The sequence below is a fragment of the Sphingomonas sandaracina genome (assembly GCF_036663695.1).
In the GTDB taxonomy this organism is placed as follows: Bacteria; Pseudomonadota; Alphaproteobacteria; order Sphingomonadales; family Sphingomonadaceae; genus Sphingomonas.
Genome location: NZ_JAXOJK010000006.1, coordinates 171,340 through 229,010, shown reverse-complemented (window position 1 = coordinate 229,010; position 57,671 = coordinate 171,340). Strand labels below are relative to the sequence as shown.

Here is a 57,671-nt window from a genome sequence, read left to right as displayed (position 1 = left end):
TATGCCGAGCTGGATCCCCGCCAGCACCGCGCGCTCATAGTCGAGGCCCGACATCAGCACGCCGACGCCGCCATTCTCGGGACCCATCACGTTCTCGGCTGGGACCACGCAATCGGTGAACACGAGTTCGGCGGTCGGCGAGCCGCGCATGCCCATCTTGTCGATCTTCTGCCCGATCGCAAAGCCGGGCATGTCCTTCTCGATCAGGAACGCGGTGATTCCGCGCGAGCCTTCGCCGGTCTTCGCATAGACTACGAGCGTATCGGCGTAAGTCGCGTTGGTGATCCAGAATTTCGTCCCGTTGAGGACATAGCCGCGGTCGGTCTTCACCGCCTTCAGCTTCATCGAGACGACGTCGGAGCCGGCGCCGGCTTCGGACATCGCCAGGCTGCCGATATGCTCGCCCGACACGAGCTTCGGCAGATATTTCGCCTTCTGCTCGGGATTGCCCCAGCGGCGGATCTGGTTGACGCACAGGTTCGAATGCGCGCCGTAGCTGAGCCCGATCGAGGCCGAGGCCCGCGACACTTCCTCGACCGCGACGACATGCTCGAGATAGCCGAGACCAAGGCCGCCATATTCCTCCTCGACCGTGATGCCGTGCAGCCCGAGTTCGCCCATCGCCGGCCACAGCTCGCGCGGGAACCAGTCGTCGGCGTCGATCCTGGCGGCCAGTGGCGCGATCTTGTCGGCAGCGAAACGCTGCGTGGATTCGCGGATCATGTCCGCCGATTCGCCCAATGCGAAATCGAAATCGTTCAGCATGCCATCTCCGTGTCACCCCGCTTGGCCGAGGCTTGTTGCGCGGCGACTAGCACAGCGTTTCGTCGGGCGAAACCGACAGCGAAACGCGTATCCCCCTTCCCGCTCGACGGCGTTCGTGCGAACGATATTTCTTCATGGGGCGAGGCACGTAAGGCACGACGATGCAATTGAGCGGTTTGATCGCGCGGCTGGGACGACATCTGGACCTGACCGACGCGGAGCGGGAAGCGATCCTTCACGCCGAGAAAGGCGAGCGACGCCTGAAAGCGGGCGAGCTGCTGATGGCGGAAGGCGGCGAAAGCCATGCGCTGTACGTCGTGCGTCAGGGCTGGCTGCATTCGTCGACCAAACTGATCACCGGCGGGCGGCAGATCCTGCGGTTTCATTATGCAGGCGACCTGATCGGGACGTCGAGCATGGCGTGGTCGCAGGCGGCGGCGACGTTGACCGCGATCTCCGACTGTATCGTCATCGAGATGCCGAAGACCGCGCTCGGCCTGTTGTTCCGCGCGCAACCGCGTATCGCCGGGCTGCTCTACGCGATCGCCGCTGCCGAGAACGTCGCGATGAGCGACCGGCTGACGACCATCGGGCGGATGGGCGCGACCGAGCGGCTGTCGACTCTGCTGCTGGATATCATGGCGCGGTTGCGGGTGACGGCCGGCGGGATCGTCGACTCGTTCGACCTGCCCTTGACGCAGACCGATATCGGCGATGCGCTCGGGCTGACCAAGGTCCACGTCAACCGGACGATCCGCGCGCTCGAGAAAACCGGCGTGATCGAGCGGACCGGGCGGCGGGTCAAGATCGTCGACGAGGCGGCGCTTGTCACGTCTACCGGGTTCGTCGACCGCTATGGCGAGATCGAGACGGCGTGGTTGCCCGCCGCCGCGTAAGCGTCAGGTGCGGTCGACTACGAACAGCGTGAAGCGGTCGTATTTGATATCGCCGGGATTGAAGATCGCATCGGGAACGAACGAGCGGTCGGTGACCGCGATGTCCTTCAGCCCGGCGAGCTTGAACGTGCCGAGCTTGATTTCCTTGGGCGGCTGACCGTCGCGCTCCAGCGTCACCGCATCGACGAACACGTCGTCGTGCTTGGTATACAGGATGTGCGGCGCCAGCGTGCAGACCATCTTGTTATAGGTCGCGGTGATGCACTTGCGCAGCGCGATCGCCTGCAGGAGCAGGGCGTTTGCATTGGCGGGCGCATTGGCGGACAAGGACGTGTCAGGGGTGGAGGTCATGTTGTGCATCGCAGCATAAGTTCGGGGGATCGGAGCCGTTAGGCCGAACGCGACGGTCGCGACAAGGCCTAACTTGCAGCGATAGCCGGTTTAGCCCGCCGCCTCCACCTCGTCGGTATGGACGTCGAACCCGACCAGACGCGCAGGCCCGAAGCTGGTGGTGAGCGCCGTGTCGGTCGCATCCCTACCCCGCGCCATCAGGATACGGCCGATCCGCGGGCGGTTATGGCGCGCGTCGAGCGTATGCCACGTGCCGCCGAGATACACATCGAACCACGCGGAGAAATCCATCGGCGCGTCGACCGGCGGGATACCGATGTCGCCGAGATAGCCGGTGCAATAGCGTGCGGGGATATTCATGCAGCGGCACAAGGTGATCGCGAGATGCGCGAAGTCCCGGCATACGCCCTGCCGCTCCTGATAGACGTCCCACGCCGTCTTGGTCGAGCGGGCGAAATGATAGCCGAACTCGACATGGTCGTGCGCGAAGTCGACGATCGCCTGGACCCGCCGCCAGCCGGCGGGAACGTGACCGAACAGCGACCAGGCGGTTTCGGACAGGCGGTCGGTCTCGCAATAGCGGCTGCCGAGCAGGTAGATGAGGACCTCGTCGGGCAAATCCTCGACCGCGTGCTGGACCGCGTCGAGCGAAACCGGATCCGGCAGGCCGCTGTCCTCGATCATGAAATCGCACGACAGGGTCAGGCCCCCCTTGGGTACGGTAAAGCGCGAGCAGACGTTGCCGAACGCGTCGAGATAATCATAGGTCGGGACGTCGGGATCGGCAGCGAGCCGATGCGGCGTCACCAGGTCCTTGTTGCGCGACGGATGCAGGCTCAGCATCGCCATCATCGGCGTTGCCACGTCGGTTTCGAAACGAATGTCGTAGCCGGCTCTGATCAGCATCGATGTCCCCCTTTGATGCCTGGTGTCACGCTGTGTGCGAAGATGGATGCGGGTCTGCGGCGGTGTCCGCATCCTCATCGACGGTGATGTCGACGGACACGCTCATGTCGAGGAAGCTTCCGGGAAAGCCGGCCCAGGTTCCCGAGATGGGGACCGCCTGGTAGATGTCGCGCGCGACGGCGACGCGGACGAGGCCGCGATTGCCGACGATGCCGTTGGTCGGATCGAACTCGACCCAGCCGGAACCGGGCAGATACACGCGGACCCAGGCATGCGTGTTGCCGCCGCCGGTACGATGCTCGCGCCGTGTCGGGTTGTAGACATAGCCCGACACGAACCGCGCTGCGAAACCGAGCGCGCGGACCGCCTCGATCATCAGCATCGCGTAATCGCGGCAGGTGCCCTTGCGCCTGGCCAGCGTCTCGATCGGCGATTGCGTGCCCTTTTCGGGGCGCTGGACATAGGTGAAGTCGCGTTTGATCGCGGCGGTCATCTCCGACAGCATCGCCAGCGTGTCGGTCTTGGCGCCGGTACCGACGAAGCGGCGTGCCCAGCTGTCGATCTCGCGTAGCGGGTCGTGATGCTGGCGCTCGATCGAGCGTAGCAGGTCGGGCATATCCTCGGACGAATAGGTGAACGGATATTGCCGGGCGTAGCGTTCGATATCGACCCGCTGCAGCTCGGCGGGGCTGTGGTTCAGGCGGACGGTGCTGTCGATTACCAGATCCTTCGCGCGTTTCGCAAAGGTGGCGATCGCGACCGAATTGCCGAACACGTCGTGCAGCCAGCGGATATCGGAGGGCTCCGGGCTGATCGTCAGCGTGGCGTCGATGAGGTGCTGGTCGTAGCTTTCGCGCGGCCGGACCATGATCCGGTGCTCACCGAACGCAACCGGTTGGCGATACGAGTATTTGGTTACATGAGAGAGCGTTAGAGATGGCATCGAGGATCCACGTCGCATGAACAGCACTGCCAGCCAATCGCTGCTTGGGACCGAAGATGCCGCACCGGTCGTGGTGGTCAACCCCAAAGGTGCGTCATCGTTCCTGTTGATCGGCGATCACGCCGGGAATGCGGTGCCGGAGCGGCTGAACGCGCTGGGGCTGACCGATGCCGAGCTGTCGCGGCATATCGGGTGGGACATCGGCATCGGCGAACTGGGGGCGATGCTGGCGCAGACGCTGGACGCGGTGTTCGTGCGCCAGACCTACTCGCGGCTCGTGATCGACTGCAACCGGAGCGAAACCCAGCCCGACCTGATCGCCGACGTCAGCGATGCGACGATCGTCCCGGGCAATGCCGGCCTTGGCGAGGCGGATCGCGCGGCGCGTCTGGCGGAGATCCATGCGCCGTACCAGGCGGCGATCGCCGCCGAACTGGCGCGGCGCGATGCGGCGGGGATGCGGACCGTGCTGATCGCGCTGCACAGCTTTTCGCCAGCGATGCGCGGTGCGTTGCGCGAGCAGCAGCGGCCCTGGCACATCGGCATCCTGCACGACCGCGGCGACACCCGGTTCGCGCACGCCCTGCTCGACGTGTTGCGCGCCGAGCCGGACCTGACGGTCGGCGACAACGAGCCCTACCGGATGGACCTGATCGACTATACCATCCCGCGTCACGCGTATCCGACGCGACGGCCCTATGCCGAGATCGAGATACGCCAGGATCTGCTCGCGTCTACCGAGGGTTGCGCAGCATGGGTGGACCGGCTGACGCGGCTGCTGCCGGTAGCGGCCGAACGCTTCGCATGAGTGACCACATCACGGCGTCGCAGGCCGTCCAATACTGACGATGTGTTGCATTGCAGTCACAGATACAGCGCGAACTGTGCTCGCAGCGTCATTACGCCTTGTTATGATGTATCATCAAATTTATCCGGCTCCTCGTACAGGGACGATACCCCGCTGAAGACGACGAGGGAATTACATGAAGACGATCTTGTTTGGCGCCACGGCGCTGGCCGCCATCCTTGCCCTGCCCACACAGGCGCAGGCTCAGAACGCCACCGAGACTCCGACGACGACGCCAGCCCCCGTGCCGTCCTCGGTCGGGTCGACGAACCAGCGCGATATCATCGTCACCGCGCCTCTCCAGACGAGCGAGCGCGACGTCCTGCAAGGCACCACGGTCCTCACCGGCCAGGAACTCACCCGCCAGTTGCGCCCGTCGATCGGCGAGACGCTCGCGCGCCAGCCCGGCGTGTCGGCCAGCTCGTTCGGGCCGAGCGCCTCGCGTCCCATCCTGCGCGGATTCCAGGGCGACCGTATCCGCGTGCTGACCGACGGGATCGGCTCGATCGACGTGTCGAACACCTCGGTCGATCACGCGGTCATCATCGACCCGCTGCTCGCCGAGCGCATCGAGATTCTCCGCGGGCCTAGCGCGCTTCTTTACGGGACCTCCGCGGTCGGCGGCGTCGTCAACGTCATCGACACCCGCATCCCGCGCTCGGTGCCCGAGAACGGCTACCGCGTGAACGGCATCGCCAATTATGGCTCGGCAGCCAACGAGCGGTCGGGCGGCATGGCGGGCGACGTCGCGGTCGGCCAGCATCTCGTGCTGCACGCCGATGGATCGTACCTGAAATCGGGCGACCTTCGCACCGGCGGCTACATCCTGTCGCGCGATCAGCGTGCGCAAGCCCTGGCGACGGCCGCCACCACACCGGTCGATCCGAACGACGCCGAGTCGATCGATTATGCCGCATCGGCACGGCTGAAGGGCAAGCTGCCCAACACCCAGTCGGAGACGTGGACGGCGGGCGCCGGCGCGTCGATCATCACCGACACCGGCAGCCTCGGCGTGTCGTACAGCCATTATGACAGCCTGTACGGCGTGCCGATCCGCTACGCGACGCAACCCGGCCAGGAGCAGGAAGCGCCGCGCCTCGACGTCGTCCAGAACCGCGTCGATCTGCGCGGCGAGATCGACACCGGCGGCGACGTGCTGAGCAAGATCCGCGTCCGGATCGGGCAAGCCAGCTATCGCCATTTCGAGCTGGAAGAAGACAATTCGGTCGGCACCGCCTTCTACAACAAGGGGCTCGAAGGGCGTCTCGAAGTCGTCCAGGCGAACCGCGGCGGCTGGCAGGGCGCGTCGGGCGTGCAGTTCTACAACCGGATCTTCAACGTCGTCGGCGAAGAAGCCTTCCTGCCGAAGAACGAGACCAACCAGACCGGGCTCTTCACGCTCCAGCAATATGAGTCGGGCAAGTTCCGTGCCGAGGGTGGCGTACGCTACGAGATCACCGACCTCGCCGCACGCACGCCCGAGGACGATCTGCGCTTCTTCCGCGGCAGCCAGAGCTTTCATTCGGTCTCGGGCTCGCTCGGTGCCTCCTACGCGCTCAACGACAGCATCCGCGTCGGGTTGAACGGCTCGCGGACCGAGCGTGCGCCGTCTGCGGAGGAACTGTTCGCGAACGGCGCGCATGCCGGGACGCAGGCGTATGAACTCGGCAATCCCGACTTCAAACTCGAAAAGTCCTGGGGCCTCGAAGGAACGCTGCACGCGCATGGCGACGGTTTCAGCTTCGACGCGTCGGCCTATTACAACTGGTTCTCGAACTACATCTCGGAGAACCAGCTCGCATCGTCGGTCTGCCAGGCGGCGGCCGATCCATCGGGCCGCACCGTCGACCTGCCCTGCTTCCAGTATCAGCAGGCCGATGCGCGCTATTACGGGTTCGAGGCGGATGCATCGGTGAAGGTCGCGCAGATCGGTGGTTATGCGGTCAACGCCGACGTGCTCGGCGATTACGTTCACGCCAACATCGTCGACGAGGGCCCCGTCCCGCGCATCCCGCCGATGCGTGTGCTCGGCGGGATCGAGGCGCAGGGCGACCGGCTGAATGGCCGTGTCGAGGTCGAGCATGTGTTCGACCAGACCCGCATTGCCGCGTTCGAGACGAAGACCAACGAATACACGATGGTCAACGCCTCGCTCGGCTTCAGCCCGTTCGGCAAGGAGTCGAAGACGACGCTGTTGCTGAGCGCGAACAATTTGTTCGACGTGAACGCACGACGCGCGACGAGCTTCCTGAAGGACTTCGCGCCGCTCGCCGGCCGCGACTTCCGCGCGACGCTGCGCTTCGGACTCTAAGGTCTTGTCCCACCGTCGTTCCCGTGCGGGACTGACGGTGGGACTTCAGCTCTTCGGCGGCACGATATCGATCGACACGGTCTCTTCGGCGAGCAGGTCGGCGAGCGTCTCGCCGGATGCCAGCGCCGTGTCGGCCCACCAGTCGCGCGCGGCGATATGGCGGTCGGCACAGCGCACGGCGATGACACACCGCACCGTCACGCCGTCGTGCCGGCGGCTGAACGCCACCGCCTGATCGGCACGGGTGCCGGTGATGGCGATCGGCTCGTAGCTGCCGTTCGCGAACACCGCCGGATACTCGCGCCGCAACGCCAGCGCGCGTGCGATGAGCGCCATCTTGGGTGAGGCCTCGTCCGCCAGCACGGCCTCGAGTTCGGCATAGTCGACCGGCCGGCGGTTGTCCGGATCGACGAGGCTCAGATCGGCGATCTCGGTACCCTGATACAGGTCGGGAACGCCGGGCACGGTGTAGCGCAGCGCGACTTGCGCTAGCCCGTTCGCCTCCGCCGCCGCGGCGATCCGCGCTACGAACGCGGTCATGTCGTCGAGGAACGCGCGCGACCGTGCCGGATCGAGCAACGTGCGGGCCAGATCATGACAGCGGTTTTCGTATGTCTTGTCCGGTGCCTCCCAGGACGATCGCAGCTTGGCCTCCCGCAGCGCCTTTTCCTGCCACGCGACGATCCGCTCGGCATAGTCCGTCAGGCCGGTTGCGTCCGTTGGGGCGAGCTTTGCCGGCCATGCGCCGAACAGCGTCTGGAGCAGCATGTAGACGTCGGCAGGCTCGACGCCTTCCGCGTGGGGGGCGGCGAGTTCGAGCCAATGCTCCACCCGCGTGCGCCAGAGGTCGGCGATCTCGCTCACCACCGCCAGGCGGGCGCGAACGTCCTCGCCACGCTTGTGATCGTGCGTCGCGGTGGCGAGCATGGCGGATGGCCAGTCGCGTGCGCGCTCGGTCATCGCGGCATGGAACGCGCCGACGTCGAGCGAAATCCGCGCGGCGTCGAAACCGACGTCGTTGCGCGAGAGCAGACGGCCGTAGCGATAGAAGGCGGTGTCTTCGACCGCCTTGGCCGCGATCGGTGCGGAGAGCTGCTGAAATTTCCGGACCGCGTCGGCGGCGAGTGTCGCGTCGCCCGGCCCCTCCCCTGCGAGCCATGCCAGGATCTGCTCGACCACCGCGTCTTCGCCGGGGGGCACGAACTCGGCCACTCGCTCGCGCACGGTCTCGCGGATCGCTCCATCCGCTGCGGGCGCGGCGTCCCCGGTTCCGTAGGTCCGGTACACCGGGAAGACCCAGAGCAGGCGTTCGATCGCGCGGTGCAGCATGCCGGTCGTGAGGCCGTCGCACGCCGGTGACGAGCGGGCGAGCGCTACGAAGGCCTCGACGCAGCGGGCCATCTGCGCGTCGAACTGCCAGGCGAGCAATTCCTGCCGGGCGCGCAATTCCTCGGGTGCGAAGTCGGCGGAGCGGCCGCTGATGTCCGCCCAGAGTTTGCCGAGCGGTTCGGCGCCGGCGGGTGCGTGAAGCAACGCCGTGACCTGCGCCATGAAATCATAGCCGCTGGTGCCGTCCACGCCCCAGTCGGTTGCGAGCGGTTCGCCGTCGGCGAGGATCTTCTCGATGACGATGTACGCCGGACCGGGGGGCGCATCGACGGGACGCTCGATCGCATCCAGTCGCGCGCGAAGTTCGCGGCAATAGCCGGCCGGGTCGGTCAGGCCGTCGACGTGATCGACGCGGACGCCGTCGATAAGGCCCTCCGCATATAAGCGGAAATACAGCGCGTGTGTGGCTTCGAACACGGCCGGGTCCTCGGCGCGCAGACCCGCGAGGTCGTTGATCGTGAAGAACCTACGCCAGTTGAGTTCGTCGTTCGCGACGCGCCACGAGGCGAGCCGGTAATGCTGACGGTCGATCAGCGCGGCGATGTCGTCGGTCGCGGCGGTCGCCTGATCCTCGTCGCGGACGGGCAAGCGGTGTTCGCCATACGCTTCGAGGACGTAGCGCCCGTCGACCTGCTTGACCTTCAGCGCGCCGCTGGCGAGGGTTTCGGCGAGCGGATCGCCGAGGATCGGGAGGACCAGCTTCTCACGCCAGTCGATGTCGAAATAGCGTGCATATTCGCTGGCTTCACCGTGCGCTAGGACATCATTCCACCATGCGTTCTCACCACCGGCGACGCCCATGTGGTTGGGGACGATGTCGATGATGACGCCCATATCGCGCGCGCGGAGTGCCGCGACCAGACTGCGGAACGCCGGTTCGCCGCCAAGTTCAGGATTGATCCTGGTCGGGTCGACGACGTCGTAGCCGTGGGTCGACCCGCTGCGCGCGGTGGTGATCGGCGAGGCGTAGAGGTGGCTGATCCCCAGGTCGTCGAGATACGGTACCAGCGCCTCCGCGTCGGCGAAGGTAAAGTCCTTGTGAAACTGGAAGCGGTAGGTCGCGCGTGGCGTCGTCGGGGCGGTCATGCGGATCTCGTGGCGTTGAGCGTGTCGATGCGAGCGGCGACGTCGGGGCGGTTCAGGAGCGCCTCGGTCGTGTCCGGCATGCGGCGACGCCAATTGGGATGTTCGTCGATCGTGCCGGGAAGGTTCGGCTGCTCGACCAGTCCGGCGAGATCCTCGATCGGGATGATCGCGAGCGCGCACGGGCTGCCGGCAACGTGCGCGATCGCGGCATCGACGACGGGGGCGGTGTCTTCCGGCGCGGGCCGCTCGGTATCGACGTCGAACGCCGACCAGAGCGCGGCAAGGTCCTCGGCGCGGGCGGCGCGGTCTGCGGGTTCGTCGACCGCGTCGGATTTGCGGCCTAGATTCCAGGTCCAGTCGATGTCACGGCCTTTCCACCAGCCGGCGACCGTCGCCAAGTCGTGCGTGCCGGTCATCGCGACCGCGTCGGGCGACCACTTAGCGGGCGGGACGAACCCGTCCCGATCGCGCTCGAACCAGAGAACGCGCATGCCGAGCATCGCGCGCGCATCCATCGCCTCCCGAAAACCGTCGGGGACGGTGCCGAGGTCTTCGCCGATGACGATCGCACGCGCGCGCTGCGATTCCATCGCGACGATCCGCATCAGGTCGTCGAACGGCATGTCGAGATAGGCGCCGTCCGCGGCAGAGGCCCCTTCGGGCACGACCCAAAGGCGGCGGAGACCGAACGCGTGGTCGATCCGGATGCCGCCGGCGTGCGCGAGCGCGGCGCGGATCGTCGCGATGAAGGGGGCGAAGGCGGTTTCCCGGAGCGCCTGTGGGTCGAAGCCGGTGATGCCCCAGCTTTGTCCGTCGGGACCGAGCGGATCGGGTGGCGCGCCGATCGAGAGGCCGGTCAACAGATCGCGCCGTCGGCTCCAACCGTGGCTACCGCCCGGGTGCATGCCGACGGCGAGGTCGGCGATCAGGCCGATCGCCATGCCGGCATCCTTGGCCGCAGTCTGGGCCGCGTCGAGATCGCGACGCGCCAGCCATTGTAGGAAGACGTAGAATGCGACGTCCTCGGCCTGGTCGGCGACGAAGCGGCGGACGGTGGGGCTGGCGGGATCATGATACGCGGCGGGCCATTGCTGCCAGCCGCTAGCGCCGGTGGTGGCGAAGAAATGCGCGTGGAGGGCATCGAACTCGGCATGGCGATCGAGGTCCGTGCCGCCTTCACGCCTGAATGCGGCTAGAGATTCCTCTAGTTCTGGAGCAGCTTGATCGAAGGCCTTGCGAAGTTGTGCGAGCTTGGCCGGGATCGCGTGGTGCCAGTCAATCAGTTCGGGAGTGTCGCGGTCGTCGGACTTTACGCCGAACGCAGCGGGACTACCGTAAAGGGCATTGAGGAATTGCCGGCTCGAGGGTGCATAGGGACTGTAGCGGCTGGCATCGGCCGGAAACAGCGCATGGGTCGGACTGATCGCGAGGGCGTTGGCGCCGCGTTGGCCAAAGGCTCTGGCGGCATCCGCAAGCGAGGCGAAGTCGCCGAACGCGTTTGCCGCGTCGTTGCGGAGACTGGGGATCTGAACGGCAGGCGCCCAAAGCTTGCGATCGGGGAGCGCCTCGGCGATCGTGAAACATCGGCTTGGCGCGACCAGGAGGGCGATAGTTTCGCCTTTTATCGCAAGCCGATGGTAGCCGATCTTGCGTATCGCCGGCAAGGCGCCGTCGTGGATCGCAACCGATCGGGTCGTGCCGTCTTCGAACGTCAGTTTGGCGTTGCCCGATACCCTCGTTGCGAGCTGGATTGCGTCGCCGGCACCGACCGACAGGAAACGCGTGCCTCGCGCATTACGCGCTTCGATTGCGGCAAGGCTGTCGGGGATGTCGCGTTCGCTGGCGGACGAATATCCGAGGCGTTCGAGGATCGTTCGCAACGCATCGTCGGCGACAATCTGGCGCCGACCTGCCGCATCCTGCCATTCCGGTTGCAGGCCAGCAGCGACGGCGAGCTTCTGGATGCCGCTCATCGGTCCAGCCAGACCGCTACGCTACCGGACTGCCCAGGCTCGCCATCGGCGAAGATCGGTGCGGTTCCGATTGTGGGGAATGCGACCGTATTCTCGCCCAAGTTCAACGCGATCGTGAGGACAGCGCCATTGCCCGCCTGCCAGCGTGCGACGACAGCCCCCTCCCCGATCGCCTCGGCACCGATCGAGGTCATCTCATGCAGACGGGGGATGATCGCATCGTGGCGGATCTTCAGCAGCGTGCGGTACAGCTCCTGCCATTCCGCCGCGTCGGGGCCGGGTTGCGCGCGCGACCGCTCGAAGGTTTCGTGCGCGTTCGGATCGGGAATCGCCTTGCGCGCTTCCGGATCGGCGAACGCGGCGAACTTGGCGAATTCCCTGCGCCGTCCTTCGCGGACTGCGTCGGCGAGGTCGTCGTGGAAATCGGTGAAGAACAGGAACGGGCTCTCGCTGCCGTGCTCGTCACCCATGAACAGCAACGGGATCTGCGGGCAGAGCAGCAGCAACGCGGTGGCGGCGCGCAGCTTCTGGCGGTCGGCGAGCAGCGTCAGGCGCTCGCCCATCGCGCGGTTGCCGATCTGGTCGTGGTTCTGGAGGAACGCGACGAACGCCGTCGGCGACAGATGCGCGCTGGGTTTGCCGCGAGGTTTGCCGTCATGGTTGGGCGAACCCTCCCCCTGGTAGATGAAGCCTTCGCTCAAGCAGCGCGCGAGGCGTTCGGCGGGGCGATCGGCGAAGTCGGCGTAATAGGCGCTGGTCTCGCCGGTGAGCAGGACGTGGAGGACGTTGTGGAAATCGTCGTTCCACTGCGCGTCGAACGCCGCCGCGTTCAGTCGGTCGGCGTCGTTGCCTTCGTTTTCGAGAACGAGGTGGACGTGGCGGCCGGCAGTCTGCTCGCGGAGTTCGGCGGCCATCGCGTCGAGGAACGCGTCGTTGCGGATCGCGTGCACGGCGTCGAAGCGGAGCCCGTCGAATCGGTACTCGTTTAGCCACATCAGCGCATTGTCGACGAAGAACCGGTGAACCGGCGCTCGCTCGACCGCGACCGCGCCACCCCAGGGCGTATCGACGTCCGCGTCGAAAAAGCCCTCAGCATAGGCCCCGAGGTAATTCCCGTCGGGGCCGAAATGATTGTAGACCACGTCCAGGAACACCGCGAGTCCGAGCTCGTGCGCGCGGTCAACCAGTGCCTTGAGCTCGTCGGGCGTGCCGTAGCTTTCGGCGGGCGCATAGGGGAGCACGCCGTCATAGCCCCAGTTGCGCGTCCCGCCGAACGCGTTGACGGGCATCAGTTCGATCGCGGTGATGCCGAGCGCGGCGATCGCCGGGAGTCGCTGCGCGACGCCAGCGAAGCCGCCGAGCGTGCCGACATGGACCTCCTGGATGACCATCTCCTCCCATGGGCGGCCACGCCAGTCGGGCGTGCGCCATGCATAGGCGTCGGGGTCGACGACGACGCTCCAGCCATGGACGCCGCCCGATTGCGCGCGTGCGGCGGGATCGGGAACCGTCAGGTCGTCGGCCACGCGGAAGCGATAGCGCGAGCCTGCCCCGACCCTGGCGTCGGCGGTGAACCAGCCATCGGCCTCACGCGTCATCGCGTCCGCGTCGTCTCCCGCGATCTCCAGCGTCACATAGTCGCAGTCCGGCGCCCATAAGCGGAACTGCGTCCGGTCGGCGCTTAACGTCGGCCCCCAGCGCATCATGCCGCGATCGTCCAGGTGAGCACCGCGGCACCCTGTTGCGGAAGGTCGTAGCTATCCGTGATCGGCGTCGGTCCCTGCCCGGGCTTGCTGCTGTCGATGAGGACGGTGCGCTCGACATCCGTCGGCGGCGGCATGTGGAACGTCAGCGGCCCTTCGGACGCGTTGAGCAGCAGCGAGACCACCTGCACCTCACCCGATTCCAGCTCGCAGGCGCGGCGCATAACCAGTGCGCGGCCGTTGGTGTTGTGCCAGTCGTCGGGGGTCAGCTGCTCGCCGCGCTCGTCCCACCATTCGATGTCCTTCAATCCCTCGGCCGGCGTATCGTCGCCGTAGAGAAAATTGCCGGCGCGCAGCATCGGATAGTCGCGGCGCAGTGCCGTCAGCCGCGCGGTGAAATCGATCAGCGCCTCACCCTCGGGCGACTTCGCCTGCTGCCAATCGAGCCAGCTGATCTCGTTGTCCTGGCAATAGGCGTTGTTGTTGCCGCTCTGCGTGCGGCCGAACTCGTCGCCCGCGACGAGCATCGGCGTGCCGAGCGACGCGAACAGCGTGGTCAGCATCGAGCGCATGACGCGCGACCGGGTCTCGAGGATTTCCGCGTCGTCGGTCGGGCCTTCGACGCCCCAGTTGCGCGAACAGTTGTTCGAATGACCGTCGCGATTGTCCTCGCCGTTCGCCTCGTTGTGGCGCTCCTCGTACGCGACCGTGTCGGCGAGCGTGTAGCCGTCATGCGCGCCGAGCAGGTTGACGCTCGCCCAGGGGCGGCGCGCGCGGCGATCGAACAGATCCGCCGAGCCCGTCAGGCGCGCGGCGAGATCGGCACGCTGTGCATGATCGCCGCGCCAGAACTTGCGCACCGTGTCGCGGTACTTGTCGTTCCATTCGGCGAAACCGGGGGGGAAGTTGCCGAGCTGATAGCCGCCGGGGCCGATGTCCCACGGTTCGGTGATCAGCTTCAGCCTGCCTAGCACGGGATCCTGGCGAAGGACGTCGAAGAAGCCTGCGCCAGGATCGAAACCGGTGTCCGTCCGCCCCAGCGTCAGCCCAAGATCGAAGCGGAAGCCGTCGATGCCGAAGCTGGTCGCCCAATAGCGCAGCGAGTCCGCGACCATCTGAATCACGCGCGCCTTGGTCAGGTTGAGCGTGTTGCCGGTGCCGGTGTCGTTGATCGAGAAGCGCGGCTCGTCTTTCACGAGGCGGTAGTAGCTCGCATTGTCGAGCCCACGCCACGACAACGTCGGGCCCTGTTCCGAGCCTTCGCAGGTGTGGTTGTAGACGACATCGAGGATCACCTCGATCCCGGCCGCGTGGAGGCGGCGGATCGAGCGGCGCAGTTCGTTGTGGCTGTCGGTAGCGAAGAACGAGCGTTCCGGCGTGAAGAAGTTGAGGGTATTGTAGCCCCAGTAATTCCGCAGGCCCTTCTCCTGGAGAAACCGGTCCTGGATATAGCTGTGGATGGGCAGCAACTCGATCGCGGTGACGCCGAGGCGCTTGAGGTGATCGATGACCTTGGGATTGCCGAGTGCCGCGAACGTGCCGCGTTCGGAGGGCTGGACCTCCTCGAACAGCTTCGTCAGGCCCTTGGTATGCGCCTCGTATATCACCGTCTCGGACCAGGGCGTGTTGGGCCGCACGTCGCGCGACCAGTCGAAATGGCTGTCGGTCACGACGCCCTTGGGCATCGTCAGCGCGCTGTCGCGCTTGTCGAAACTCAGGTCCGCGCGCGGCGACTTCACCTGATAGCCGTACATCGCATCGGTCCAGCGGAGTTCGCCGATCATTTGCTTGGCGTAGGGGTCGAGCAACAGCTTGTTGGGGTTGAAGCGGTGCCCTTCTTCCGGCGCATAGCGGCCATGCGCGCGGTAGCCGTAGACGAGCCCCGGCTGCGCGTCGGGGAGGTAGCCGTGCCAGACTTCGTCGGTCCATTCGGGCAGCGCATAGCGTTTCAGCTCGCGGCGACCGGTCTCGTCATAGACGCACAGGTCGATCTTCTCCGCGTTGGCGGAATAGACCGCGAAGTTAACGCCAAGGCCGTCGAACGTCGCGCCAAGAGGATAGGCGGAACCGGCGTCGAGCGTGTCGGGCAGAAGATGCAATGCGTGAACCCCCAGATTGATCATAGTGCCCGCGACTTTATCGCGGTGCAGCATTCCTTGCCATGAAACCCGCCCGCCACTTCCTATGTTCCGCATCCCATGGCGAGTTTCCGCCGTCCCCTCCCACGTATCGAGGACCGATCATGCGCCTTCACTCCACCCTGATGTCAATCATCGCATGAGCGGGCCGAAACTGTTCGAGCCGCTCAAGGTCGGCAATTTGACGCTCGCCAATAGGATCGTCATCGCGCCGATGTGCCAATATTCGGCGACAGACGGCTGCATGAACGACTGGCACCAGATCCATCTGGGGCAGCTCGCGCTGTCGGGTGCGGCGCTGTTGACGATCGAGGCTAGCGCGGTCCTCCCCGAGGGGCGGATCACGCACGGCGACGTCGGGCTGTACGACGACGCGACCGAGGCGGCGATGGCAGGCGTGATCGAAAGCATCCGGCGGTGGTCCGACATGCCGATCGCGATCCAGTTGTCGCACGCCGGGCGCAAGGCGTCGTGCGACGTGCCTTGGCAGGGTGGGCTGCAGATCGCGCCGAACGCGCCGAACGGCTGGCAGACCGAGGGGCCCTCGACAGTGCCGTTCCTGCCGGACGAGAACGCGCCGGTCGCGCTCGACGCCGCGGGACTGGCCCGTGTGCGCGATGCGTTTGCGGCAGCGGCGGTGCGTGCGGCGCGGCTCGGGATCGACGCGATCCAGCTGCATGCGGCGCACGGCTATCTGCTGCACGAGTTCCTGTCTCCGCTGTCGAACCGGCGCGAGGACGAATATGGCGGTAGTCTGGAAAACCGCATGCGCTTCCCGCTGGAGGTCTACGACGCGGTTCGCGCGGCGTTCCCCGCCGAGCGGGCGGTGACGATGCGCGTATCGGGCACCGACTGGGCCGAAGGCGGCTGGGACTCCGACCAGACGGTGGCGTTTGCGAAGGCGTTGGAAGCGCGCGGGTGCAGCGCGATCCACGTGTCGAGCGGCGGGACGACCCCGGCGCAGCAGATCCCGGTCGGGCCGAGCTATCAGGTGCCGCTCGCACGCGCCGTGAAGCAGGCGGTGTCGATCCCGGTCGTCGCGGTCGGGCTGATCACCGATTACGAGCAGGCCGAGGCGATCGTCGGGACGGGTGATGCGGACATGATCGCGCTGGCCCGGACGATCCTGTACGACCCGCGCTGGCCCTGGCATGCGGCGGCGCATCTTGGCGGCAAAGTGAAGGCGCCGAACCAGTATCTGCGGTCTCAGCCGAGACAATATAAGGACCTGTTCGAGGGTTGACCGGACCACGCCCCGCCGCCGTCCCTCGCCGATGAGGGGAACGGCGGCGGTTCTTCAAAGTCTTGCAGGCCCGGCACTCACCCCCAGGCGCGCGGACCGCCTGCGTCCAGCGCCCGATCGAGGTAGAACGCCGCACTGATCAGCGCGAGGTGGCTGAACCCCTGGGGGAAATTGCCGAGAGCCGTGCCGTCCTGCGCGATCTCCTCGGCGAACAGGCCGAGATGGTTGCCGTGCGCGAGCAGCTTCTCGAAGTTGAACCGGGCCTCGTCGAGGCGTCCGGCGCGGGCGAGGCATTCGACATACCAGAACGAGCAGGCGACGAATGTACCCTCCTGCCCGGCCAAGCCGTCCTCGATCCTGTACCTGTAGACCAAGCCATCATCCGACAGGTCGGCGCCGATCGCATCCAGCGTGGCCAGCCATTTCGGATCGGTCGGACCAATGAACCGCACCAGTGGCATCATCAGCAGCGCGCCGTCGACGGCCTTGTCGGCGGGTGTATCGCCCATCGCGCGAACGAACCGGCCGAGCTTTTCGTCCCAGAAACTGGCCCAGATATCGTCGTGGATCGCCGTCCGCGTTTCCGCCCAGCGCACGATCGGCGCGGGCAGCGAACGCTTCTGTGCGAGACGAACGGCACGGTCGACCGCGACCCAGCTCATCAGCCGCGAATGGAGGTAGTGCTTGGTCGGCCCGCGTACCTCCCAGATGCCGGCATCGGGCGTCTGCCACGTCTCGCACACCTGATCGACGATCCGCAGGATGCTCTGCCAGCCGTCATGCGACGGTGGCTCGCCGTATTTGCTGCCGAGATACATGGCATCGAGCAGCGCGCCGTAGATATCGTGCTGAACCTGGACGTTTGCGTCGTTGCCGACCACGATCGGCGCGGCCCCTTCGAACCCGGTGAACGCAAGCTCGCGTTCGGATGCGACCGGACCACCGTCGAGCGCGTACATCACGCCGATCGTGCCCTCGCCGCCGTCCCGGCCCTCCGCGGCTATCCGGATGCGCTCCATCGTCCAGTGCATGAAGCCGATCGCTTCACCCTGATATCCCAGCCGGATCAGCGCGTAGATGGTGAAGGACGAATCGCGGATCCACGTCGCCCGGTAATCCCAGTTGCGGACCCCGCCCGGCGCCTCGGGAAGGCCGAACGTCGCCGCCGCGGCGATCGACCCGTGCTTGCGCGACGTCAGCAGCTTCAGCAGCATCGCCGACCGCTCGACCGTCTCGCGCCAGCGGCCGCGATAGGTCGATTGCCGGCTCCAGGCGCGCCAATAGGCGATGTCCTTCTCGACGACCGCATCGAGCGCGGACGCGCCCAACGACACGTCTTCGGGATTGCTGAGGACGAGCGACACGGTCTCGTTTTCGGCAAGATCGATCTCGGCGATCAGGTCGCAGCCGTCGGCGACGAGCACCCCCTTGCCGTGCAAGGCAAGCGCGAGCCCGGATTCATGATCGAACCGGCCGCGTGAGATGCCGGGGGCGCTGCCGTCTTCGGCTGCGGTGAACCCGGCTTCGACGACGGCGGGGCGACCCGCCACGCCGTAATCGAACCGCGGTGCGCAGCGAATGCGGATCACCGCACGTCCGCGGGTGCAGGTGATCCGGCGGACGAGCCGGGGTGGCACCTCGTGCTGGCTGTCGCCGACCGGCATCAGGTCGACGAGATCCACGCTCGCGTCCGTCGCCATCCAGCGGGTCAGGAGGATATTGGTTTCGGGAACGTACATCTGAACGACCCGCGCGCCATCGAGATCGGGTTCTATCGAGAAATGGCCACCCGTCTCCGGATCGAGCAGACGCGCGAAAACCGACGGGCTGTCGAGGCTCGGCCAGCACAGGTAATCGATCGTGCCCGCCGTATCGACGAGCGCGATCGTCTCGAGATTGCCGATCGCGCCGTGGTCGGCGATCTGCGTCACCGCACGCGCATCCGCCACGTTGCGATCGGACGCTCGGCCACCCGTCGCCGGCCGGGCGTCAGCCATTGTCGCGAAAGCCGGGGTAAAGCGACATCGCGCCGTCGATCGTAAGCGTCGATCCGACGATATAGTCCGCAGCGTCCGAGACCAGAAACAATGCGGCGCGCGCGACATCGTCGGGATCGCCGACCCGGCCATAGGGTATCAGTTCGAGCAGCTTGTCCTGATCGGCGGTCGCGTCCGCGTTGATCGCAGTGGCGATCGCACCGGGCGCGATACCGTTCACGCGGATCCGATCGCCCGCCACTTCCTGGGCGAGCGTCCGCATCAGCATGCCGCTGCCGCCCTTCGACGCGGCGTAGTTGGCGTGCCCCGCCCACGGGATGACCTCGTGGACCGAACTCATGAAGAGGATCTTGCCGATCGCCCGGCTGACGCCGCGGTCGCCCTGCTTGCGAAACCGCCGTACGGCTTCGCGCGTCACCAGGAATTGGCCGGTCAGGTTGACGTCGATCACGCGCTTCCAGTCGTCGAGCGTCATCTCGGCATAGGGCGCGTCCTTCTGCATGCCTGCATTGGCGAGGACGATGTCGACGCCGCCGAACCGTTCGGCGGTTTCGTCGAACAGCCGGATCACGGCCGCCTCGTCGGACGTGTCCGCCGCGCAGGCGAACGCCGTCCCGCCAGCCTGGACGATATCGTCGACGACCTTGCGCGCCTTGTCTTCGCTGCTGTTGTAGTTCACCGCGACGGCCGCACCGGCGGCGGCGAAGGCGATCGCGGCGGCGCGACCCAATCCGGAGCTCGCGCCCGTGATGATCGCGGCCTGGCCTGTCAGGTCGATGTGCATGATTGGTCTTTCGCAGGAGATAGTCCACGCCCAACGCGCCGGCTCGCGCATCTTTCCAATCGCGCCCAATCTGGTTGATCCTGATCAATCGCCCCGAAGTGGACGAAACTCTACGGCGTCGTCATGCTTTGTGACTCTGCGGGAAACTCGGGGGCGAACGGTGATCATGGCTGCGAGATCGGTATGGCGACCGCGATATCGGCATGGCCTGCCCGCCAACTCGAGAGTCCTCGTTTGAGATTTGCAGAATTTCCGAAGGCGATGGCCGTCGAAGCGAGACAGCGCCGTGTCGCAGTCGCGATCCCGATCAAGAACGAGGAACACTATCTCCCCGCCTGCCTCGCGGCGATCGATCGGGCGGCCGAGATGTTCGGCGGCCGGGTGACGATCGTCGCGGTGCTGAACGATTGTTCGGACGGGACGCTGGAGGTGCTGACGCGGTGGCGACCGAAATTCGCCGACGTCTGCTGGTGCGCGGTGTCGTTACTGGCCGGCTATCGTCACGCCGGTTGGGCGCGGCGTCTCGCCTGGGACAGCGCCGCCGGACTGTTGGAGAACGACGGGGATCTGCTCCTGTCGACCGATGCCGATACCAATGTCGCCCCGGACTGGATCGTCCGGACGATCGCCCATATCGACGCCGGCGCCGATGCGGTCGCGGGACGTGCCCTGACGGTACGCCGCGAACGTGAAGACCTTGGCAGCGCGGCGCGGCGGCGGCTCGACATGATCGGCCGCTATTATACCGCGCTCGATTACCTGCGCGCCGACGCGGAGGCCTCACCGCACGATCCCTGGCCCAAACATTTCTACGAGGGCGGCGCCAGCATTGCCCTCTCGCGGGGCCTGTACCGCAGGATCGGCGGCGCCCCTACTCCGCCGGTCGCCGAGGACCGCGCGCTGTTCGACCGTATCAGGCGTCACGGCGGGCGCGTGCGCCACGCCCTGGACGTCCGCGTGTTCACCTCGTGCCGCATCGATGGACGCGCGCCGGGGGGCATGGCGGACGCCGTCGCCCGCTGGATCGATCAGCCGGACGACGCGCCGCTCCACGAAACTTACGGCGTGGCGGCCGCGCTCGATCCCGCCGGTGCCGCCGAACGCGATCGGCTCAGCTTTGCCACCCTGCCCGCCGCGATCGCCGAGGCACAGCGCCTGATCAGGCTAACCCGCATCGCCAAACCGCCAAAGGTCGAGCCGGTACGCATCGTACCGGTCGCTGCGGTCGACGGTGACCGCGTTGCCAAGGGCGGCATGCAATTCGGCGAGTGCGTTGTCCCCGCTTTTGGGATAATCCGTTTCGCCGATCCAGTGCACCAGCAGGATATGCCCGCCGGGTAGGACGCAGGTCCGCAGATAGTCGGCCAGTCTGCCTATATCGGCGCTGTCCCAATAATAGACGACCTCCGACAGCAGCACGAGATCGAAGGCGCCCGTCGGCGCTTCGGCGGGCAGGCGACGGCGTTCGATCCGAACGTTCGGCTGGTCCGTACACCGCGTTCGTGCGGCGGCGAGCGCCGTGTCGGACACGTCGACCGCCAGCAGCGCGTCGCAGCGCTGCGCCAGACGCGTCGTCAGTACGCCGTTCGCGCACCCCACTTCGAGTGCGCTGACGAACCGGTCCTGAGGGAGCGCCGCCAGCGTCGCATCGTATTTGGTCGCCTCATACGCGCTGGTCTCAAAGTGCCAGGGATCGCCCCGGTCCTTGTAGAGCGCCTCGAAATAGGCGGGTTCGATCGAATGTTCACGGCGCAAGGCGGTTCTCCAGCAACACGGTGTTCGGGCGATCGATCAGTCGCAGCATCGACTTGGGAAGCCGAAAATTCTCGCGCGCCCCGACGATGCGCCCGCCGCGCTGGCTCCGGTGACAGTCCATCGCCCGGCGTTGCCGTGGCCGCCCCGCCTTGCTGTCGACCGACCATGCACGAACCCCGTGCAGGCGCGACGCCAGGTCGTCGACGGTCCAGCCCCAGACCAGATACTCGTATAGCCGGCAGCGGAGTCGTGCGGCGACGGCGACGGCCAGTGCTGCTGCCGCCTCATGGTCGCAATGCGGCTCGCCTGCCCAAGTCACCGCAACCCGGCGTATGCCGCGCCGGCGGCTCCACGACACCAGCCGGTCTAGGCTGCGTTCGAACAGCGCGTCGCCCGGCCTGGCAGGAGACGCATCGGGCCAATCGAGATGCAGTACGTCTGGCTCCCCGCCGAGCACGCGTACCGCCGCCTTGGCCTCCCGACGGCGCAACCCGGCGATCCGTTTGGCACTCCAGCCGGGCGCGTCGGGATGCGATCCCGATCCGTCCGTCAGAAACGCGGTATGCGCCCGGCCGCCGGCGGCCGTGACCGCGGCGATCAGCGCGCCGCAGCCGAGCGTCTCGTCGTCGGGATGGGGCGCGAGCACGAGCCACGGGCCTTGCCGTGCGGCATCCCTGGCCGATATCCGCCGGGCGCGTCGCGTCAACGCGCGCCACGCGGCACCGCCGGGCGCTACCACCACCGATCGTCGCCCCAGCAATCGTCCTCCAACCACGCCGCGGCAGCCCGGTCCCGCGCCTGATCGGGTACCGGCTGACGCAGATAGAGCCCCAGATCGCGGGTGATACGGTCGATCCGACTCTTCGCGAAGAACGAGGCAGTGCCGACCGATCGCGCTGCCGCCTCCATCGTCTTCAACCCGGCCTCCTCGACGACGCCGCGGGTCATGAGCACGAACGGGATAGCCTCGGGCGCCTGCGTCTCGGCGAGATGCGCGGCGCGCCGGACCCACAGCCCGGCACTGCGCGTGTCGGTCAAACAGGCGGCGAACCTCGCGCGCTGGATCGGATCGTCGGCCTTGCCGGTCGAGACGAGGTGATCGCGCAAATGCCGCACCAGTGCCTCGACGGCGCCGAGCTGCACCGCCGTGAACCGCCACGCCCCGGCACTGAACCGCGGCTCGCGCTCGTAATCGTTAGGCGAACCGATCAATCCCTCACGCCCGACCGTCATACCGGAAAAGTCGAACCCACCGCTGCAAGTCCCACGCATCCCCCGAACCCGCCAGCCGGCATTGTCTGCGCGGGCGGTTTCACCGGCGATCGGCACGAGAACGAGTTGCTTGCCACAGGCTTCGTCGCGCGCGGTGACGAGAATGCGGTCGAGATGCCCCGCCCCGGTCGCAAAGCTTTTCGCGCCGTCGAGCGTCCACCGAGTCTCGTCGGCTTGCTGGATCGCGAGACCGGGAACGGGTTCGGTGTTCCAGACGCCGAACGTCCGACCCGCTTCGACATCGGCGTCCAGCGTCTGCCGTTGTTCCGTATCGCCATAGGTCGCGATCAACTGGACCGCGTTGACGTGTCCCTCATACACGCGCCCTAAGCTGAGATCCGCCCCGCCGATCGCGCGCAGCACGTCGAGCAGCGCATCCGTGGGAATGCCCGGCGTCACGGTCTTGAACGCCGCCAGCGCGCCCGCCTCGAACAGCGCCCGAAGCCGCTCTGCAGGAAAATTCTCGTGCGTATTCTCCTGGTCCCACGATGCCGCGAGATGTCGAACGGCTTCGAGAACGGACCAGCCTGATGGGTATGTCGTCAGTGAATCGATCCCGGACCATCCGGCTGCGGGGCGCGCCGGTCACGAATGGAGAACGCCGGGCCGCGACGAGCGTTGCGTGCCACGGTCCGCCATCACTCAAACAGTTACGCATTCGTAAAACGTGTCCCAACCATCGGTTAACGCTTTGGCCGGTATCCTCGCCCCATCGGACAGACTGGCATGATCGGACAGGACGAGATCGATGGCAAGCAAACAAGACGTCTTCACGCTGGTCGGCAAGCGTATTCGCGGCACCGCCGGTGATCCGCTCAGGCTGGGACGTGGCGACGATATGCCCCCCATCGCCGAACTTATCCGCCGGATCGATCGGGCGCTACAGGAGCGCCGGGCCGCCTGATCCGGCGTTAGTCCGATCTGTCCGCGACCGCGATGGCGGACGCGTACATCTCGGCCGCACGACGCTCGCGTAGATCCTTGAACGCATCACGTGGGTCAGGCGCGTCGCCGGTCGCGCGCAACACCGCCCATAAGGCAAAGCGCCTGCCGGGTTCGCGCTCGGTCCCGAACGCAATCGCGATCTTCTCGCGCCCCTGGTCGACCACAGCCGGATCGATCGTATCGACATCCACAGTGCCGAAAAAATGCTGTAAAACCGCGTCTAGATCCATGCTCGCTTCCTGTAGCCGGTGTAGCCGGAATGCAATCCGTCCTCGCGCCACGATTGCGATCCAGACGGTTGCGATCCCGCCCTCTACCGCTTAGACGCCCGGCCATACACGCGTATCCCGGACGGGTGGCCGAGTGGTTTAAGGCAACGGTCTTGAAAACCGTCGTAGGGGTAACTCTACCGTGGGTTCGAATCCCACCCCGTCCGCCACGATACGATCGCAAAGTCCGAGATCAGTTGATCCGGTCGGGCGGGACTACCGCCAACGGCAGCGCGGCGATCGGTACGCCTTCCTCTGCCAGGGCCTTCGCCTCCGAGACGCTGGCCTGACCGTGGATGACGGACTGCTTCTCCTCACCCAGATGCATCGCGCGGGCGCGGTCGGCAAATGCCGTGCCGACCCATTGCGACGATTCGAGCGCCTTGGCCTGACGCTTCGCGAGCATTGCCAGGGCGGACTTGATCGCCTCCGGGCTTGGCACAGGCGGTTTGCTGTTGCCTTTCGCGGCGATCGCCGGGGCCATGAGCGCCTTGGTCACACCGCTGTCGTTGCAGACCGGGCACCGGACCTGACCTGCGTCACATTGCGTTTCGTATGCGATGCTGGAGCCGAACCAGGCTTCGAACACATGGCCGCCCCCGCACTTCAGATCGAAGACGATCACCGGACCACCGTGACGGCGGGGATCGCACGGCGGTGGGCGATTGCCGGGATGCGCGATCGGACGTCGCGCAGCCGCTCGGCATCGATCTCGGCGAAGCCCAGCCCGGCTGTTTCGCCCATGTCGAGCAGAACGTCGCCCCAAGGATCTACGACCAGCGAATGGCCGTAAGTCGTGCGTTCGTCAGCGTGTATGCCGGTCTGTGCCGCCGCGACGACGAAAGCACCCGCCTCGATCGCGCGGGCGCGCAACAGGATGTGCCAATGCGCCATACCAGTCGGCTGCGTAAAGGCGGCGGGGACCGACAATATGGTCGCACCGGCGTCCGTCATGGCTCGGTACAGGTCGGCGAAGCGGAGATCGTAGCAGATCGACGGACCGACCATCCCGACAGGCGTCTCGACGACCAACGCAGTCTCTCCCGGGACATAGGCGGCGGATTCGCGCCAACTCTCCCCGGTCGGGAGATCGACATCGAACAGATGCAGCTTGTCGTAGCGTGCGCGGATCGTACCTGTATGGTCGATCACGAACCCACGGTTGGCGAACCTGCCATCGGCACACCGCACCGCCAACGACCCCAAATGCACCCAGAAACCCGCCTTGGCGGAGGCAGCGCACACCGCCGCCAGCACGCGATCCTCGGCCTCAGCCACGATCAATCGGCCGGCACGCGAACGATCGCGATCGATCAGGCCAGACATTTCGGGCGTGAAAAGCATCGCGGCCCCCTCGCCCGAGGCCCGGTAGATGGCATCGACCAGTGTCGCCGCGTTGACGATAGGATCGATACCGCTCGTCATCTGGAGAACGCCGATCTTCGGCATCAGGCCAGCAGAGGGTCGAGACCGCCCTTTGCATCGAGCGCCGCGAGATCGTCCGATCCGCCGATATGCTTCCCGTCGATGAAGACCTGCGGCATCGTGTTGCGACCGCCCGAGCGCTCGACCATTTCCGCCTTCTTCGGCCCGCCCATCGTCACGTCGAACTGCTCGGGCTCGACGCCCTTGGACGCGAGGAGTTTCAGCGCGCGCGTGCAATACGGACAGAACGCCTTGGTATAGATTTCTACTTTTGCCATTGTGCGGAGATGTGGTGTCGACCGATCGCTGTCAACTCGGTCGCGGTCAATCGTCCATGGTCGGCGACAGCACGCGCGCCCAGCAGATTATGGTAACCGACCGTGCGCCGGCCTTGAGCAAGGCACGCGTACAGGCGTCCGCGGTTGCACCGCTGGTATGGACGTCGTCAACGAGCGCGATCGCCCGCCCGCGCACCCGTTCGGGCCTGACGATGGCGAACGCGCCGGAGACCGCCTTCGCTCGCGCCTTCCCGCTCAATCCGCGCAGTATGAGGGTGCGTCTTGCCCTCACGAGAACGTCGCGATTGTCGGGAATCCCTGATAGCCCACCCAAGGACTGGGCCATCAGCGCCGCCTGATTGAAGCCCCGCGACCATATACGCCATCGGTGCAGCGGCACCGGTACCAGGAGTTCGGTATCGTCGGGCAGCAAGCGGCGCATGTGCCGCGCCATAGTCTCGGCAAAAGCGATCCGGCCGCCATATTTGAGACGCAGGACGAGGCTGCGCGCGATCGGCCCATAGGCGACTGCGGCACGGACGCCGGCATGGCGCGGCGGGTCGGCGAGACATGGCGCGCAGACAATATCGTCTCCGCGGTCGAAGGCGAAGGGACGGTTGCACCGCGCGCACCACGGTGGTCCGAGAAACCGCAGACTGCTCCAGCAGATCGCGCAGAACCGGTGATCCTCGGCGACAGGCGTCCCGCATCCGGCGCAGCGGGGCGGCAACGCGACGCCGACGATCCGGTGAAATTGTCCCATCATGCCGAGACTCCCCCCGCCTGTAGATTGCTGCCTTGCGGCGCCGACACCTGCAAGACCTTGTCGGGGAAGCGCGACCACGGCACAAGCGCAGCCGTGTCAGATAACCCTCCTGAAATCTTCGACCGTGCGACGCGCCGCCTCCGCCGCGATCGATCCGCATTTGGTTATGCCGGTCATGACTTTCTTCGTGCGACGATGCTCGACGGGATCGCGGAGCGGCTGGACGCGGTCACACGCGATTTCGTCGACATCCTTGATCTCGGCTGTTTCGATGGCGCGTTCTCGCCGCCGCCGGGCGCGCGGGTGGCGCGATGCGACGCAGGCTTCGCATTCGCTGCCCAAACCGGCGGAATACAGGCCGACGAGGATCGCCTGCCGTTCGCCGATGCCTCGTTCGATCTGGTGATCAGCGCCGGCGTGCTCGATCAGGTCAACGACCTTCCCGGCGCGCTGGCCCTGATACGACGCGTGTTGCGCCCGGACGGCCTGTTTCTCGGAGCGTTCGTGGGTGCTGGAAGCCTGCACGCCCTGCGCGCCGCGCTGCGGACCGGCGACAGCGAGCGCCCCGCGGCGCGCCTGCATCCACAGATCGACGTGCGGTCGGCGGGCGATCTGCTCATGCGCGCCGGCTTCGCGTTGCCGGTCGCGGACGTGGAAACGCTGGACGTACGCTACGCGGATATGGGCCGCCTGCTCGCCGACCTGCGCGGCATGGCGGCGGGCAACATGCTCGCGCAGCGCCAGGCACTCACACGCGATGTGCTCGCTCGGACCTTCGCCGCATTTGCCGATGCTGCAGATACGACGGGCCGGACACGGGAAACATTCCAGATCGTCTTCCTGACCGGCTGGTCGCCCGATCCGTCCCAGCCCAAGCCCGCGAGACGGGGCAGCGCGACGGCATCGCTTGGCGACGCGCTCAAGCGCTAGGCGATCAGTCCGTCGCCCTCTGCGGCACGCGCGAGAACCCGCCCGATCGCCTCGAACAGCGCGTCCATGGCGACCGGCTTGAAGATCACGTCGTCCGCTCCTGCGGCGAGGCATCGCTCGCGCAGGTCCGGCGCGATATCGGCGGTGACGACGATGATCGGCACGGTCGCCTTCGCGTCCTGACGCGCCCGGATCAGGCGAATCGCAGTTACCCCATCCATGCCGGGCATCCGCAGGTCGACGAGTACGACCGCAAAATCGCCCTCGTCGAGGATCTCCAAACCGACTTCTGCACTCTCGGCTTCGACCATCGCCACCCCGGCGACGTCCAGCATGTCTCTGACGACACGCCGGTTCATCCGGTCGTCCTCGATGAAAAGCACGTTCACGAAGCGGGTCGCGAAACGGGTTTATTTGGAGATGAAATGGCAGGCATTACGCTGCATCTACGCGTCATGCCGCGCGTGATACAAGGTCGAGAATTGAGTGGTTATTCGAAACTGATCCATGTAATATTTCTGCGACCAATGCGCCTCCACTGATCGGTCTCGCCACAACGCGCGTGACCCCTGTCGACAGCAATTCATCGCGCTCCCGATCCGCCGAAACGGGCCATAGCAACGTCGTTTCTGCATTGGCCAAGACCGCCGCAGCTGCGATCCGCGATAGCGCGACGAGGTGGTCACCCTCTCCGCGCACCGTCGCGTCGTCGATCAGCACACGCGCCACGTTGCCCCGTTCAAGTCGCGAGATCGCTTCATCGACCGACGCCACGCACGCGATCGGACCGCAGCGTGGCTCGAGTAACGCCTTGAACATATTGCGCGTGATGGGATTGCGATCGAGTACCATCGTCACCGCACCTGCGATTGCGCGGGGCTCGGGCACAATACCGGGTTCGGCGCGCGTCAACGGCAGGGTCAGCGTGAACGTCGCGCCTTGGCCCATCGCGCTGCTGACCGTGACGTCGCCGCCCATCGCCCGCGCCAGGTTACGACAGATCGACAGCCCGAGCCCGGTACCGCCGAATTGCCGCGCTGTGCCCGCATCGGCCTGTTTGAACGATTCGAAGATCTCATCGAATTTGTCGGCACGGATGCCGATGCCAGAATCGGTGACCGTGATACGCAGACGACCTTGGCCATCGACGTCGATCTTCAGGGCCACCTCGCCCGACTTGGTGAATTTGAGCGCGTTCGACAACAGGTTGAAGACGATCTGTCGCACCCTCGCGACATCGCCCACGATCAGCGTCGGGCTGCCGTCCAGATCGATCACGAACGACAGCCCCTTGGCGCGCGCCTGCTCCTCCCACATCCTGGTCGCATCGATGACCGCCGCGCGGATATCGAAGGGAGCGGTTTCGATCGTCAGGTTGCCGGTTTCCATCTTGGCCACGTCGAGGATGTCGTCGACCAGCGCGCGCATCCTGACACCGGCACCGTGGACAATGTCGAGGCGATCACGGATCCCGGTCTGAAGCGTTTGATCGGCGAGCATGACCTGGGTCATGCCGAGGATCCCGTTGAGCGGCGTCCGAATCTCGTGGCTCGTGGTCGCCAGAAACTCGGTCTTGGCTGCCAGCGCCTTGCCGAGGGCATCGTTGATAACGGCCAGATCGTCGTTGACCGCCCGCACCTGATCGCGGCTGCGGCGGATCGTGAAGAGGCCAAACGCGAGTAACGCGATCACGACCGCCACCGCCGTGGAGGCTCCCAAGAAAATGTTGCGCTGCGTCCGTGCCCGCGCGCGTTCGAACGCAATACTCCGCTGAAGTTCGGCCGCCTGGAGTTGGCTGATCTTCAACTCCTGGTTCGCGAAATCGAACCGTGCGGCCATCAGTGCGGTCTTCGTATCGGTCGCCAGCTTGGTCGCATCGTCATCGAGTCGTTTGAGTTCCTGCAAATGCTTGAGCGCCAGATCCGTATCGCCCGTTGCGATAAATATATCATAGGCGGTTTGATGGACGTCACGATACGTATCATCAGCACGTTTCGGATCGACTCCAACAAGTGCATCCAGGATCAATTTGCGAGCTTTCGGCAAGTTGCCATGTTGCAATGCAGATTGTGCAGCCGTTGCCCCCAGCCTACCGAAAAAGCTTAAATCGTTCGAATCTGCAACCGTCCGCACGCGAGCTAGTGCCTGATCGGCCAGCGCTAGGTTCCCCATATCGAGTTGTACCCGCGCGATATTGAGGTAGATCTGCTCAAGAAGGTTCCGGCTTCCTAACTTTTTCGCAAGCGCAAGCGCGTTTTTGAATTGCTCCGCCGCCTGTTTGTACTGATGCGCCTCGCCGTAAGCTAAGGCTCTATTGTTATAGACGGACACCGATATGCTTACATCGGAATCGTAGATATCCAGCGCCTGCTTATAATATTTTTCCGCCGTCTCGTTATCTTTGGCTTGTGCGTAAAGCAGGGCGATGAAAACCAGCGCCTTGGACTGCCCTCGGGGGTCTCGCAATTTGCGATAGATGTCGAATGCCCCTTGATAATCGACCAGCGCCTTGCCAACACGTCCCTCATAACTATCTAGCCAGCCCAAAGAAATCAAAAGGTCTGCATAGAGTTTGGACCGTGGCTTGAAGCGGATAATTGTCGCCGCTGCCTTTCGTACCGGAATATCTGCCTTGTCCGGCTGGTTCGTTCGCAGGTACGCTTCGCCTTGGAGCCATTGCGCGGTCGCGACCGCAACATCCTGCGCCCGTTGATCTGCTATTTTCTCGCCAAGCTTCTCGGCGACGATGGCTTTCGGCAGCGCCTTCGCGGGGTCGGCCAGCATCGTTGCCCGGGCGTCGGCCGCGGCAACCTCATAGTCCTTCGCAGGCGATCGACCGGGTGCCGCGTCAGCTGAGATCGCGCTGAACGTCATCGTCAGGCCGAGGATGATCCTGGCAAACGGAGACATCATTACAATCAGGCCCGCTTCCACACCGTCGCCAGACGGTTGAACGGCGCCCGTATATCGGCGGCGATCGCTTGATATTTCCCATCGTTGAGAAAGTGGACCAAGGCTTCCAGGTTGATCGGCCTGCTGATCAGGAAGCCCTGGATCATGTCACAGCCCATCACGGACAGCAGCGCCATAGCGGCCTGCGTCTCGACCCCTTCTGCGACGACCTCCATCTCCAGGGCGTGGGCCAGATCGATCGTCGAGCGAACGATGAGCGGATCGCGATTCGAGCTGGTAAGTTGCGTCACGAACAACTTGTCGATCTTGAGTTCGCGTGCCGGCAGCTGCTTGAGATACGCGAGCGATGACAGACCAGCGCCATAATCATCGATGGCGATAACGATACCGATACCCGCAAAGACGTTCAGGTTGGCAATCGCACTCTCGGGATCGCGGATGACCGACGTCTCGGTTATCTCGAACCCTAGCTGCGCGCCGCTGGCTTCGACCAAGCCGCACGCCGTATTCACGAAATGCCGGTCGGCCAATAGCGCGCCAGCAATATTGATAAAGATGCGCAGATCGTGACCATGGGCCGCGAGCACCGCCTGATCCCGGATCGCGCGCCGTATCGTCCAGAGGGTCAGCGCGACGATGTCGTGCGATTCCTCGGCGAGCGGGATGAAGTCGTTGGGCAACACCAGGCCACGGGTCGGATGATTCCAGCGGATCAGCGCTTCGACGCTGGTAATCTTCTGACGACGCAGGTGAACCTTGGGCTGATATTGCAGGAACAGCTCTTCGCACTCGATGGCGCGACTGAGATCGCAGGCGAGTTCCAACCGGTCGATCGCCGCCGGATTGCCCGTCACGTCCCGTGCGATCGCCGTATGCTCGGTCCGCGCCTCGACTAGCGCGCGTTCGGCTTCCTCGATCAGGTGAACCTCGTCGCGGTGCGCCGCCGCCGCCGCCGCACCCAATCGGATATCGACCATATGCGACTCGCCATCGATATCGAACGGCAGTTTGAAAGCGGTTTCCAGGGCAGCGATTGCCACATCCAGCGCGAGCCTCGCCTCGCTCTCGAACGCGATCTCGGCAACTTCGCGACCAGCTATCTCAACTCGCGCGTCGGGTAACGCGCCCCTGATCCTCGCCGACACCTCGACGATTAGCGTGTCCGCCCTCGGCCGCCCGAGATACCGGCGCAGAACCGCAAAGTTGGCGATCTCAGTAAGGACCAGAAATCGCCAACCAGCTTGAGATGCCTGATAAAAATCATCGTGAGCTAGCGCGGCCGGCGACGCGAGATCCACGAGTCGAGGACCGGGCAGTGACGCCCTGTCCTTGAACTGCTCGTGCGGAACATCTCTCATATCCCCCGAATAGGCAGGACGCATAAACAATCCCTTAAGCACTTATCGCCCCGCTCCGCAAAGAAGATGGTTAACAGCTTGCTAAGATCATTGTTTAACGTCGCGTTAAGCAGTATGAAGTCGGGGCACCTAGCAGGGTGCAACAAGGGAGCATAAAATGCTGAAGCTCATCATCTCGCTGGTCTATGGTACGGGTATTCGCCCCTGGTGAATGACTCGGTCGGCCCGAGTATCGCTGAAGTGTTGATAAGTGACACTTTTCGGTAATCGGGCCGACATTTAGATTTGCGTAGGTTTCGTGACCATCTGTCGCGATAGTCGCCTATCCCATTGCAAAGTTTCGCAATATACCAAAGTTGCTCCGGTCGGACGTCGTACTAGACTCCTACCGGATAGCCGAGGCGCGGATATCTCTTGAAATTCCATGATTTGCGGGCCGTGATTGCTACCCGTTCGCCGGTAGCAATCGGCTGATCCCGCAAGTGTCAGGTTCGCGTTTGATCCTCATCAGCGCACCCTGCGCAGCGGTCTACCTTCGCCGATGTCAGCGGATCACGTGAACCACAATTTTAGCCGTAGCCAGTATCGCGCGACCTAGCGGGCGGCTGCCATCTCTGGTTGGCACGCGCCAACCGGTCGAGGATTGGAAAACCGCATCGCATCGTCGACCGAGCCGAATTTCAACGCCAGCAGGTCGAGCGCGTAATTCTGGTTGAGCTTCCACGGCTTACGCTCGCCCTGCGTGGGCAACGCGGCCGCAGCCCGCTGGACGTAGCCTGACGTGAAATCGAGAAACGCCTCGCTCTTCATCGTCGGATCGTCGTTATACGGGGTCGCCTGGCGCAACCCGCGCTTGGTCATCGTGTTGAGCAGGCGGCAGACATACACCGCGGTAAGGTCCGCCTTCAGCGTCCAGGACGCGTTGGTGTAGCCGAAGGTCGAGGCCAGATTCGGTACGCCGTCGAACATCATGCCCTTGTACTGAAGCCGCCCGGCGAGTTCGATCGGCTGCCCGTCCAGGCTGAACGCGACCCCGCTCATCAATTGCAGTTCGAGGCCGGTCGCAGTGACGATGACGTCGGCGGGCAGGTCCTTGCCCGAATCGAGCCGGATCCCTCCGGGTGTGATCCGCGCGATCGTGTCGGTGACGATCGATGCGCTGCCGGCGTTGATTGCCGCAAACAGGTCGCCGTCGGGCACTAGGCAAACGCGCTGGTCCCAGGGATTGTAGCGCGGCGTGAAATGCGTCGCGACGTCGTAGTCCGGGCCGAGCTGGTCGCGGACCATGCCGATCATCCGCTCCTTCACTTTGGCTGGCTTCTTCCGCGCGAGACGGTAGAAAACCATGCCCATCAGCACGTTCTTCCACCGCGTGATGCCGTAGGCCGCCTTGGCCGGAAGCTTGCCGCGCAGCCAGTTCGCGATGCCATCCTCGCCCGGGCGCGCGACGATGTAGGTCGGCGAGCGCTGGAGCATCGTCACGTGCTCCGCAGTCTTTGCCATCGTCGGCACCAGCGTCACCGCGGTGGCACCACTGCCGATCACCACGACCCGCTTGCCGCTGTAATCGAGGTCCGCGGGCCAGAATTGCGGGTGTACGATCTGCCCGCCGAAGCTCTCCGCGCCCTCGAACTCGGGCGAATAGGCTTTGGCGTAATTGTAATAGCCCGCGCACATCGACAGGAAGTTGCAAGTCAGCGTCACCGCGGCGCCGTCGGAACCGGTCGCCTCGACCGTCCACCGCGCGTCCTCGGTCGACCAGGCGGCGGATTTGACGTGATGGCCGTAACGGATTTTCCGATCGATGCCGTATTCGCGGGCGGTATCTTCGACATAGTCGCGGATCGACGGACCATCAGCGATCGACTTGGCCGCGGTCCAGGGGTGGAAGGCGAACCCCAGCGTGTGCATGTCCGAATCGGAGCGGATGCCGGGATAGCGGAACAGGTCCCACGTCCCACCCATCGACTGCCTGCCCTCGAGGATCATGTAGCTGCGGTCGGGGCAGCGCGTCTGGAGGTGGTAGCCGGTGCCGATCCCGGAAATGCCGGCGCCCACCACGATCACGTCGACATGCTCGGTCATGCTGCATCCTCCCGCCCCGGCGTTACGCCGTAGGTTTCATAACGGAACCTATCCTGTTGCCGACCGAACTCAATAGTCCTTGGAATATTTGACACTTGCGGACTGTCCGCCGCTCGATCCGGCCGCCGACAACAGGCTGAGCGCCCTGGTCAGCGCGATCTCGAGCTGCGTCGAGGTGAAGCCCTTCGCGTCGGTCACGATCTCCACATAGATGTTCTTCGTGATGTACTTGCCGGCGGCCAGACTGGTGCCGCGACCTGTCGCCTGATCCGCGCCGAGCACGCGCAACCGGTCGAACCCGGTCGCCGAACGCAGCTTGCCGAGCGGGTTCAGCCCACCCCCGCCCGACCCGCGCAGCGAGTTCAGCGCAGACGCCAGCTGGATCGCCTCTGTGGCCGACAGATTGGCCGGGCTGGACCCGAACAACAGGCGGCTGAGCACTTCGTCCTGCGGCAGGGTCGGCGTCGAGGTGAACGCGATCTGCGGCTTCTGGCCGGTGCCGGTGATGACGATCGTGACGGTGATGTCGCTGGTCGTGGTGCTCGCCTCGATGTTGATATCCGGATCGGTCAGCGCACCGCCGCGGAAACGGATCTGGCCCTTGGTGACGTCGAACCGCTTGCCCGAGAACGAATAGGTGCCACGGACGATATCCAGGCCACCGGTGACGATCGGTGCGGCGGACGTGCCGCCGATCCGCATGTCCATCTCCCATTCCGACTCCAGGCCCATGCCCGAGACGAACAGCTGGTTCGGTGCGCGGACCCGGAGATCGAGCTTGAACGATCCGGCATTCGGCACCTGCGACCGATCGGTGGACAGCGGCGTCCGGACATCGCCCTTGCGGCGCACGCCCGTCAGTTCGGGAACCTCGGCTTGGCCCTGACGGATGATCTGATAGCGGGCCTCGGGAACCTGGAGATCGCCCTGGATCAATCCACCATTGCGGTCATGCGTCAGGCGAACAATGCCCGTGGTGGTCGCGCTGATCGCATCGCTCTTGGCAAGCTGCGCATTGTTCAGCGTCGCACGGATATCGATCGGGAAGCCGCTGTCCGCCGCGAACCCGATCGAGCCCTGCGCCTGCACGGTGCCGTCGCCGGCCTTCGCATTGAGCTGTGTCAGTTGCAGATCGGTGTTCGAGAACCGTCCGGCAATCCGCATCTGCGACAGGCGCGTGCCATAGGTCTCGTTATCGTAGGTCAGGTTGTCGGCACGGACGACGCCGTTCAGCTGCGGTGCGGAAAGGCGTCCGGAGAAGTCGGCGGCGACAGCGATGGGCCCGGACAGTTGCTGGTTGGGAATCGCGGCGAAGCTGAACAACACCGCGGACGGGCCGTTATAGCGGATCCCGCCCGACAAGGGCGCGGCCATCAGGCGCGTGCTCCACGAGCCGTTGCCAGCGGGCAACGGTCGCAGGTTCGCGACCATACGGCCTATGACCGACGTACCGCGACGGACCAGCGCGCGGCCGGTGGCGCCCTCGCCACCAAGCGTGCCGGCGAACACGATATCGACGGGTTCGGAGACGGCAGCGAGGCCCGAGCGGGTGAAGTTGCTGACGGTCACGCGGGCGTCCGCGGTCGGCAGTGCCGACGAGTTCGCCTGCGAGAAGTCGAGGCTGCCGGTCGCCTTGCCGCCGATGCCGAGGTTCGGGACCAGCGCCGACAAGGTCGACAGGTCGAGACGGTCGAGCCTGACCTGGGCGTTCGTGCCATGGCCATAGCTGCCGGCCAAGCGCGCGGAACCGCCACCTGCCCCACCGAAGTCGAGGCGGGTTGGGGATAGGCGGTATTCACCGTTAACCGCGTGTATGCGGGCCGGGTTGACGGTGCGGAAGTCGATGCCGTTTGCCTGGCCTTGCGCGGCTACGAGGTAATTGTTGGGGCTTAGCCTGGCGTTGAGCGCGAGGCGGAAGGGGACGCCGTTCGAACCGGTCAGCAACGCCTGCGCGGTGCCCTTGCCGCCGACGTAATTCACCTTGGCCCGCGCCGCCGAGAGGACGATCGCGCCGTAGCGCATGTCCGCGATTTGCGCGTCGGCGACGATCTGCGGCGTCGGAGTCAGCACCGCGGTGGCGTTGACGATCGCGCGGCCGATGGTGAAGTCGACCATGCCGGGGATCCTGGCACCGTTCGCGCGCGCAGCGACGTCGGCGCGCTGGTAGCCGCCCTGGTTGGCGAGACGGACATTGCCCGACAGGCCTTGCCCGGCGAACTGCAGTGCGCCCGCGAACGGACCCGCCGCGGTCTGCACGATCCGGCCGCTGCCGACGATCCCGGCGAACACGACGCGGCGCACGTCGACCGCGAGTTGCGCGCCGGGCCTGACCAGCACGTCCGCGGTGAACGGCCCATAGTTGGTGCCGCCACTGGCGGTAACGGCATAGGCGCCGCCACGGCCGACGATCCGCGCGTTGAGGTTGACGAGGCCGACGCCGACGCCCGGCCGCGGTGCGCGCAGGACGACGACAGGCGCGGTCGCGCTGCCCGTCACGCGCGCCGACAACGGCCCGTAGACAGTCGAATACGCATCCGCGTTCACCAGCACGGCGCCAGTGGCGGGATCGAACCGACCCTCGCCGCGCGTGACGCGGAACTGTGGCGCGTTCATGCGGAGATTGCGGAAGGTGACGATGCCCTCGGGACTGTAGCCGATGTCCGAACGGACGATCGCGTTGCCGCCAAGGAAGCTGCGCGCGCCTTCGTTGAAGATCTGCGAGGTCTGCGCGACGACGCGGCCGGTGATCCCGAAGCCGCCGTTCGGGCCCGGCACCAGCTTCGCATCGGTCGTCAGGTTGACGATGCCGATACCGTCGACGCGGTAATTGTTGATCCGCCCCTTCAGCGCGCCGGTGTAGCGCCCGATCGCCATGTTCGCGACGACCACGGCGGTCGCGTCGATCTTGTCCGAACGGATCTTGAGGTTGTCGGAGAGGACATTGACGCCGGAGATCGCGAAGTCGCCGTCGATCGCGACGTTGGTCGCCAGACCGCCGACCGCGGCGTTGAGCCCCGTCACGCGACGCGCCCGCGCCTTGACCGGCACGAGGATGCGGTCCGAGTTTACGCGTGCGAGCCCTTCGGCGTAAAGATTTTCCACGCCCATGTCGCCGAACGCGATCGTTGCCGCGCGGACCTTGTAGTCGACCGTCGGCGTCGCGAACGCGCCGTCGAGAACGACACGCGCGGTGACGTCGCGCCCGTGCAGGTTCGGCAGGATCGCACCCGGCGTCAGCAGCTTTGCGTTCACCGCGAAGTTGCCGAAGCGGCTGTTGGCGAGATCGATCAGACCACCGGCGTCGACGGCCAGCGCGTCCGACTTCAGCGTCATCCGCGTGTCGGCCTTGCGGTCGTTGAGCGTCGTGTCGATCGCGACGTCGAGCTGCGGCGCGGTCAGGCGTTCGACCGGACCTTCGAGATACAGGCCGGGACGCGTCGAGCCGCGTACTTCGATATGGCCGTTCTTTGCGGTCAGACCGAGGTTCGCGAGCTGCCCGCCGCCGAGCGTCGCGACCGCGCGGCCCTGCCACGAGGCCCAGCTGCCACGGCCATCGACGGTCGCGGTCAGCGGCGCCTTGAACGATCCCATCGTCGATACGACGCCGCCGACCGGTGCGGTCAGCTTCACGTTGACGTCGAGCTTGTTCTGCTCGGGTACCGCGTCGAGCTTCAGCACGAGGCGGTCACCGCCGGCGATGCCGGGGCCGGTCAGCGCGGTCGCGTTGGTCGTCAACTGCGCGCGCTTGTCGGCGATGTGCACCGCGCCATCGATCTTCACGATATGCGTCTGGCCGGTGACCGGTTTGGCGATCAGGAAACGGTCGATCACCAGGCGGTTCACGTCGATATCGAGATCGGGGAGCAGCGGTGCGTTCGGATCGGTCGGGGTCGCGTTCAGCAGCGGGCGGCGCTGCAACGTCACCAGCGGCGTGGTGAGCGAGCGCACGTCGACATGGTTCTTGGTGAACGCGAACGGACGCCAGTCGACGCTAAGCTTCGGGCTGGTCAGGAACACGCCCTTGGGGTCCGACACGCGCACGTCGCTCAAGGTCATCGCGCCGTAGATCGATCCGTCGATCCGGCCGACCTTGATGTTCAACCCCGACGCGGTGGTGTAGCCGCCGATCTGGTCCGCGACGAGGCGCCGGCCCGGATCGGTGTTGATCCCGAACAGCACGATCAGCACGAGCGCGACCAGACCGACGATCAGGATGGCGAGCCATTTCAGGATGCGCTGCCACAACGGGCGACGCTCGACGATCACCGTTTCGTGCGTCGTCTCGACGTGGCCCCGCTCAGCAGGTGGAGTGCCGTTTTCGGCCATCAGAATGCCTGCCCGATCGAGATGTAGAGAGCGATCTTGCCGTCGCCCTCGCGTGGGTTGAGCGGAGTCGCGACATCGATCCGCATCGGGCCGAAGCTGGTATAGAAGCGCCCGCCGATGCCGGCGCCGTAGCGCAGCGACGAGAGGTTCGGCGTGCTGCTCTCATAGCTGTTGCCGGCGTCGATGAACGGCACGATGCCGAAATCGCCGAACCGGTAGCGGGCTTCAAGTGCAAATTCGTTGAGCGAGCGCCCGCCGATCGGGTTGCCGTTGGGATCGAACGGCCCGAGCCGCTGATAGCCATAGCCGCGCACCGATCCGCCGCCGCCGCCATAATAGCGCCGCGACGGTGCCAGATCGTCGCGGTCGACGCCCTGGATCGAGCCCGCCTTGGCGCGACCGGCGATGACGATGCTGCTGGAGACGGGGTAGTAGAACGTCCCCTCGATCATCGTGCGGATGTATGGCTTTACCGATCCCTGCACCGATGTTTCGGGGCTGAGGTTCAGCGTCAGGCGATAGCCCTTGGTCGGATTGAGCAGGCTGTCGGAGCGATCGAACTTCACCTGGCCCGGCAGTGCGACGATGCCGTAAGTGCGGCGGACGTCCCTGCCCTGCGCGAAGTCGTAGACGCTCTCGTTCGTCCCGACGAGTTCGCCACCGTAGTAATAGGTCAGCGGCTTTTGCCAGATCGGCGTGGAGTCATAGCTCCAGCGGACGCCGACGCTGGTGGTGAACGCGTCATAGGCGTCGTAATTCGAATGGTTCGCGCCTGCGGTCAGACTGAACGTGCGATCGCGCCGGCCGGCGTTCGCGCGGCGCAGCGTGCCCGACACGCCTTGCTCCTGCGTACCGGCGATGACCGAGGCGAGCAGCGCGCCCTCGTACGGGAACAGGTTGCGGTGCTGCCACGTGCCCTCGGCGCGGAAGCCCTGCCCCGTCGAAAAGCCGACATTGCCGCCGAGCGAACGCGCCTTGCCCTCGCTCTGGCGGACCAGCAGGTCGACCTGCTCGGTGCCGTCCGGATTGATCGTGCCGGTACGGACCGGCTCGACCGACACGGTCGAGAACAGCGACGTCGCGACCAGCGCATCGCGCAGGTCGTCGGTCATCCGGTTGTCGTAGAGTTCGCCCGCCTTGAACCGCGGGAACAGGTTCAGATGCTCGAGATCGAACACCGGATCGCCTTCGGTGCGAAGCTGCCCGAACGACGAGCGCGGACCGGTATCGACCGGCAGCGTGTACGCGCCGGTCGGGGTCTGGTCGTCGAGCAGGATGTCGCGCTCGCCGACCTTGACGAAGGGATAGCCCTGCTGCGGCAGCGTCAGGCTGACATTCGCCTCCGCGCCCTGAATTCGGGCCGCCTGGATCGGGTCGCCGACCTTCAGCGGCAATTGCGTGCGGACCAGGTCGGGTGGGGTCGTGGCGTTCGCCTGCACGGCGATCGACGACAGCGAATAGAGCCGGCCGGGTTGCGCGCTGACAGTCGCCTTCAGCCGCGCGGGCTTGGTCTTGTCAGCATCGGGAATCGTCTCGATCGTGGAGATCGCGGTGGCGTCGTAATAGCCGAGCGACTTGAGCAACCGTACCGCCAGCGCCTCGTCCTCGCGGGCGCGCGCCGCGACCTGCGTGGCGTTCGCCGCCTTGCCCTTGCCCTCGGCGAGCGCGGACAGCGCCTTGTATTCGCCCGCGAGCCCGTCGCCGGCCTTGTCGAGACCCTTGGTCGCGGTCTCGTACCGGATCTCCGGCGCGTCCTTGTCCTTGATATCCCCCGCAGTCTGGAGCGGGGTCGTGTCGAAGCTCGACAGCGGCGTCAGCGGTTGCGCGAGCTGTAGGTCGCTGGGCCCGGTCGGCGGAAGCACGTCGCCTGAGAGCGTGGTGGCGGGAGAAGTCGCGGTTGCTGGCGTAGCGGGTGTCTGCGTGGACGACGGCTGCGTTGACGGGGCGGGCAACGGCGCCATTGCTTCCAGCGGTGCATTCAGGTCACCGCTCAAGGGCGGCAAAGCGCTGTCGAACTCGGCGTCGGGCACGATCGGCGCGTCGGAACGTGGATCGCCGGATTGCGGCTGATCGCTCGGCTTGGGCGCGTCAGGCCCTTTGGCCGGAGCGGTGCCCGGCTTGACCAGCTGCGCCGACGCGACGCCCGCAAATCCTCCAGTGAATCCCGTAGTCGACGCTACCAACGCCAAAGCGAGCCAATGATGCCGGCTGTTCGAAGCTGTCACACGATCCCCTTTACAGGCAGCGATCGTGCTCGATTCACCCCCATCTTCGTCCACGTAACGCACATAGGACAGCTTGGTTTCACAAAAATTAACCGCAGATTTCACCTCATACACAGCCGATGAGGCCGCCGACCGGCATGACGACGGTATCACGCCCGGGGCGGTCGATCCGCAACGTCGCCGACGTCACGGTCGCGCCCGCGGAGATGTCGGCACGAACGGCGACCGCCATGTCGAGAGTCGCGGTCACGTCGCCGCCGCGGTACTGGGTGACGCCGCCGAAGCCGAAGCCGATCGCGGGCGACTGCGTCGTCATCGCGTAATCCGCGGTCTTGCCGTCGATCGCGAGCCGGATCTGCGCGGGCTCCGCGGTCGCCATCGCGACGAGCAACCGGCCGGCGTCCATGCTCCACAGATAGGCGGCACAGCCCTTGGCGGGCAGCGTCTGCTTGCCGATCGCGCCGAGCGGGCCCGGACCTGGATTGGAACTGGGACTGGACCCGGGATTAGCCCCCGGATTGGCGGCAGGTGGCGGCGTCGCAGCTTGAAGCGCGAGAACAAGAGCGAGCGATATCATAGGGTCGCGCCTATCATGAAGAGCCACGCGGGATAAGCCGCGATCGCCAGCAACGCGCCGAACGGAAGCGCGGTGTCCGCCGCCATGCTGCGGCCCCTGAGGTGCGCGGCGAGAACGACACCGAGGCCGATCATGCTCGCGATCAGCAGGACGGCGGGCAACATCTGCCATCCGAGCCACAGTCCGATCGCCCCGAACAGCTTGGGATCGCCGCCGCCCATCCCGTCGCGACCGCGCATGCGGCGATAGCCGAATGCGACCAGCCATAGCGTGCCGAACCCGGCGAGCCCGCCGATCAGCCGCTCGGCGAGCAGCGGGTCGATACCGAGCGCCGCGCCGGCGAGCCCGGTCGCCGCGAGCAGGAGCGTCAGCCGATCCGGCAGCCAGAACGCGACGAGGTCCAGGCTCGCCAACGCCAGCAGCAGCCATCCGAACACCGCGCCGGCGATCCCGACCGGCCCCGGTGCGACGATCCCCGCCGCCACGCCGATGACGAGCCCCCCCACCTCGATCCGCCAATGCACCGGGCCGATCGCCACTCCGCAGCCACGGCATCGTCCGCGAAGGACGACCGCGCTCAGCAACGGCACCAGTTCGACCGCCCGCAGCGTGCGTCCGCAGCTATCGCAGACCGAGCGCCCCTGCATCACCGATCGTCCGTCGGGCCAGCGCATCACCAGCGCCGCGATAAAGCTGCCGAGGATCGCGCCGAGCACGCCCAGCAGCGCCGTCCAGAATGCCGTCTCAGACACCCGTCTTGCGGACCAGGTAGCGATACACGCCTAAGATGTTGATCCCGAACAGCACGATGTTCTGCGTGCCCAGCGCCCAGTCCCCGGTCAAGACCGCGCCGCTCAGCCATGCGATCGACGAACCGACGAACAGCACGAACCCCCACCCCGTCACGCGGCGCCCGAAATCGAGCGATACCATGAACGCGGCGATCACGCCGGACGCTGCGGCACACCATTTGAGCGTCGTTATGAGTGTTTCCATGATGCGAGGTCTAGGCGCACCCGGCCCTGCTTTGTATTGCCGCACATCAACCCCAGATACGGGGACAGAAGAATATATGGAGAGTGAAGTGGCCGTCGATCGAGATCCCATCGTCATCCTGTCCTACGCGCGTACGCCGATGGGTTCGTTCCAGGGGGCGCTTGCCGGCGCGACCGCGACCGAGCTGGGGGCCGATGCGGTCCGCGGTGCGGTCGAGCGAGCGGGCGTGTCGGCTGCCGAGATCGAGCGGATCTACATGGGCTGCGTGCTACCCGCCGGGCTCGGCCAGGCGCCGGCGCGACAGGCGGCGATCAACGCCGGGCTGGGCGATCACGTCGAGGCGACGACGGTCAACAAGATGTGCGGATCGGGGATGCAGGCGGCGATCCTGGCGGCCGATGCGCTCGCGGCGGGGTCGGTCGACCTGCTCGTCGCGGGGGGGATGGAGAGCATGACCAACGCGCCGTATTTGTCGAAGAGCCACCGTGGCGGGGCGCGGATCGGGCATGACCGGATGTACGACCACATGTATCTCGACGGGCTCGAGGATGCGTATGAGCCCGGCAAGCTGATGGGCAATTTCGCCGAGGATACCGCGCACGAATATCAGTTCACGCGCAAGCAGATGGACGATTACGCGATCGAATCGCTGCACCGTGCGCAGGCCGCGCAGACGTCCGGCGCGTTCGACCGCGAGATCGTGTCGGTCGAAATCGCGGGTCGCAAGGGCACGACGACGGTCTCGCTCGACGAGCAGCCGGCGAAGGGCGACGTCGCCAAGATCCCGACGCTGAAGCCTGCCTTCTCGAAGGACGGCACGATCACCGCCGCCAACGCCTCGTCGATCTCCGACGGTGCCGCCGCTTTGGTGATGACGCGGGCGAGCGTCGCCGAACGGCTTGGGATCACGCCGATCGCGCGGGTCGTGGCGCATGCCGCGCATGCCCACGCGCCGTCGTTGTTCACGACCGCGCCGGTGTTCGCGATGCGCAAGGCGATGGAGAAGGCGGGCTGGTCGGCGTCGGACATCGACCTGTTCGAGGTAAACGAAGCTTTTGCCGTCGTCGCGATGATCGCGATGCGCGACCTCGGGCTGCCGCATGACAAGGTGAACATCCACGGCGGCGCGTGTGCGCTCGGCCACCCGATCGGCGCGAGCGGCGCGCGGATCCTGGCGACGCTGCTGTCGGCGCTGGAAACCACCGGTCAGAAGCGCGGGCTGGCGTCGCTGTGCATCGGTGGCGGTGAGGCGACTGCGATGGCGGTCGAGTTGATGGGCTGACTTCCCCCCTCCCTGGAAGGGAGGGGTCGGGGGTGGGTTGCTCTCCGCGAGTCCCGCGCGCAGTCTGATGAGATGCCGCGCGTACCTCCCGAGTTGACGCGGCGCGCACGAGAGTTGCGCAACCATCCGACGGATGCGGAGATCGCGATCTGGCATAAGGTCAGCTTTTTTCGGCCCCGGTTCACGCGCCAACTGGTGATTGAGCGGTATATTGTCGATCTGGCATGCCGGGAGGTGCGGCTCGCGGTGGAGTTCGACGGCAGCCAGCATATCGGTTCGGTTCGGGACATGGGGCGGACGCGGCGTCTGGAAGCGTTAGGCTGGACGGTGATTCGGTTCTGGAACTCTGACGTCGCCGGGAATCCTGACGGGGTGGCGGAGGCTATTCTGGCGAAGGTCATCGACCTTCAACGGCCGACCCACCCCCAGCCCCTCCCTTCCAGGGAGGGGAGCTAGGAAGGGCAACCCGTCTGCCCCTTCTTACCCCCCTCCCTGGAAGGGAGGGGTTGGGGGTGGGTCGGCTTCCGCATCACGCGCCGCCGCCCCCGAAACCTAAAGTCCTAAAATCCCAACCCTCAAGGCAGCACCTCGCCAGCCTCGACACCCCAAAGCCCCGCGATCTGTACGAACCCCGCCTGCCCCTTCACGTCCATCCGGCACCAGCCATTGTTGCACTGGCTAAGCCGCCCGACCACGCCCGGTGCCGCGCGCCACAGCACGCGGCTCCCCGCATTGGGCTTCTCGCGCAGGTCGACCGGTCCCGATCCATGGACGATCGCCGTGCGCGTGCCGCTCAGCAGGTTCGCCTGCATCCAGCCCTCGGTGCCGTCGGGATCGGCGATCTTGCGCCATTCCTTGAAGATCGCGACGACCTTGATCGGCAGATCCTGGCGTTGGTACAGCCAGCTCGCGGGATAGGTGCGCGCCGGCCCCGTCCGCATCCGCGCGCGCGTGGCCGAGATCGAGGCGTAATAGGGCACGCTTCGCTTCGTCGCGTCGGCCGCAGTCGCCGGGTCGGGCACCAGAGCGGTCACAACAAGTGCGGAAAGCGCGGTGGCGAGAATGCGCATGATCATGTCCTAGCTGGCGAACCGACGTCCTATCGCGACGAACTGCTTTCCTCAACCGAAGTTGCAGCCCCGATGTTGACGGGGCGTTGACGGGCACGAACGGCTTCGCCAAGCCGTCCGCATGATCGACACACGCCGCTGTCCGAACCCCAAGGTCGTCGTCACCCGCGAACTGGCCGACACGCTGATGGATCGGATGGAGGCGCTGTTCGACACGCACAACAACCGTGCCGACACGAAGCTCGACCGCGAACAGCTGGCCGCCGCGATGGCCGATTGCGACGTGCTGGTGCCGACCGTGACCGACGACATCGACGCCGACCTGATCGCCGGCGCGGGCGATCGCCTGAAGCTGATCGCGAACTATGGCGCGGGCGTGAATCATATCGACCTGAAGGCGGCGCGGGCACGCGGGATCATCGTCACCAACACGCCGGGGGTCCTCACCGAGGACACCGCCGACATGACGATGGCGCTGATCCTGTCCGTCCCCCGCCGCCTGGCCGAGGGGGAGAAGCTGGTGAGATCGGGCCAGTGGAACGGCTGGAGCCCGGGCGGGATGCTCGGCCACCGGATCGGCGGCAAGGCGCTCGGGATCGTCGGCATGGGTCGGATCGGCCAGGCGGTCGCGCTCAGAGCGCGTGCGTTCGGGCTCACCATCCATTATCATAATCGCCAGCAACTGCCCGCCGTCCGCGAGGCGCAGCTGGCGGCGACGTTCCATGCCTCGCTCGACGACATGCTTGCCGCGGTCGACATCGTGACGATTCACACGCCGCTCAATCCCGACAGCCGCAACCTGATCGACGCGCGCCGGATCGCGCTGATGCGATCGCATGTGTACCTGATCAATGCGGCGCGCGGCGGGATCGTCGACGAGGTGGCGCTGGTCGAGGCGCTGGAGAACGGGCGGCTGGCAGGCGCGGGTCTCGACGTCTGGGCGCACGAGCCGGTGATCGATCCGCGCCTGCTCGCGCTGCCCAACGTCGTGATGCTGCCGCATATGGGCTCGGCGACGTTGGAAGGCCGCATGGCATCGGGCGAGCGCGTCATCCAGAACATCCGGATGTGGGCCGATGGGCACCGACCGCCGGATCAGGTGCTCGACGGCTGGATCTGACGCGGCAGCCGTCGACCCACTCCGCAAGTGACGGAGGGGGAGGACACGGAGCGACGTTTCGCGTGCCTCCCAACCGTCTGGCAAGTGCCAGCCACCTCCCCCTGGCGGGGGAGGATCGTTCCATCACACTTAGACCGCGCGCATCCAGTGCGTGCGTGCGACGGTGCCGGTCATGACCTTCGATCCGAACGCCTTGATGATCTTGGCGGCATCCGCGCTGTTCATGAGCACGACCCGCGTGCCGCCCGACGGCAGCGTCTCGATCGCGCTGATGATTGCACCATGCTTCTTGCACATCGCAACGACCTGAGGCTGTTCGACACTGACGTTCACCGCGCGCGAAATCGGCACGACGGTGTCGGCGCCCGCCTTGTCTGCGCCCGCCTTGTCTGCACCCGCCTTGTCTGCACCTGTCGTCACGATGCGAGCGCCTGAAATACGGTGGAAGAATAGATCGTCATGCGGCATTCCCGGCTCGGAGCGGGAGCGCAAAGCATCTCTCAGTCGCAGCTTGCCCATACGAAGCGCCGCGATGCGCAGGGTATGCGCGCAATCGCCCGAAACGGCAATGGCGGCGCTAGGTCCGGACCCCCAGTAGGGCCAGTCCGAAAGCGACAAAGATCGCACCCGTTACCCGGTCGAACGTCCGCCTGAGCGCCGGTCGGGTGAGATAGCGGGCGAGCGTCCGGCCGCCCGCCGCGTAGATCCCGTACCAGAGGCTCTCGACCACCGCGAAGGTCGCCACCAGGATCGCGAACTGCGGTGCCTGGGGCGAGGCGCGATCGACGAATTGTGGAAGGAAGGCAGCGGCGAACAGCAGCAGCTTCGGGTTGCTGATACCGATCACGAACCCGCCGCGGAACAGCCGGCGTGCGGAGACCGTCACCGGCAGCGTATCCGCCCCGACATCGATCGGAGACCCCGCGCCGCGCCACGCCTTAATGCCGAGGAAGACGAGGTACGCGACACCCGCATAGCGCAACGCGTCGAACACGCGTGGCCAAGCTGCGAGCAACACCGATACGCCCGCCGCCGATGCCGCCAGCACCAGCACCAGCGCGGTCAGGCATCCTGCCATCGCCGCGATGCTGCGGCGTGCGCCGAAGGTCACGCTGCGCGTCATGACGTGCAGCATGTTGGGCCCCGGCGTCCCGCACAGCAGGACGATCGCGACCACGAACAGCCACCATGCGTGGAGTGTCATGTTTGCCCCTGCCCTTCATGCGGATACGGAGAAACTGGCTGCCTACCGGCGCCGGCAGCCTGCTGGAAACCGTGCCGAAAACGGTCCGTCACCCCGGACCTGTTCCGGGATCCACGGTGCGGCAAACTCACACCTTGAGAGACTGCGGCGCCGTGGATGCCGGAACAAGCCCGGCATGACGAAGAAAGTGGCGTATCGGATATCAGCGCCGCCGCCAAACTGCGGTTCGCCACTGCCCCCAGCCTCAGTCGCCCGTCAGGATTCGATCGACCAGCTGCCCGACGCTCGGCACGAACCCGTTCGAATAGAACGGATCCTTCTTGAAATTATACGCCGCATGCCCCGCGAACATCAGGTTCTGATCGATGTCGCCGCCGTGCGCGATGTCCTGCAACGTCTTCTGGATGCAGAAGCTGCGCGGATCGGCCAGTCGCCCGGTCGAGTTCGTCTCGGTATCCGCCCAGCTCGAGAACGAGCATTGCGATAGGCAGCCCATGCAGTCGGCCTGGTCCTTGCGGATCATGCCCTTCTCGGTCGGGCTGACGAAGACGAGCGTGTTGTCCGGCGTTTTGAGCGCGTCGGTATAGCCCTCGCCGAACCACTGCCGCGCGCGCAACAGGTCGTTGCGGGTGACCCAGAAGTTCTTGCCCTTCACGCCCACGTCGAGCTGGAAGATATGATCGCCGGCCTCTTGCGTGGAAAACGCGATCTGGCGGTCGGACCGCGCCTCGAGGCTGCGCAGGAACGGATTGCGCACCGCCGACGAATAGAAGCCGGTCGGCGAGAATTTGTGCAGCAGCACGTCGCCCGGCTCGATCTGCGTCAGCGCATCCTTCCACCCCTGCGGGATCGGGCTTTCGCGCGTCAGCAGCGGCCGGGTGCCGAACTGGAACGCGATCGTTCCGAGCTCGGGATTGTCGATCCAGTCGTTCCAGTCGCGCAGATACCAGACGCCGCCCGCCATCACGATCGGCACGTCGTCGCTGATGCCGCCTTCGCGCATCACGTCGCGCAGTTCCTTCACGCGCGGATACGGGTCCTGCGGCTTCAGCGGGTCCTCGGCGTTCGACAGGCCGTTATGCCCGCCCGCGAGCCACGGGTCCTCATACACCACCGCGGCCAGCCATTCGGCGGCCTTCGAATAGGCACGCTTCCAGAGGGCGCGGAACGCACGGCCGGAGCTGACGATCGGCAGATAGCTAACGCCGTAGGACGCGGTGATCTCGGACAGCTTGTACGGCATGCCCGCGCCGCAGGTGACGCCGGCCACCTTGCCGCGCGTGCGCTCCAGAACGCCGTGCAGGATGCGCTGGGCGCCGCCCATTTCCCACAGCACGTTGATGTTGATCGCGCCCTTGCCGTCGGCGATCTCGTACGCGCGCTCGACCTGCTGGACCGCGCCTTCGATGGCGTATTGGACGAGTTCCTCGTGCCGGTCGCGGCGCGTGAGCGCGGCATAGACCTGCGGGATGATCTTGCCCTCGGGATCGTAGCTGTCGGCGTTGACGGCCGAAACCGTGCCGATCCCCCCGGCCGCGGCCCAGGCGCCGGCCGATGCGTGGTTGGTCGCAGCGACACCCTTGCCGCCCTCAACCAGAGGCAGGACTTCCCGACCGTTATAGACGATAGGCTTCAGGCCCTTGAACACGACGTCACCTCTCCCGGAAAATACGGCCTACTAGAACGCACGGACGCACCATGCGAGGAAATTACGACCTACGTCAGCGCACCGGGGCGCTGCAATGCGGCTTCGTACAGATCGCGGTAGCGCGCGATCATCACGCCTTCGTCGAACGCTGCCCGTGCCTTGGCCTGGTTCGCGGCGCCGACCGACGCTCGCAACGCTGGGTCCGACACCAGCGCCTGAAGCGCGTCGCGCAATCGAACCTCGTTAGGGATGTCGGTCACGAACGGCAGGTTTTCGGGCGCCACCATCCGTTTGACGTCACCGACCGGATAGCTCGCGATCGGCAGGCCCGCCGCCATCGCCTCGACCACCGAAATCGGAAACTGCTCGCTCCGCGACGATACCGCCAGCATGTCGAAATGGCCGACATACCGGTATGGGCGATCGAGGAATCCCGGCAGGACCAGCTTGTCCGCCATCCCCATCGCCGCGGCGGCCTGCACTATGTTCGCGCGCTCCGGCCCCTCGCCGACGATCACCAGCCGAACGCGTCCCGACACGCCGCCGACCGCGCGGACCAGCGCGGTGAGGTCCTTCACTTCGCGCAGGCCGGCGAGCGCGCCGATGACCACTTCCTTGGCGTTGCGCGTGAAGCCGGGGATCGCCTTGGGCTCCGGCTTTTGCGTGTAATACGCCGTGCCGATCCCGTTGACGATCCGGTGGACCCGATCGCGTGGCTGTTTCCAGGTCTCGAGGGCGATCTTTTCCAGCATCTCGGACGGGACGGCCAACGCATACGCCGCGCTGAGGGCGAGGCGCCGATAGATGTTGCGCTCGATCTTCAGCCCGTTTGCCTCGTCGCCGTTGAACCCGTCCTCGTGATGGACCAGCGGCGGCGCGCCCTTGCCGAACACCCGCCGCGCCATCGCGCCGTCGATGCCGCCCCAATTGTACGTCAGCACCAGGTCGAACCGCCGCATATACTGCGCGATCGCCTCATAGCGCTTGACCGAAGGTTTGCCGGTCAACGGCGGCGGGGTCTGCGCGAGCTCGTAGCGGATGCCCTTGGCGATCGAATCCCGCGCGCTGGTCTGCTCGGGCATGCCGGATACGATGGTATGTTTCGCGCGATCCCCGAACGCATTCATCAGCCGCACCGCGCGCGACTCCTTGCCGCCAAGGTCGAACGAGGAATGGAGATGGAGGATGTTGACGGGTGCGGCCATCCCTGACCGATGCCGATTTTCCCGGCTGGTTTCAAGAGTGGCGCAAACCCGCCCGCGCGCCCTCGACTTGCACGATCCGCGGCACGATGCCATGTAGTGGACAAGCAGTCACGCGCAGCAAGCAGCGGGACGACATCCCTAGACTATCAGAGAGTTGGACGAGGATTTCGAGCAGCGGTCGCGCTCGATCGATGATTTTGCCCATTCGCGGCAGGGTCTTCGCGCGGCCCGAACGACAATCCGGTGATGGATTCCCGCCCCCGCTCGTGAAGCGCCGGAGGCCAGGCCAGACCGCAAATGATGAGGCACCACGATGCGGCTCCCTTCTAACGACGACATGACCACGCCCCGGTTCGACGCAGATTCCGACGCCGATACTGGCGGGGCGACGACGATCGATACGCGCGTGACCCGGCGCGGGCTGTTGGGGTCGGCGATCACGGCGGGTGGTGCGGCGATGCTGCCGCTCGCGTCCGCCGACGCGGCGACGACGGAACGCAACGTCGACGTGCTGCTGGTCGGCGGCGGGATCATGAGCGCCACGCTCGCCGTGCTGCTCCACCAGCTCGAACCGACCTGGACGATCGAACTGGTCGAACGCCTCGACAAGGTCGCGGAGGAAAGCTCGAACGGCTGGAACAACGCCGGTACCGGCCACTCGGCGCTGTGTGAACTGAACTACACGCCGGTCAACGCGGCGGACGGTCTGGTCGAGATCAAGAAGGCGATCGAGATCAACGAGCAGTTCCAGGTGACGCGCCAGTTCCTGAGCCATCAGGTCGATGCCGGCATGCTCGTCAACCCGCGCTCGTTCATCAATTCGACGCCGCACATGAACCTGGTGTGGGGCGATGCGAACGTCGCCTTCCTGCGCAAGCGGCATGCCGCGTTGCAGGCGAGCCCGCTGTTCTCGGGCATGGAATTCTCGACCGATCCCAAGCAGATCGCGCAGTGGGTGCCGGCGATGATGCAGGGCCGCGACCCCAGCGTGAAGCTCGCCGCCACGCGCTCGCCACTCGGCACCGATTGCAACTGGGGCGAGGTCACGCGGCAATATGTCGACGCGATGCGCAAGCAGCCCGGCTTCACGCTGACCACCGGTCACGAGGTCCGCTCGCTGGAGCGCAGCGCGGACAAGCGCTGGCGCGTGACGGCGCGCGACATGAAGAGCGACGACAAGCAGATCATCAATGCCCGCTTCGTCTTTGCCGGCGCAGGCGGTGGCGCGCTGCCGATCCTGCAGAAGTCGGGGATTCCCGAAGCCGACGATTATGCCGGTTTCCCGGTCGGTGGATCGTTTCTGGTGACCGACAAGCCCGAGGTGGCGCAGCGTCATCTCGCCAAGGTGTACGGCAAGGCCGCGGTCGGATCGCCGCCGATGTCGGTACCGCATCTCGACACGCGCTATCTCGACGGCAAGCAGGCGCTGCTGTTCGGGCCGTTCGCGACCTTCTCGACCAAGTTCCTCAAGGAAGGCTCGTATTTCGATCTGCCGGCGTCGGTGACGCTCGACAATTTCCGGCCGATGATCGCGGTCGGCTGGGACGATTTCGACCTGGTCGAGTATCTCGCGGGCCAGCTCATCATGTCGGACGCCGACCGGATGACCGCGCTGCGCGAGTATTTCCCGGGTGCCAAGGATGGCGACTGGCGGCTGTGGCAGGCGGGGCAGCGCGTCCAGATCATCAAGCGCGATCCGAAGAAGGGCGGCGTGCTGAAGCTCGGCACCGAGATCGTCGCGTCGAAGGACGGCTCGATCGCGGCGTTGCTCGGCGCATCGCCGGGTGCCTCGACCGCGCCGTCGATCATGCTCGATTTGCTCAAGAAGGTCTTCGCGAACCATCTGGCGACGCCTGCCTGGCAGGCCAAGATCCGCGAGATCGTCCCGAGCTACGGCGTCACGCTGAACGACAAGCCCGACCTGATCGCCAAGACCTGGGCAGCGACCGCGCAGACGCTGCAACTCACGGTGCCATCGCCGGCGGTGCAGGTCGCGACGCAGCCGAAGCCGGCGGCGACACGCGTCGAGGTTAACCGCAGCCCTGATCTGGCACTGTAAATCGGGGCGGCTAGGTTAAGCCCTTGCAGATGCCAAAACCACCCCGTCACCCCGGACCTGTTCCGGGGTCCACCGTGCCGCAAACCAAATTTCGATGAGTTTGCGGAACGGTGGATGCCGGAACAAGCCCGGCATGACGAAGGAGTGTTTATCGCGCGGCAGAATCGCGATCAGGCGGCGAACACATCCTTCGGGATGTGCGTGATCCGGCAGGCCAGGTCCGCCTCGCCGCTTGCCACGACGTAGAAGTCCCCCGCATCGGCGATGCCGGTCGTGAAGACGACGTTGTCGAGATACATCTGGTCCTTCAGCGGCTCGGTCAGTTCGGGCTTGGGCTCGAGCAGCGCGGTATGTTCGGTCGCGACGGTGATCGACGGATCGTCCTTGTCGAGGATCGACCAGTAGGTGCGGTAGATGCCGACCACGCCCGAAGGCTCGACGCCGTGCCACAATGTCAGCCAGCCGCGGTCGGTCAGGATCGGCGGCGCACCTCCGCCCATGCGCGCGGTCGAAACCGTGGCGGCGTGCGGCCGGATGCCGGGCTTGTCGTGCGGCTTCCAGTGGAGCGCATCGGGTGACCTCGACAGGTTGATCGACGGCCCTGCGCGCCATTCGCTACCCGGCGGATAGGCGAAATACAGGTCGCCGAGCGGCCGCGTCTGCGCCCAATATTGCCCGTCGATCAGCCCTTCGAAGATCAGCATGTCCTTGTTCTGGTGATCGAGGACGATGCCCTCCAGCTGCCAGTCGAGCGCATCGGCGGACGAATACAGCGTCGTCGCGTGGCGTTCCGGGCTGACCGAACAGGTCGTCATCAGATAACGGTCGCCAACCTTCGAGATCCGCGCATCCTCGACGCCGTAGCACTGGTACGAGGTCCGCGGCGCAATCGCCTTGTCGTAATGCACCGCGACGACCGAGCGGCCTTCTGCGTCCAGCTCGACCGGCAGCAGCCACGAGAGCGACGTCAGCGCCATCACCTTCCACCCGCCGCCGGGGATCAGGAATTTGCGGGGATCCTTGGTATCGACCATCTGCAACGGCCACGCGTCGAGCAGATATGCGCCGTCCTGCCAGCGGATCGCATGGACGTTGCCGTTCTTGATCGGGTGCCGCAGGGCTTCCGCCACGCGGACCATCAGCAGCAGATTGCCGTTCGCCAGCCGGGTCATCCCCGGATTGAACGCACCGAGGACATAGGTCTCGGCACCGACCTTGCCCGCCAGCGGCGAGCGCGACAGGTCGATATCGGCGGGGGTGAAGACGAGCTGATCGAACATGCTGTTCTCCTGAGGTATCTGGTCTTTCATTCGGTCTCCGTTCGCCCGCCCCCTTTTCAGTTCGCCACCCTATCTCCGTTCGCCCTGAGCGAAGTCGAAGGGTGTGCCCCAAGTGAAGGTGCTTCGACTTCGCTCAGCACGAACGGACTTTAGGAGGCTAGTCGACGCCTACTCCCCCTCCAACGCCCGCGGGACGATCACGATCTGCTGGATGACCGACCGCGTCGGCTGGGTGAGCAAAAACTCCACCCCCGCCGCGATGTCCTCGGCGCGCAGCATCTGCTCCGCCGCGATCATCTGGCGCTGCTTCTCGTCGGGAACATCCGGGTACTGCATGTTGGACCCGACCTTGCCCGGCTCCACCAGCGAAACCTTGACGCCCTTCGGTCCCAGCTCGCGCCGCAGCGCCTCCGAGAACCCGGCGATACCCGACTTGATGCCGGCATATACGGTCGAGCTGGGCCCCAGGATATGCGCGCTGAGCGAGCCGATGATGACCATGTCGCTGATCGGCGTCATGCGGTGCGCGGCGTGGTGCGCGGCCAGCAGATACGCGGTGAAGTTGACCGCGATCGCGTAGCGCAGTTCGTCTTCGTTCATCTGCGTCAGGCCACCCGCTGCGACTGCCGCATTGATAACGGTGATATCGAACCCGCCGAGATACGCCTCGCCCGCATCGAAAAACGTCCGAACCTTGTCGGGGTCGCCCAGTTCGGTGACCATCCCCTCGCCCTCGCCGACCGTGCGGATGTGCGCCAGCGCGTCCTGCAGATAGCCCTCGTCGCGCCCGCAGATATAGACCTTGGCCCCCTTCCCCGCGAGCATCACCGCGATCGCGCGACCGATCCCGGTCGTCCCCCCGGTAATGATCGCGCGGCGACCTGCCAGCGGGCGGACATCAGTGTGTAAGGCGGCGGCGTGTAAGGCGGCGGTTTCGGTCATCAAGTTTCCCGGCAGAGCAGCAGAATGGCGGCGAGGCACGTCGCCTGCCCTATCCCCTAAGCGCGGATAGCCGCCCCCTCAAGCGCGCGCGCCAGCAACCGGTCGATCGGATCCTGCAACATCGTCTCGCTCAGCGTCGGCGCATGCCCGACCCCCGGCACCGTCACCAGTTCGCCGCGATCGAGCGAGGCCGCCATCCGCTCCGCCGTCGCCGCCGACAACAGGTCCGATCGGCCACCGCGGACGATCAGCGTCGGCACGTCGCGGAGCGACGCCAGCGCCGGCCACATATCGGGCCCCGCTTCGTTGCCCGGCACGCGAAACGGCTCGGCGATCTTCAGGTCGTAGTCGAGCACGATCCGCCCCGAACTGTTCAACCGGTACAGGCGCTTGGCCATCGCCAGCCAATCCTCGATCTGCCAGTCGGGATAGACGTCGCCGTTATTCTCCGCGACGCAGCGGGCCGCGTGCATCCAGGTCGGAAATACGCTCGCCTTGCCGACATAGCCCCGGATCCGCGACAGTCCCTGCGCGTCGATATCGGGCCCGACATCGTTGAGCAGCGCCGCCGCCATGCGACCGCGCGACGGCCCCGCCATCAACATCGTGACGATCCCGCCGAGCGACGTGCCGAACGCGATATACCGGTCGATGCCCTGTTCGGTCAGCAACGCCGCGACGTCCTGGACGTACGTCAGGGGCACGTACGACATCGGATCCTTCGCATATGCGCTCTCGCCGCGCCCCCGGAAATCGATCGTGATCAGCCGCCAGCGCCCCGCCAGCCGCGCCGCGAGCGCATCGAAATCGCGCGCATTGCGCGTGAGGCCTGCCATGCAGAGGATCGGCGGCTGGCCCTCCTCACCGCCCGGATAGTCCCGCGCGTGGAGTCTCAGCCCGTCATTGGACCACCAATAGAGGTTTTCGTAAGCGGCCATGGTTGCGTCCTTCGGGTAGCGGCCACCATATCGCGGCATGCCCACCCGCCCGCAAGCCTCCCCCGCCGCACGCTATCGTCCCGCAGCCGAACTCCTGACCCTGGGGGACGGCTTCTTCGATCCCGTCGCGCCCGCTGACTTCCCCGAGACGCGGCTGCGCTTCCGCAACGACCGCGCCGCCGCGCAGATCGGCCTCGACGCGCTGACCGACGAGGAATGGACCCGCCATTTCGGCCGGTTCTTGCCGCTGCCCGACACGCTGCCCCAGCCGCTGGCGCTCCGCTATCACGGCCATCAGTTCCGCAACTACAACCCCGATCTCGGCGACGGTCGCGGCTTCACCTTCGCGCAGATGCGCGACGATCGCGGTCGCCTGATGGACCTTGGCACCAAGGGTTCGGGCCAGACGCCGTGGAGCCGCGCTGGCGACGGCCGCCTCACGCTCAAGGGCGGTGTCCGCGAAATCCTCGCGACCGAAATGCTCGAGGCGCTGAACGTCCCGACCTCGCGCACGCTGTCGCTGATCGAGACCGGGGAAGAATTGCAGCGCGGCGACGAGCCCAGCCCGACCCGCTCCGCCGTCCTCGTCCGCCTCAACCACAGCCATGTGCGGATCGGCAGTTTCCAGCGCCTCGCCTATGAGCGCGACGAAGCGGGTTTGCGCAAGCTCGTCGGCTATACGCTGCGCAACCTGTACGACGAGGACGGGGATGATCCCGTCCGCCTGCTCGACCTCGTCGTCGGTCGCACCGCGCGGCTCGCGGCGCGCTACATGGCGGCAGGGTTCGTCCACGGCGTGCTCAATTCCGACAACATCAACGTCACCGGCGAAAGCTTCGATTACGGCCCGTGGCGCTTCGCCCCGACCTGGGACCCGGCCTTCACGGCCGCCTATTTCGACCATCAGGGCCTGTACGCGTTCGGTCGCCAGCCCGAGGCGATCCACTGGGACGTGATGCAGCTCGCCGTCGCGCTCCGACAGATCGCCGACAGCGACCCACTGGTCGCCGCGCTCGACCAGTTCGGGCCGCGCTACCAACCCGAAGTGACCCAGGCGATCCTGTGGCGGCTCGGCGTCCGGCCGCGCGAGCCGGAGGCCGATCGCGACCTCGTCCAGGCTACCGAGCGCGCGCTGCGCACTTCGGGCGTCGGCATCGATCGCTTCTTCTTCGATGCGTTCGGTGGAACCCTGCCCGACACCTATGCCGAACCTTGGGCCGAAGTGCGCGCGGCGCTTCTGTCCTACGAACCGCGCAAGGATCGTTCTCATCCGTATTGGTCGGGCGAACCCTGCAGCATGCTCATCGACGAGGTCGAGGCGATCTGGGCACCGATCGCGGAGCATGACGATTGGAGCGCGCTGAGCGCAAAGGTCGCCAAGATTCGGGTTATGGGCGAAGCACTGGCCCAGTAATCTCCCCCCTCCCTGGAAGGGAGGGGCTGGGGGTGGGTCGGTTTCCGTATGGTGCGACGGTTGCGTCACACGCTGGCCAACCCACCCCCGCCCCCTCCCTTCCAGGGAGGGGAGAGGAAGAGTGCGCATCACCCCAGTGGAAACTCGTCGCGAATCAAGGCAAGAGCAGCGCATGTCCGACGAGATCATCTCCTACGAGCCGGCCACCGGCGCGATCCTCTGGCGTCAACCGATCGGCGACGTCGATGCCGAAGTCGCCTGCGCCCGTACCGGCTGGTCGAGCTGGGCGTCGAAGCCGCTGGCGTATCGGATCGAGACGATGCGGCGCTTCGCCAACATCGTCCGCCAGCGCAACGACGCGTTCACCGACCTGATCGCACGCGAGACCGGCAAGCCGATCTGGGAGGCGCGCGGCGAAGTCGAGAGCGTGATCGCCAAGGTCGATATCTCCGTCAGCGCGTATGCCGATCGCACCGCACAGCGCCGACTCGAGGCGACGATGGGCTCGCGGATCGCGGTCCGTCACAAGCCGCACGGCGTGCTCGCGGTGCTCGGCCCGTATAATTTTCCCGCGCATCTACCCAATGGCCACATCGTCCCGGCGCTGATCGCCGGCAACGCGGTGGTCTTCAAGCCGTCGGAAAAGACGCCTGCGGTAGGCGCATTCCTCGTCGAATGTTTTCGCGCCGCCGGGGTGCCAGCGGAGTGCATCCGCCTCGTCATCGGTGGTCCGAACGAGGGCAAGGCGCTAGCCGCGCACCCCGATATCGACGGGCTGCTGTTCACCGGCTCGGCGCGCACCGGCCTGGCGCTCAACCGCGCGTTCGCGGAAAAGCCCGAGAAGATCCTCGCGCTGGAGATGGGCGGCAACAACCCGATCGTCGTGTGGGACACGCCCGACCTTCACACCGCGGCCGTGCTGATCATCCAGTCCGCCTTCACCACCGCCGGCCAGCGCTGCACCGCCGCACGCCGGCTGATCGTCGATACGAAGCTCTACGATCCGCTGATCGCCACGGTCGACAAGATGCTCGGCCGGATCATCGTCGGCGAGCCGCACGCGAACCCTGCCCCGTTCATGGGTCCGGTGATCGACAACGAAGCCGCCGAACAGCTGACCGAGAGCTTTCTCGAACTGCTCACGCGCGGGGGCCGCCCGATCCGCCATCTCGAACGCCCGGTCGCGGACCTGCCGTTCCTGAAACCTGCGTTGATCGACGTCACCGATATCGCCGACCGCCCCGATATCGAGCTGTTCGGCCCGATCCTGCAGGTCGTCCGCGTCGACGATTTCGACGCAGCGATCGCCGAGGCGAACAACACCCGCTATGGCCTGTCCGCCTCGTTGATCAGCCAGACGCCGGCGCTGTACGACCGGTTCTGGGCGAACATCCGCGCCGGCATCGTCAACTGGAACAAGCCGACCAATGGCGCGTCCTCGGGCGCGCCGTTCGGCGGGATCGGCTGGTCGGGCAACCACCGCCCGAGTGCCTATTATGCCGCGGATTACTGCGCCTACCCGGTCGTCAGCAGCGAATCCGAGAGTGCCCGCGCATCGATCGGCATCGGCCTGAGCGACGGCTGACCGCGTTTCGGCGCGTTCGAAAGCAATCCTACCCCCCGCCAAAGCATCATTCGGTTGCGGTGCAGCGGGTTGCCGTCCATCTCCTATTCCATGGCAAGCCTTCTAGATCCCACCGCCCGCGGGCGCGTCATCCTCGTCGGGGCGGGCCCGGGCGATCCCGGCCTCCTCACCGTCCGCGCGGTCGAGGCTTTGAAGACCGCCGATGTCGTCGTCCATGACGGCCTGATCGACCTGCGCGTGCTCGATATCGCGCCGCCGGAAGCTCAGCGCATCTCGGTCGCCAAGCAGCGCGCACGACACACGCTGCCGCAGGAGGCGATCAACGCGCTGATCATCGCGCATGTGAAGACCGGCGCGATCGTCATCCGCCTGAAGGGTGGCGATCCGTTCGTGTTCGGGCGCGGTGGCGAAGAAGTCGAGGCGGTCCGCGCGGCGGGCCTTCCGGTCGAGGTCATCCCCGGCGTTTCCGCCG

General features: G+C 65.9%; 49 protein-coding genes, 1 tRNA gene and 1 pseudogene (2 of these 51 only partly in view). 16 read left to right on the top strand and 35 right to left on the bottom strand.

The window, feature by feature from the left end; genetic code table 11:
* Positions 1 to 765: the 5' portion of an isovaleryl-CoA dehydrogenase gene (locus U1707_RS16945; protein WP_332801228.1), read on the bottom strand. Its footprint begins 402 nt before the window's first position; the window shows 765 of its 1,167 coding nt (coding positions 1-765); its start codon is at positions 763 to 765; its stop codon lies off the left edge, out of view.
* Positions 766 to 932: 167 nt separating this feature from the next.
* Here U1707_RS16945 and U1707_RS16940 point away from each other — a divergent pair, with 167 nt between their 5' ends.
* The gene (locus U1707_RS16940; protein ID WP_332801227.1) at positions 933 to 1,661 is read left to right on the top strand and encodes a Crp/Fnr family transcriptional regulator; all 729 of its coding nucleotides are present in this window, start codon (positions 933 to 935) and stop codon (positions 1,659 to 1,661) included.
* Between the two features lie 3 nt (positions 1,662 to 1,664).
* Here U1707_RS16940 and U1707_RS16935 read toward each other — a convergent pair whose 3' ends face one another.
* From U1707_RS16935 to U1707_RS16925, 3 genes are all read right to left on the bottom strand, one after another.
* Entirely contained in the window at positions 1,665 to 2,012 is a 348-nt protein-coding gene (locus U1707_RS16935; RefSeq protein WP_332801226.1) for a hypothetical protein, read from the bottom strand.
* Positions 2,013 to 2,102: 90 nt separating this feature from the next.
* The gene (locus U1707_RS16930; protein ID WP_332801225.1) at positions 2,103 to 2,918 is read right to left on the bottom strand and encodes a transglutaminase-like domain-containing protein; all 816 of its coding nucleotides are present in this window, start codon (positions 2,916 to 2,918) and stop codon (positions 2,103 to 2,105) included.
* A 25-nt stretch (positions 2,919 to 2,943) separates the two neighbouring features.
* Positions 2,944 to 3,861, bottom strand: coding sequence for a transglutaminase family protein (locus tag U1707_RS16925; RefSeq protein ID WP_332801224.1), 918 nt, complete (start codon positions 3,859 to 3,861; stop codon positions 2,944 to 2,946).
* A 16-nt stretch (positions 3,862 to 3,877) separates the two neighbouring features.
* Between U1707_RS16925 and U1707_RS16920 the strand changes: the two genes are divergently transcribed.
* Together U1707_RS16920 and U1707_RS16915 are read left to right on the top strand one after the other, a co-directional pair.
* Positions 3,878 to 4,669 carry an N-formylglutamate amidohydrolase gene (locus tag U1707_RS16920; RefSeq protein ID WP_332801223.1) on the top strand — a complete coding sequence of 264 codons (792 nt, stop codon included), beginning with the start codon at positions 3,878 to 3,880 and terminating at the stop codon, positions 4,667 to 4,669.
* Between the two features lie 175 nt (positions 4,670 to 4,844).
* Positions 4,845 to 7,019: a TonB-dependent receptor gene (locus tag U1707_RS16915; protein WP_332801222.1), complete on the top strand. Its 2,175-nt coding sequence runs from the start codon at positions 4,845 to 4,847 to the stop codon at positions 7,017 to 7,019.
* Positions 7,020 to 7,064: 45 nt separating this feature from the next.
* Here the strand turns inward: U1707_RS16915 and treY are convergent, their stop codons facing one another.
* The 4 genes from treY to glgX are packed head-to-tail and all read right to left on the bottom strand — an operon-like array spanning position 7,065 to position 15,293.
* Entirely contained in the window at positions 7,065 to 9,494 is a 2,430-nt protein-coding gene (gene treY / locus U1707_RS16910; RefSeq protein WP_332801221.1) for a malto-oligosyltrehalose synthase, read from the bottom strand.
* Positions 9,491 to 11,467, bottom strand: a complete 1,977-nt coding sequence (gene malQ / locus U1707_RS16905; protein WP_332801220.1) for a 4-alpha-glucanotransferase — start codon at positions 11,465 to 11,467, stop codon at positions 9,491 to 9,493. The genes treY and malQ overlap by 4 nt, the downstream gene beginning before the upstream one ends.
* Positions 11,464 to 13,173, bottom strand: a complete 1,710-nt coding sequence (gene treZ, locus U1707_RS16900) for a malto-oligosyltrehalose trehalohydrolase (RefSeq protein ID WP_332801219.1) — start codon at positions 13,171 to 13,173, stop codon at positions 11,464 to 11,466. The genes malQ and treZ overlap by 4 nt, the downstream gene beginning before the upstream one ends.
* Positions 13,170 to 15,293 carry a glycogen debranching protein GlgX gene (glgX, locus tag U1707_RS16895; RefSeq protein WP_332801218.1) on the bottom strand — a complete coding sequence of 708 codons (2,124 nt, stop codon included), beginning with the start codon at positions 15,291 to 15,293 and terminating at the stop codon, positions 13,170 to 13,172. The genes treZ and glgX overlap by 4 nt, the downstream gene beginning before the upstream one ends.
* A 154-nt stretch (positions 15,294 to 15,447) precedes the next feature.
* On the opposite strand from glgX, the gene U1707_RS16890 reads away from it, so the two are divergent.
* Positions 15,448 to 16,551 carry an NADH:flavin oxidoreductase/NADH oxidase gene (locus U1707_RS16890; protein WP_332801217.1) on the top strand — a complete coding sequence of 368 codons (1,104 nt, stop codon included), beginning with the start codon at positions 15,448 to 15,450 and terminating at the stop codon, positions 16,549 to 16,551.
* 77 nt (positions 16,552 to 16,628) lie between these two features.
* Here the strand turns inward: U1707_RS16890 and U1707_RS16885 are convergent, their stop codons facing one another.
* Positions 16,629 to 18,548 (bottom strand): glycoside hydrolase family 15 protein, encoded by a 1,920-nt coding sequence (locus U1707_RS16885; RefSeq protein ID WP_332801216.1) that lies wholly within the window; start codon positions 18,546 to 18,548, stop codon positions 16,629 to 16,631.
* Positions 18,541 to 19,332, bottom strand: a complete 792-nt coding sequence (locus U1707_RS16880) for an SDR family oxidoreductase (protein WP_332801215.1) — start codon at positions 19,330 to 19,332, stop codon at positions 18,541 to 18,543. Before U1707_RS16880 ends, U1707_RS16885 begins: the two co-directional genes overlap by 8 nt.
* 123 nt (positions 19,333 to 19,455) lie before the next feature.
* Between U1707_RS16880 and U1707_RS19115 the strand changes: the two are divergent.
* Positions 19,456 to 20,022, top strand: a pseudogene (locus U1707_RS19115) (glycosyltransferase family 2 protein); the annotation flags it as partial.
* Between the two features lie 474 nt (positions 20,023 to 20,496).
* On the opposite strand, the gene U1707_RS16870 reads toward U1707_RS19115, so the two are convergent.
* From U1707_RS16870 to U1707_RS16860, 3 genes are read right to left on the bottom strand one after another with little or no spacing between them, the layout of a single operon-like run.
* The gene (locus U1707_RS16870) at positions 20,497 to 21,087 is read right to left on the bottom strand and encodes a class I SAM-dependent DNA methyltransferase (protein WP_332801214.1); all 591 of its coding nucleotides are present in this window, start codon (positions 21,085 to 21,087) and stop codon (positions 20,497 to 20,499) included.
* Positions 21,077 to 21,829, bottom strand: a complete 753-nt coding sequence (locus U1707_RS16865; RefSeq protein WP_332801213.1) for a PIG-L deacetylase family protein — start codon at positions 21,827 to 21,829, stop codon at positions 21,077 to 21,079. Before U1707_RS16865 ends, U1707_RS16870 begins: the two co-directional genes overlap by 11 nt.
* Positions 21,820 to 22,758: an acyl-CoA dehydrogenase family protein gene (locus U1707_RS16860; RefSeq protein WP_332801212.1), complete on the bottom strand. Its 939-nt coding sequence runs from the start codon at positions 22,756 to 22,758 to the stop codon at positions 21,820 to 21,822. The genes U1707_RS16865 and U1707_RS16860 overlap by 10 nt, the downstream gene beginning before the upstream one ends.
* 349 nt (positions 22,759 to 23,107) lie before the next feature.
* Between U1707_RS16860 and U1707_RS16855 the strand changes: the two genes are divergently transcribed.
* Positions 23,108 to 23,263: a hypothetical protein gene (locus U1707_RS16855; RefSeq protein ID WP_332801211.1), complete on the top strand. Its 156-nt coding sequence runs from the start codon at positions 23,108 to 23,110 to the stop codon at positions 23,261 to 23,263.
* 7 nt (positions 23,264 to 23,270) lie between these two features.
* On the opposite strand, the gene U1707_RS16850 is transcribed toward U1707_RS16855, so the two are convergent.
* Positions 23,271 to 23,534, bottom strand: a complete 264-nt coding sequence (locus tag U1707_RS16850; RefSeq protein WP_332801210.1) for a hypothetical protein — start codon at positions 23,532 to 23,534, stop codon at positions 23,271 to 23,273.
* 119 nt (positions 23,535 to 23,653) lie between these two features.
* On the opposite strand from U1707_RS16850, the gene U1707_RS16845 reads away from it, so the two are divergent.
* A tRNA-Ser gene (locus U1707_RS16845) sits at positions 23,654 to 23,743 on the top strand.
* A gap of 23 nt (positions 23,744 to 23,766) precedes the next feature.
* On the opposite strand, the gene U1707_RS16840 is transcribed toward U1707_RS16845, so the two are convergent.
* The 4 genes from U1707_RS16840 to U1707_RS16825 are packed head-to-tail and all read right to left on the bottom strand — an operon-like array spanning position 23,767 to position 26,042.
* A complete protein-coding gene (locus U1707_RS16840) occupies positions 23,767 to 24,198 on the bottom strand; it encodes a DUF1178 family protein (protein ID WP_332801209.1) in 432 nt (143 codons plus the stop codon).
* Complete coding sequence (locus U1707_RS16835) at positions 24,195 to 25,022, bottom strand: carbon-nitrogen hydrolase family protein (protein ID WP_332801208.1); 828 nt, start codon at positions 25,020 to 25,022, stop codon at positions 24,195 to 24,197. Before U1707_RS16835 ends, U1707_RS16840 begins: the two co-directional genes overlap by 4 nt.
* Positions 25,022 to 25,276, bottom strand: coding sequence for a glutaredoxin 3 (gene grxC, locus U1707_RS16830; RefSeq protein WP_187502832.1), 255 nt, complete (start codon positions 25,274 to 25,276; stop codon positions 25,022 to 25,024). Before grxC ends, U1707_RS16835 begins: the two co-directional genes overlap by 1 nt.
* A 46-nt stretch (positions 25,277 to 25,322) precedes the next feature.
* Positions 25,323 to 26,042, bottom strand: a complete 720-nt coding sequence (locus U1707_RS16825; protein WP_332801207.1) for a ComF family protein — start codon at positions 26,040 to 26,042, stop codon at positions 25,323 to 25,325.
* Positions 26,043 to 26,135: 93 nt separating this feature from the next.
* Here U1707_RS16825 and U1707_RS16820 point away from each other — a divergent pair, with 93 nt between their 5' ends.
* Complete coding sequence (locus U1707_RS16820) at positions 26,136 to 26,972, top strand: class I SAM-dependent methyltransferase (protein ID WP_332801206.1); 837 nt, start codon at positions 26,136 to 26,138, stop codon at positions 26,970 to 26,972.
* On the opposite strand, the gene U1707_RS16815 is transcribed toward U1707_RS16820, so the two are convergent.
* The 3 genes from U1707_RS16815 to U1707_RS16805 all read right to left on the bottom strand — a co-directional run bounded on the left by U1707_RS16815 (position 26,969) and on the right by U1707_RS16805 (position 30,862).
* The gene (locus U1707_RS16815) at positions 26,969 to 27,361 is read right to left on the bottom strand and encodes a response regulator (RefSeq protein ID WP_332801205.1); all 393 of its coding nucleotides are present in this window, start codon (positions 27,359 to 27,361) and stop codon (positions 26,969 to 26,971) included. The genes U1707_RS16820 and U1707_RS16815 overlap by 4 nt on opposite strands.
* Positions 27,362 to 27,425: 64 nt before the next feature.
* Entirely contained in the window at positions 27,426 to 29,906 is a 2,481-nt protein-coding gene (locus U1707_RS16810; RefSeq protein WP_332801204.1) for a tetratricopeptide repeat-containing sensor histidine kinase, read from the bottom strand.
* Positions 29,891 to 30,862, bottom strand: coding sequence for an EAL domain-containing protein (locus tag U1707_RS16805; RefSeq protein ID WP_332801203.1), 972 nt, complete (start codon positions 30,860 to 30,862; stop codon positions 29,891 to 29,893). The genes U1707_RS16810 and U1707_RS16805 overlap by 16 nt, the downstream gene beginning before the upstream one ends.
* On the opposite strand from U1707_RS16805, the gene U1707_RS16800 reads away from it, so the two are divergent.
* Positions 30,863 to 31,006 (top strand): hypothetical protein, encoded by a 144-nt coding sequence (locus U1707_RS16800; protein WP_332801202.1) that lies wholly within the window; start codon positions 30,863 to 30,865, stop codon positions 31,004 to 31,006. It begins immediately after the preceding gene.
* An 831-nt stretch (positions 31,007 to 31,837) separates the two neighbouring features.
* Here U1707_RS16800 and U1707_RS16795 read toward each other — a convergent pair.
* The 6 genes from U1707_RS16795 to U1707_RS16770 form a co-directional block, all read right to left on the bottom strand.
* Positions 31,838 to 33,328 (bottom strand): flavin-containing monooxygenase, encoded by a 1,491-nt coding sequence (locus tag U1707_RS16795; protein ID WP_332801201.1) that lies wholly within the window; start codon positions 33,326 to 33,328, stop codon positions 31,838 to 31,840.
* 69 nt (positions 33,329 to 33,397) lie between these two features.
* Positions 33,398 to 37,654, bottom strand: coding sequence for a translocation/assembly module TamB domain-containing protein (locus U1707_RS16790; protein WP_332801200.1), 4,257 nt, complete (start codon positions 37,652 to 37,654; stop codon positions 33,398 to 33,400).
* Positions 37,654 to 39,879 carry an autotransporter assembly complex protein TamA gene (locus U1707_RS16785; protein WP_332801199.1) on the bottom strand — a complete coding sequence of 742 codons (2,226 nt, stop codon included), beginning with the start codon at positions 39,877 to 39,879 and terminating at the stop codon, positions 37,654 to 37,656. The genes U1707_RS16790 and U1707_RS16785 overlap by 1 nt, the downstream gene beginning before the upstream one ends.
* A gap of 106 nt (positions 39,880 to 39,985) precedes the next feature.
* Entirely contained in the window at positions 39,986 to 40,456 is a 471-nt protein-coding gene (locus tag U1707_RS16780) for a hypothetical protein (RefSeq protein ID WP_332801198.1), read from the bottom strand.
* A complete protein-coding gene (locus tag U1707_RS16775; RefSeq protein ID WP_332801197.1) occupies positions 40,453 to 41,208 on the bottom strand; it encodes a prepilin peptidase in 756 nt (251 codons plus the stop codon). Before U1707_RS16775 ends, U1707_RS16780 begins: the two co-directional genes overlap by 4 nt.
* Positions 41,201 to 41,452, bottom strand: a complete 252-nt coding sequence (locus U1707_RS16770; RefSeq protein WP_332801196.1) for a hypothetical protein — start codon at positions 41,450 to 41,452, stop codon at positions 41,201 to 41,203. Before U1707_RS16770 ends, U1707_RS16775 begins: the two co-directional genes overlap by 8 nt.
* 88 nt (positions 41,453 to 41,540) lie before the next feature.
* On the opposite strand from U1707_RS16770, the gene U1707_RS16765 reads away from it, so the two are divergent.
* Positions 41,541 to 42,734 (top strand): acetyl-CoA C-acyltransferase, encoded by a 1,194-nt coding sequence (locus U1707_RS16765; RefSeq protein WP_332801195.1) that lies wholly within the window; start codon positions 41,541 to 41,543, stop codon positions 42,732 to 42,734.
* A gap of 72 nt (positions 42,735 to 42,806) precedes the next feature.
* Positions 42,807 to 43,190 (top strand): endonuclease domain-containing protein, encoded by a 384-nt coding sequence (locus U1707_RS16760; RefSeq protein ID WP_332801194.1) that lies wholly within the window; start codon positions 42,807 to 42,809, stop codon positions 43,188 to 43,190.
* A gap of 119 nt (positions 43,191 to 43,309) precedes the next feature.
* On the opposite strand, the gene U1707_RS16755 is transcribed toward U1707_RS16760, so the two are convergent.
* Positions 43,310 to 43,804 carry an SH3 domain-containing protein gene (locus U1707_RS16755; RefSeq protein WP_332801193.1) on the bottom strand — a complete coding sequence of 165 codons (495 nt, stop codon included), beginning with the start codon at positions 43,802 to 43,804 and terminating at the stop codon, positions 43,310 to 43,312.
* Between the two features lie 121 nt (positions 43,805 to 43,925).
* Here U1707_RS16755 and U1707_RS16750 point away from each other — a divergent pair, with 121 nt between their 5' ends.
* Positions 43,926 to 44,924, top strand: coding sequence for a 2-hydroxyacid dehydrogenase (locus U1707_RS16750; RefSeq protein WP_332801192.1), 999 nt, complete (start codon positions 43,926 to 43,928; stop codon positions 44,922 to 44,924).
* Positions 44,925 to 45,053: 129 nt separating this feature from the next.
* On the opposite strand, the gene U1707_RS16745 is transcribed toward U1707_RS16750, so the two are convergent.
* From U1707_RS16745 to U1707_RS16730, 4 genes are all read right to left on the bottom strand, one after another.
* Complete coding sequence (locus tag U1707_RS16745; RefSeq protein ID WP_332801191.1) at positions 45,054 to 45,344, bottom strand: hypothetical protein; 291 nt, start codon at positions 45,342 to 45,344, stop codon at positions 45,054 to 45,056.
* Positions 45,345 to 45,501: 157 nt separating this feature from the next.
* A complete protein-coding gene (locus U1707_RS16740) occupies positions 45,502 to 46,128 on the bottom strand; it encodes a LysE family translocator (RefSeq protein ID WP_332801190.1) in 627 nt (208 codons plus the stop codon).
* 244 nt (positions 46,129 to 46,372) lie between these two features.
* Positions 46,373 to 47,776: an NAD(P)H-dependent flavin oxidoreductase gene (locus U1707_RS16735; protein ID WP_332801189.1), complete on the bottom strand. Its 1,404-nt coding sequence runs from the start codon at positions 47,774 to 47,776 to the stop codon at positions 46,373 to 46,375.
* 68 nt (positions 47,777 to 47,844) lie between these two features.
* The gene (locus U1707_RS16730) at positions 47,845 to 48,981 is read right to left on the bottom strand and encodes a glycosyltransferase family 4 protein (protein WP_332801188.1); all 1,137 of its coding nucleotides are present in this window, start codon (positions 48,979 to 48,981) and stop codon (positions 47,845 to 47,847) included.
* 313 nt (positions 48,982 to 49,294) lie between these two features.
* Between U1707_RS16730 and mqo the strand changes: the two genes are divergently transcribed.
* Positions 49,295 to 51,040 (top strand): malate dehydrogenase (quinone), encoded by a 1,746-nt coding sequence (gene mqo / locus U1707_RS16725; protein ID WP_332801187.1) that lies wholly within the window; start codon positions 49,295 to 49,297, stop codon positions 51,038 to 51,040.
* 170 nt (positions 51,041 to 51,210) lie between these two features.
* Here mqo and U1707_RS16720 read toward each other — a convergent pair whose 3' ends face one another.
* The 3 genes from U1707_RS16720 to U1707_RS16710 form a co-directional block, all read right to left on the bottom strand.
* A complete protein-coding gene (locus tag U1707_RS16720; RefSeq protein ID WP_332801186.1) occupies positions 51,211 to 52,320 on the bottom strand; it encodes a glycoside hydrolase family 130 protein in 1,110 nt (369 codons plus the stop codon).
* Between the two features lie 168 nt (positions 52,321 to 52,488).
* Complete coding sequence (locus U1707_RS16715) at positions 52,489 to 53,262, bottom strand: SDR family oxidoreductase (protein ID WP_332801185.1); 774 nt, start codon at positions 53,260 to 53,262, stop codon at positions 52,489 to 52,491.
* A gap of 56 nt (positions 53,263 to 53,318) precedes the next feature.
* Complete coding sequence (locus U1707_RS16710) at positions 53,319 to 54,200, bottom strand: alpha/beta fold hydrolase (RefSeq protein ID WP_332801184.1); 882 nt, start codon at positions 54,198 to 54,200, stop codon at positions 53,319 to 53,321.
* A gap of 37 nt (positions 54,201 to 54,237) precedes the next feature.
* On the opposite strand from U1707_RS16710, the gene U1707_RS16705 reads away from it, so the two are divergent.
* From U1707_RS16705 to cobA, 3 genes are all read left to right on the top strand, one after another.
* Positions 54,238 to 55,614, top strand: a complete 1,377-nt coding sequence (locus U1707_RS16705; RefSeq protein ID WP_332801183.1) for a protein adenylyltransferase SelO — start codon at positions 54,238 to 54,240, stop codon at positions 55,612 to 55,614.
* Positions 55,615 to 55,786: 172 nt separating this feature from the next.
* The gene (gene astD, locus U1707_RS16700; protein WP_332801182.1) at positions 55,787 to 57,199 is read left to right on the top strand and encodes a succinylglutamate-semialdehyde dehydrogenase; all 1,413 of its coding nucleotides are present in this window, start codon (positions 55,787 to 55,789) and stop codon (positions 57,197 to 57,199) included.
* Between the two features lie 90 nt (positions 57,200 to 57,289).
* A protein-coding gene (gene cobA / locus U1707_RS16695) for a uroporphyrinogen-III C-methyltransferase (RefSeq protein WP_332801181.1) crosses the window boundary here: on the top strand, positions 57,290 to 57,671 show its beginning. The gene runs 410 nt beyond the window's last position; the window shows 382 of its 792 coding nt (coding positions 1-382); the start codon lies at positions 57,290 to 57,292; the stop codon falls past the right edge of the window.

What these genes read in the sequence shown, in the direction of transcription:
- U1707_RS16740 (WP_332801190.1), bottom strand. Translation starts at nt 46,128, where the DNA reads ATGACACTCCACGCATGGTGGCTGTTCGTGGTCGCGATCGTCCTGCTG.
- U1707_RS16755 (WP_332801193.1), bottom strand. Translation starts at nt 43,804, where the DNA reads ATGCGCATTCTCGCCACCGCGCTTTCCGCACTTGTTGTGACCGCTCTG.
- treY (WP_332801221.1), bottom strand. Translation starts at nt 9,494, where the DNA reads ATGACCGCCCCGACGACGCCACGCGCGACCTACCGCTTCCAGTTTCAC.
- U1707_RS16710 (WP_332801184.1), bottom strand. Translation starts at nt 54,200, where the DNA reads ATGGCCGCTTACGAAAACCTCTATTGGTGGTCCAATGACGGGCTGAGA.
- U1707_RS16770 (WP_332801196.1), bottom strand. Translation starts at nt 41,452, where the DNA reads ATGGAAACACTCATAACGACGCTCAAATGGTGTGCCGCAGCGTCCGGC.
- U1707_RS16915 (WP_332801222.1), top strand. Translation starts at nt 4,845, where the DNA reads ATGAAGACGATCTTGTTTGGCGCCACGGCGCTGGCCGCCATCCTTGCC.
- U1707_RS16705 (WP_332801183.1), top strand. Translation starts at nt 54,238, where the DNA reads ATGCCCACCCGCCCGCAAGCCTCCCCCGCCGCACGCTATCGTCCCGCA.
- astD (WP_332801182.1), top strand. Translation starts at nt 55,787, where the DNA reads ATGTCCGACGAGATCATCTCCTACGAGCCGGCCACCGGCGCGATCCTC.
- U1707_RS16885 (WP_332801216.1), bottom strand. Translation starts at nt 18,548, where the DNA reads ATGGCTGACGCCCGGCCGGCGACGGGTGGCCGAGCGTCCGATCGCAAC.
- U1707_RS16890 (WP_332801217.1), top strand. Translation starts at nt 15,448, where the DNA reads ATGAGCGGGCCGAAACTGTTCGAGCCGCTCAAGGTCGGCAATTTGACG.
- U1707_RS16935 (WP_332801226.1), bottom strand. Translation starts at nt 2,012, where the DNA reads ATGACCTCCACCCCTGACACGTCCTTGTCCGCCAATGCGCCCGCCAAT.
- mqo (WP_332801187.1), top strand. Translation starts at nt 49,295, where the DNA reads ATGCGGCTCCCTTCTAACGACGACATGACCACGCCCCGGTTCGACGCA.
- grxC (WP_187502832.1), bottom strand. Translation starts at nt 25,276, where the DNA reads ATGGCAAAAGTAGAAATCTATACCAAGGCGTTCTGTCCGTATTGCACG.
- U1707_RS16835 (WP_332801208.1), bottom strand. Translation starts at nt 25,022, where the DNA reads ATGCCGAAGATCGGCGTTCTCCAGATGACGAGCGGTATCGATCCTATC.
- U1707_RS16730 (WP_332801188.1), bottom strand. Translation starts at nt 48,981, where the DNA reads ATGGCCGCACCCGTCAACATCCTCCATCTCCATTCCTCGTTCGACCTT.
- U1707_RS16825 (WP_332801207.1), bottom strand. Translation starts at nt 26,042, where the DNA reads ATGATGGGACAATTTCACCGGATCGTCGGCGTCGCGTTGCCGCCCCGC.
- malQ (WP_332801220.1), bottom strand. Translation starts at nt 11,467, where the DNA reads ATGAGCGGCATCCAGAAGCTCGCCGTCGCTGCTGGCCTGCAACCGGAA.
- U1707_RS16855 (WP_332801211.1), top strand. Translation starts at nt 23,108, where the DNA reads ATGGCAAGCAAACAAGACGTCTTCACGCTGGTCGGCAAGCGTATTCGC.
- glgX (WP_332801218.1), bottom strand. Translation starts at nt 15,293, where the DNA reads ATGATCAATCTGGGGGTTCACGCATTGCATCTTCTGCCCGACACGCTC.
- U1707_RS16925 (WP_332801224.1), bottom strand. Translation starts at nt 3,861, where the DNA reads ATGCCATCTCTAACGCTCTCTCATGTAACCAAATACTCGTATCGCCAA.
- U1707_RS16880 (WP_332801215.1), bottom strand. Translation starts at nt 19,332, where the DNA reads ATGCACATCGACCTGACAGGCCAGGCCGCGATCATCACGGGCGCGAGC.
- U1707_RS16720 (WP_332801186.1), bottom strand. Translation starts at nt 52,320, where the DNA reads ATGTTCGATCAGCTCGTCTTCACCCCCGCCGATATCGACCTGTCGCGC.
- U1707_RS16715 (WP_332801185.1), bottom strand. Translation starts at nt 53,262, where the DNA reads ATGACCGAAACCGCCGCCTTACACGCCGCCGCCTTACACACTGATGTC.
- U1707_RS16800 (WP_332801202.1), top strand. Translation starts at nt 30,863, where the DNA reads ATGCGACTCGCCATCGATATCGAACGGCAGTTTGAAAGCGGTTTCCAG.
- U1707_RS16790 (WP_332801200.1), bottom strand. Translation starts at nt 37,654, where the DNA reads ATGGCCGAAAACGGCACTCCACCTGCTGAGCGGGGCCACGTCGAGACG.
- U1707_RS16850 (WP_332801210.1), bottom strand. Translation starts at nt 23,534, where the DNA reads ATGGATCTAGACGCGGTTTTACAGCATTTTTTCGGCACTGTGGATGTC.
- treZ (WP_332801219.1), bottom strand. Translation starts at nt 13,173, where the DNA reads ATGATGCGCTGGGGGCCGACGTTAAGCGCCGACCGGACGCAGTTCCGC.
- U1707_RS16805 (WP_332801203.1), bottom strand. Translation starts at nt 30,862, where the DNA reads ATGGTCGATATCCGATTGGGTGCGGCGGCGGCGGCGGCGCACCGCGAC.
- U1707_RS16920 (WP_332801223.1), top strand. Translation starts at nt 3,878, where the DNA reads ATGAACAGCACTGCCAGCCAATCGCTGCTTGGGACCGAAGATGCCGCA.
- U1707_RS16930 (WP_332801225.1), bottom strand. Translation starts at nt 2,918, where the DNA reads ATGCTGATCAGAGCCGGCTACGACATTCGTTTCGAAACCGACGTGGCA.
- U1707_RS16795 (WP_332801201.1), bottom strand. Translation starts at nt 33,328, where the DNA reads ATGACCGAGCATGTCGACGTGATCGTGGTGGGCGCCGGCATTTCCGGG.
- U1707_RS16750 (WP_332801192.1), top strand. Translation starts at nt 43,926, where the DNA reads ATGATCGACACACGCCGCTGTCCGAACCCCAAGGTCGTCGTCACCCGC.
- U1707_RS16780 (WP_332801198.1), bottom strand. Translation starts at nt 40,456, where the DNA reads ATGATATCGCTCGCTCTTGTTCTCGCGCTTCAAGCTGCGACGCCGCCA.
- U1707_RS16760 (WP_332801194.1), top strand. Translation starts at nt 42,807, where the DNA reads ATGCCGCGCGTACCTCCCGAGTTGACGCGGCGCGCACGAGAGTTGCGC.